The following is a 57,671-nucleotide window of genomic DNA, read 5'->3' as shown; positions in this document are numbered from 1 at the left end:
GGAAGGAGTCCAGCTTCTCGGTCATGTCGAACTGGCCGGCGAGCGTTTTCGAGCGGCGTTTGAACTGCGTCTCATCGAGTCCGTAAGCCATAGCCGTCATTCGTAAATGTTCGCGGATCGTCAGTTCCTCGTACAGTTCGGGGGCTTCGGGCACATAGGCAAAGGAGGCGCGGTACTTCTCGGCGTTGTCCGACACGCGGAGCCCGTTCACCCGAACTTCTCCTTGCTGAGGGACGAGCAGCCCGAGGATATGTTTGATCGTCGTGCTTTTGCCTGCGCCGTTTAATCCGATCAGCCCGACCATCTCTCCGGAATCGATCGAAAACGAGAGTTCGTGGACGACCGGCCGGTTCCAGATGTAGCCGCCGGACATCCCCTGAATATGCAAAAACGGTTTCATAATGTTCCTCCACATGTAAGCTTTTACCTGTGGACATCATAACATTTTTGTTCGAGCAAATCACGTTAAAGCGCTTTCTTTTCGCGTTTGGCACACGAAGAAAGCGGCATAAAAGAATTAGACGAAGAAAAACAACGATTTGTTGCATAAAAAAAGTGAATTCTCGGTGATTTTTCCCCTTTTCGCATGAAAATCGGATTTATTTCCTCTTTACAGGTTTTTCATAAGGCTTTAATATAACGATCATAATGATTCTAACCGCATACCGCCATCGACTTACCCATCGCTGAGTTTCCGACAGGGAAACGGGGGAACCAAGTTATCTATGGGGTGAATACTGCACGAAGCCGTTCGCGGCGCTGTGCAATTAGGGCGACTCTCGCGTCCGAACCCGGCAGCTAACCTCGTAAGCGTGAAGAGAGAGGCACGATTGTCGGGCATTGATGCGCTCCCAAGTATGGGATGAGCATTCGATTCAACGCCGCGAGAAGAGTACCTCTTCGCCGCGGCTTTTATTTTCGCACAATTCGAAAATATTCCTGCATGGACAGAACATACCGGATCTGTCAACGATTGTAGCCCGAAGCCTTACAACACGATGGCAATAGCGTGAATCATCCAAATTTAACCAGGTCACGTCAATTCTAGTCATGCGTAACACTCGACGGCGAGGCTGATGAAGGAGGACCGAAGAAGTGGGCGTTATTCAAAACGGAGAAACCCATGTAAAGCGATCATCCAGCATGTCTTTCGCAATGCGATGGAAGCATGGAAACTTGCGTTTGATCTTAGTAGGCGCTTTGTTTTCAATCGTGATGACAATGATGTTCGTGCTGCTCATGCAAGGCACGTCTATCAAAAAAGTGGGGTTAGTGGTAAACGGGGAAGAGAAACACATAAAAACGAGACAAACTACATTGTCCGCTCTTCTGGAGGAACAGCAAATTCCGGTAAGCGAGCACGACCGGGTTTCGGCGGTGCTTGGTACCGAGTTGAAGCATAACGATAAGTTTCATATCCAGCATACAATCCCGGTGCAGCTCACGGCTGACGGCAGAACCGAAACGTTATACACGGTCGGCAAAACCGTAGAGCAGACGCTGCAAGATCTCGGCATGGAGATCGGGGAACTCGACAAGCTGACGCCACCCGCGGAAGAAGCCGTAACGGAAGGTTCTCAAATTCAGATTGTCCGCGTGCACAAAGTTGTGGAAGACCAGACCGAAACGATTCCGTTCGAGACGGTCAAGCAAGACGATCCCAATCTGCTCAAGGGTAAGGAGCAGGTTGTATCGGAAGGCGTAGAAGGCGTACTTGCGAAGAAGATCGAGAAGGTATACGAAGACGGCGAGCTCGTAGCTGAGAATGTCGTCGATACGAAAGTTGCACAGGAAAGCGTTACTAAAGTGGTTGCGCTTGGAACCAAAAATCCGGTAGTCGTCTTGTCCGCCTCTTCGCCGAATATCGATGAGGTAGCGAAAGGCGACGTCAAATTCGGCTACAAGCAAATTTTGAATAATGTTACGCTAACCGCTTATTCCGTGGATGTTGCTTCAACAGGCAAGACCAGCGATCACCCCCAATACGGCATTACGTCTTCCGGCGCCAAGGTAAGTGAAGGACGTACAATTGCGGTCGATCCGAAAGTCATCCCGATTGGCTGGTGGGTGTACATCGAAGGGATCGGTCTGCGCCGCGCCGAAGATACGGGCAGCGCTATCAAAGGCAACAAAATCGACGTTTACTTCGATAATCCCGACTATGCCAAGCGTTTCGGCCTGAAGCGTGGATACAAAGTCTATATTATCGGCAAAGAAAAGCCGGTAGATAATTAATGCTCCGCTGCAGTTTCGGGGCCTTCCGGCCCTATATATATTATTCAATTACCCGCAATACCGTTGATCGAAACGGGATCATTGGGTATATTGATATATAACAACAATGTGAAAGAAGAGGCGAGCCCTCTTCTTTTTGTTCGTACAAGGAAAGGAATCACAGAACATGATTCAAGAAATTATCGTGGTCGAAGGACGGGACGATACAGTCGCCATCAAGAGGGCGGTGGATGCGGAGACGATCGAGACTGGCGGCTCGGCGATCGGCGACGAAGTGCTGAGACGAATTGCGCTCGCCAAGGAGCGCCGCGGCGTTATTATATTCACAGATCCGGATCATGCAGGCGAACGCATCCGCAAAATCGTCTCGGCTAAAGTCCCGGGCTGCAAGCACGCCTTCCTCACCCAGGAGGAAGCGACCCGCAAATCGGACATCGGGGTGGAGAACGCCTCCAGGGAAGCGATTATCCGGGCGCTTGAAAATGTCCGCACCGAAGCGGCAATCGGCCAGAACGAGGAATCGGATATTACGATGGACGATCTGATGGCCGCCGGCCTTCTCGTGCATCCGCAGGCGGCGGCCCGGAGGCTGGAGATGGGCAAGCTGCTCGGAATCGGTTATTGCAACGGCAAACAGTTCTATAAGCGCTGCCGGATGTTTCGGATCGGGCGTGAAGAATTCGCTCTGGCTTACGAGCGGATGAGCGTTTCGGAAAAAGGGGATGACAACGGATGAACAACCATCGCGCCGCAGATGTATCGAGTCCGAACCGGACAAAGGAAATCATCCGCAAGCACGGTTTAACTTTGAAGAAAAGCCTCGGTCAAAACTTCTTGACGGATGCCAACATTCTGCGCAACATCGCGGGGGCCGCCGAGCTGGACGCCTCCAAGGGGGCGCTGGAGATCGGACCGGGAATAGGAGCGCTGACGCAGCAGTTGGCCAAGGAAGCGGGCGTAGTGGTGGCGATCGAGATCGACCAGCGGCTGCTGCCGATTCTGGAAGAGACGTTGGAGACTTATCCGCATGCCTCCGTCGTGCACGGCGACGTGCTCAAGCTGGATCTGCACGCGTTGTGGCAGGAACGCTTCTCCGGCTGCTCGAAGGTCAGTGTGGTGGCTAACCTGCCGTATTACGTGACGACGCCGATTATCATGAAGCTGCTCGAAGAGAAGCTGCCGCTTGAGTATATCGTCGTCATGATTCAGCGGGAAGTAGCCGAACGGATGGCCGCGAAGCCGGGGGGCAAAGAGTACGGCAGCCTCAGCATCGCCGTGCAGTATTACTGCGAGCCTGAGATGGTGGCGATCGTCCCGCCGACCGTATTCATCCCGCAGCCCAACGTGGACTCCGCCGTCATCCGCTTGAAGCGCAGGGAAGAGCCTCCGGCGCACGTCGAGGATGAAACGTTATTTTTCGAGATCGTGCACGCCTGCTTTGCACAGCGTCGCAAGACGTTATCCAACAATCTGCTCGCCGGCATATTCGCCAAAGCCGAGAAGCCGGCGATGGAGATGATACTCGCGGAATGCGGGATCGATCCGACGCGGCGCGGCGAGACACTCAGCATAGCGGAATATGCGCGGCTGGCGAACGCGGTGCTGTCGTACCGTAGGCAGCTCGAACAGCAGTCCGGCGATTGAAAGATTATCCCAGGCACCAAACGCCCATATCGCCCATAGGATAGACGAGGAGGCGATTGTGGTATGAAGCAAGGAGAACTGGTTGTCCGGAAATCCTATGGCGGCGACGTCATTTTCAAGATCGACGCGATCGAAACGAAGCGCGCGGTGTTGAAAGGCGTCGACTTCCGGCTGCTGGCCGATTCGCCAGTAACGGATTTGTTGCCGGTTCGGGACGCGCGGCCGCTGCAGCAGCAGTACTCGCAGATGAAAGTGAGTGAATCGCTTCGCGAGCTGGCCCGTTACCGGATCTGGCAGCGCGAGAAACAGCAAAACGAGCTTGGCGGCGCCAAACAGAACGCTGCGCAAGCTTCTTATTTCGAAATGCCCGGCAAAGTGCTCCATTTGGACGGGGACCCTACTTATTTGCGCAAAAGCATGGCTCTATACGGCGAATTCCGTGTGCCGGCGGAAGGATTCTACGTCACCGAGCCGAATATGTCGCAGGCGCTGTACCGTCTGCTTCCTCAGACGAAGCCGGATATTGTCGTGATCACCGGTCATGACGGTATTCTGAAAAACGTGAAGGAACGCGATACGGCGAGCCTAAACGGCTACAAAAATTCGCACAACTTCGTGATCGGCATCCGGACGGCGCGGGAATATGAGCGCAATCTAGACGGTCTCACCGTGATCGCGGGGGCCTGCCAGTCGCATTTTGAGGCACTGCTGCAAGCGGGAGCGAACTTCGCCAGCTCTCCGGCCCGCGTGCTGATTCATGCGTTGGACCCGGCCTGCATCGCCGTGAAGTCGGCATACACATCGGTTCGGGAGACGATCAACGTTGCAGATGTGATCCAAAGCACGATCAGCGGCTTTGACGGTCTTGGCGGAGTGGAGACGCGGGGCAGCTACCGGCTCGGCTTACCGAAGCTGAAAGCTCAGCCAGCCCCCTGAACACGTCCTGATTATGCAAATCATTCCTGAAAAAGCACCTTTTGCTGGTGCTTTTTTCTTTTTGCGGCCGAAAAGGAGTAAAATATGAACATTTTGTGAATATTAATATTGATTTTGGGCGAAAAATCGTAAAAAACCTGTTAGAAAAGGCGTTGACAACAACTTTGTTTGACTGCTATAATATTTAGATTAATTTGACATACTACCTCTGGATGAGTTATAATAGCTAAGGAAAGAGGTGGTAGTTGACAATGGCAAAAAATGCGCTATTGGAAATCAAACGCAGTTTGGAAGCCCATGTCGGGCAGAAGATCATGTTGCGGGCAAACGGAGGCCGTCGGAAGACGATTGAGCGCTCCGGAGTGTTGGAAGAAACCTACCCTTCTGTCTTTATCGTCAAGCTGGACCAAGACCAGCACGCGTTTAAGCGGGTGTCTTACAGCTATGCGGACATTTTGACCGAATCCGTTGAAGTGACCGTATGCCAGGACGAAGGACAAGTCCGGATCACCTATATCCATAATTGAAAGACGTAACCCGGCGGCGAAACGAATCGTTTCGCCGCTTTTTTCACATAATAGGCCTATCCGCAGTTAGAAGGAGGCCGATAAGAATGAGTCGACGCAGACGCGGTATCATGTCCGAGCAGTTCAAGGACGAGCTCGCCAAAGATTTGGGGTTTTATAACACGGTTCAACAGGAAGGGTGGGGCGGCATCCGCGCCAAAGATGCCGGCAACATGGTGAAGCGCGCGATCCAGCTCGCCGAACAGCAGCTTGCGAATCAGGCTCCCAAACGCTGACTTCCGGCGTGAAGCGGACATATGGATCTGGATGAGGGCTAAAGCAGCGGAACTGCTTTAGCTTTTCTTTTTTGGGTCTGATATAATATGGAAAGTTATCGCTTCGGTAAAGAAGGTGGGTTATGAAAGTTTACGAAAAGGCGCCGGCGAAAATTAATTTGCTGCTGGATGTGCTCCATAAGCGCAGCGACGGCTACCATGAAGTTGAAATGGTCATGACCATGGTTGACCTGGCCGACCGTCTGGAGATGCAGGAGCTTCCTCGGGATACGATCATCATCTCTAGCCAGGCGGGATATATACCGCTGGACGAGAAAAACTTGGCCTTTCAGGCCGCGAAGCTGATTAAGGAACGGTATGACGTCCGGAGCGGCGTCTATATTCATTTGGACAAGCGCATCCCGGTAGCGGCAGGGCTTGCTGGAGGCAGCAGCGACGCTGCGGCAGCGCTGCGCGGTCTGAACCGGCTATGGAAGCTGAACATTCCGGCCGAGGAGCTGCAGGAGCTTGGGGCGGAGCTGGGCTCCGACGTGCCGTTCTGCGTCACGGGCGGGACGGCTGTCGCGAGAGGGCGCGGCGAGAAGCTGGAGCCGATCGACGGTCCGCCGCAATGCTGGGTGATTTTGGCCAAGCCGCCGATTCACGTCTCCACGCAAGAAATATATGGACGGTTGAACGCCTCCGCGATCCAGCGCCATCCGTCCACCGCCGATATGCTGCGGGCGATCCGGGAGAAGCGCTTTGCGGAGATGTGCGCCTCGATGGGCAATGTGCTCGAGGATATTACGATCCGTCATTATCCCGAGGTCAGGCAGATCAAGGAATGTATGCTGCGGCTTGGAGCCGACGGGGCGATGATGTCGGGAAGCGGGCCTACCGTATTCGGACTTGTGCAGAAGGAGTCGAAGGTGGCGCGTATCTACAACGGTCTGCGGGGATTTTGCAAAGACGTGTACGCCGTCAGGCTGCTTCCGTAATCAGTTGCGAAATCACGTATGAAAATGATATATTCTGTGTATAATATTCGGAATTTTGCGGATGTGGGGGGAGAGGCGCGTGAAGAAATTAAAACGAAGTGCCAGGCTGGTGGAAATGACGCAGTATTTGTTGTTTCGCCCCCACTCGCTCATACCGCTGACTGTATTTGCGGAAAGATATGCATCGGCCAAGTCGTCGATTAGTGAAGATTTGGCTATTATCAAAGAAGTATTCGAGGACGAGGGACTTGGGGAGCTGCATACGCTTGCGGGTGCGGCGGGAGGCGTCAAGTTTACGCCGAGAATATCCAAGGCGGCGTCGCTCGATATATTGAGCGACATACGCCGGCAGTTGGAACAACCCGACCGGGTACTGCCCGGCGGTTATTTGTATATGAGCGATATGCTGGGCCAGCCGGGTCTCGTTAACGATATCGGCAAAATGTTCGCGTCCGCCTTTGCAGACAAGCAGCTTGACGTCGTTATGACCGTAGAGACAAAAGGGATTCCGCTAGCTTACGCTACGGCGTCCTTTCTGAATCTGCCCGTCGTCATCGTACGGCGCGACAATCGCGTTACCGAAGGTTCGGCGGTCAGCATTAACTACGTATCGGGGTCAACCAAGCGCATCCAGACGATGTCGCTCGGCCGGAGGTCGCTTAAGGAGCAGTCGAACGTACTTATTATCGACGACTTCATGCGCGCCGGGGGGACGATTCAAGGGATGGTCGACCTGCTTAAAGAATTCCATGCCACCGTGCAGGGAGTGGGCGTGTTCGTAGAGTCCACCGAAGTGGACGAGCATCTGATCGAGGACTATATCTCGATTGCGAAGCTGACCGGAGTCGATCCGAAAACAAAGCAAATATCGGTCGTACCGGGCAACTACTTCGCATAAATTCGTGCGGGGCCCGGCTGCGCCGGAAGAAGAAATTGCCTTGGATCATCGAGGTGATTTTTTTCGGTTATACAGGGGAACAGCTAGTCCAACAACCAAACTTAAAGAAGATAGGGGATAACCGAATATGAACTTGAACATTGTATCCACAACGAAAGCTCCCGCTGCCATTGGCCCTTACTCGCAAGCCGTAACGTTCGGCGATCTGATCTTCACTTCCGGACAAATTCCGCTCGATAGCGAAGGAAAACTGGTGGAAGGCGGAATCGAGGAGCAGACGCATCAAGTATTCCGCAACCTGACCGCCGTATTGGAAGCGGCCGGCGCTGCATTATCCCATACGATCAAAGCTACGGTGTTTATAAAAGATATGAATCAGTTCGCAACCGTTAATGAAATCTATGCTTCTTATTTCGGTGAGCATAAGCCGGCACGCTCCACTGTCGAAGTGGCAAGGCTACCAAAGGATGTTCTTGTCGAAATTGAACTGATTGCCGCGAAAGTTGTCGAAAAAGTTTAAATAGCAAATAAATTTAAAAAAAATAACAAAAAATCGGCAAAATCTAGGAGGATTTAGATTATAAATGTGGAAGTATAAACCAAGTCTCCCTAAGTAAAAAGGTGGTGAACACAAGTGCAGATTACTGATGTGCGTCTTCGCCGGGTAAACTCCGAGGGACGAATGAAAGCGATTGCTTCCATTACGATTGACAACGAATTTGTCGTTCACGACATTCGCGTTATCGACGGAAACAATGGCATGTTCGTGGCGATGCCGAGCAAGCGGACTCCCGATGGAGAGTTCCGCGACATTGCCCATCCGATCTCTTCGACTACTCGCGAGAAAATCCAGGCCGCCGTATTGGCCGAGTACGACCGGGTCTCGAGCGAGGAGGAAGTAATCGAAGAAGGAGCATGAGTGAAATAATGACGTGGAGGAGAGCCATACTTAAGCGGCTCTCTTTTCTTTTTGAGCAAATTGCGATATATTCGATTAGGGCATCGGGCCCTGCAGCCCTTGTCCTGATGACGTTTATAACTTCATGAGACGAACTTGCCGAGAAAACTTCCGGTCGCGGCGGTCGCTTCTTCCGGAAGGATGACGAATATATATAGGGTTGTTGTTTACTATCAATCTGACAAGCTAACTTACTAGTTTTCTGGAGGGAGAAACGAACATGCGGATACTGGGGATCGTACTGGCAGCGGGTCAAGGCAAACGAATGAAATCAAAGCTGTACAAGGTGCTTCATCCGGTATGCGGCAAGCCGATGGTCGGGCATGTGCTGGATGTGCTGGAGTCGGTACAGGCCGACCGGAAAGTCGTAGTCGTCGGTCACGGAGCGGAAGCGGTCAAAGCGTACGTGGGGAACCGTGCGGAATTTGCCCTGCAGGCGGAGCAGCTCGGAACGGGGCATGCCGTCATGATGGCAAGTCCGATGCTGAAGGACGAGGAAGGCACAGCCGTTATTTTGTACGGGGATACCCCGCTGATTCAAGCGGCAACCTTGCAGGCGATGATTCGCCTTCATCAGGAGCAGGGGGCGTCGGCCACACTGCTGAGCGCAGTTATGGAGAAGCCGCAAGGATACGGGCGCATCATCCGCGACGAGCAAGGACACGTAGCTGCCATCGTAGAACAAAAAGACTGTACGCCCGAGCAGGATGCCGTAAAGGAAATCAATGCGGGTATGTACATTTTCGATAATCGTAAATTGTTCGAGGCTTTGGCGGATGTGAAAAACGACAATGCCCAGAAGGAATATTATTTTACCGACGTCATCGATATATTACGCGCCAAAGGCGAGAAGATTCTCGGTTATTGCACGGAGGACGTTGCGGAAAGTATGGGCGTGAACGATAAAGTAGCTCTGTCCGAAGCCGAGTCCTGCATGCGCGACCGAATCAATCGCAGCCATATGGCCGGCGGCGTAACCTTGATTAATCCGTCGCATACGTACATCGAGAAAGACGTCGTCATCGGGGCGGATACGGTCATCTATCCCGGCACTTCGCTGAAGGGCAAAACCGTCATCGGCACCGAATGCGAGATTGGCCCGAACTGCGAGTTGACCGATTCGATAGTGGGCGACGGGGTTCATATCAAGCAGTCCGTGCTGCTGGAGGCGTCCGTGGGCGACGGGTCTACCGTGGGGCCGTTCGCTTACTTGCGTCCGGGAGCCAAGCTGTCCAGCCATGTGAAAATCGGCGATTTCGTGGAAATTAAAAATGCCGTTCTCGAAGAGGGCGTTAAAGTGTCGCATTTGAGTTACATTGGCGACGCCGAGGTAGGCAAAAACGTGAATTTCGGCTGTGGTTCGATTACCGTCAACTACGACGGGTTCAACAAGCATAAGACGATTATTGGGGACGACGCCTTTATCGGGAGCAACGTGAACCTGATCGCGCCGGTTACGATCGGCAAAGGAGCATTCCTCGTCGCCGGCTCGACGATTACGAAAAACGTAGCCGATAACGAGATGGCCATTGCGCGGGAGCATCAGACGAACAAGCCGGAATACGCGGAGAAACTTCGCAGCCGGTTCAAAGCGGCCAAAGAAAACAAGTCGTCCAAGTGACGTTTCGAACCTCCGCAAGATGGGTAAATTAAGTAGGACCAGCCATCAACAGGAGGGATTTCGAAATGGAAGCGACGCTAAGAGCGGAAACGCGCAACGATAATGCAACAAAATCCGAATTAAAGCAGATGAGAGAGCGGGGGAAAGTACCTGCCGTCGTATACGGCAAAAAAGTGCCGAGCACGCCGATTACGGTCGACGAGAAAGAACTGGGCGCTTTGCTGAGGAGCAACCCCCACTCGATCATTGAACTCGATATTCCCGGTCAAGGCAAACATCCGGTTATGATTAACGGCATGCACCGGGACAGCCTGCAGCGTACGCTGCTGCACATCGATTTTCACCAAATCAATATGAACGAGCCGGTCCGTGCTACGGTCGGTCTGGAGTTTGTCGGGGAGTCGCCCGCCCAGCGTGAAGGAGGCGTGCTGACAGCCGTGCTCCATGAGGTCGAGGTTCGCTGCCTGCCTAACGAGCTGCCGGGTTCTATCGAAGTCGACGTCAGCGGTCTGCAGCTCGGCGACAGCTTCCTGGCGAAAGATTTGAAGCTTCCGCAGTCGGTTGAGCTGAAGACGGACGATAACGCGGTGCTCTGTACGATTCTTGTGCCGCAAAAAGCGACCGAGGATACCACGGATGCAGCGGATGCAGCCGCTGAGGCGGAGCCGTCGGAGGAAACAGTTTAGCCGCATCAGCTAACAGGACATATCCTGCCGGCACACATAAATAAGGGTTACGCTCCGATTGGACCGTAACCCTTATTTAGTTGTCCGGGACAACATCAGTCGTAAAACCCGGACGGGCCCCCAGAAGTAATCGGCATGGGGCAGAAGAAGAACGCAGCCGTATGGGGGGCATTCCGGCTGCGGCTTCTCCGCTTCCTAAGCGTGCGGGCTCCAATCGCTGCCGGCGAAAGGTACCGCTCGAATTCACTTCTGGGGGAACATTTTCCGAAATCCGATTAATAGCCGGGTCTGGATACGAACGTATACAAACTTCTGTTATAATAAGTGCTGTTAACCTTGATGAACGATGGTGTGAAGCGTTCGACATATCCGATGTCCCGGTGGTTGCGTTCCAAGTAGATTTGTACAGGAACTTCGTGTTCCATGTGATCCTGGAACTGTCCGTCTTCCGAAATATGATCGCCGTTCGAATACATACTCTCACCCTCGCTTATTATTTTGGAATTTAGTAGCATAGACAATCGACTCATGCATTTCGTTGCATGGGCGGAAAATTTTTTTTAAAAAGGATTAAGGTGATCGAAAATGAAATGGATTGTGGGCCTCGGCAATCCGGGCCAGGCATACCGAAACAACCGTCACAACGTCGGATTCATGACGGTCGACCGGGCGGCGGAACAATGGGGAATGCCGGTTTTCCAAAACAAATTTAAAGCGCTGGTCAGCGAAGGTCGCGTAAAAGGAGAAAAGGTATACCTGCTGAAGCCGATGACCTATATGAATTTGTCGGGAGAATCGATGCGGGCTTTTATGGATTTCTATAAAGCTTCGCTGGAGGACTGCATAGTCGTTTACGACGACCTGGATACTCCGTTCGGCCAAATCCGGCTTCGCTATCAGGGCAGCTCCGGCGGTCACAACGGAATCAAATCGATTATTCAGCATACCGGTACCCAGACTTTCAACCGGGTCCGGATCGGCGTATCGCGTCCTGCTCCGGGATATAACATCGCCGATTACGTGCTTGCCGATTTCACGAAGGAAGAAGCGAAGACGCTTCCGGACGTCGTTCAGACGTCGGTGGACGCGCTCGAATTTTCTTTGGAAAACGAGTTCGACCGGACGATGGCCAAATTTAATAAGTAGAGCATATCTCAAACAGCCAGTTCTGCGTTCTTTCCTCTCTTTCCCGTTGCCGACGCTTAAGATTGGGTCATTTGGTTCATACTAGTACAACAAAGGGCCAAGAGCCGAAGCCCATACGCGGCACCATGTCCAAATCGTCAGACGGCGCACAGGAACGGTTCGCTGGTCAGGGCGGGCCCCGCTTTCCAGACAAGGCGGGCGGCTCTGAACGCGTGCCAGCCGCGGATGAATGGCATACGGCCGGCAGGGGAGGCATACGATGACTGTAAAATATGTTTGTAGACATTGCTCGGCGCCGCTGGGTGAAATCGATAATCCGATGGTGAGCGAATACCAGCTCGGGTTCCATTTCTTGACCCCTGAAGAACGCAGAGATATAATTACGTATAGCCAGAGTGGCGACATTCTCGTAAGGCTGACGTGCGATTATTGCCGGAAAGCGCTTGACGAGCATCCGGAGCTGAATCTGATTACCAGCCCGCTTCAATAAACCGGCCAATCAGCCGGATATGCGAATACCAATCCAGCTCGAGCGGATGCGAAACAAGGCCTCGGCACCTTCGCCAAGGCTTTCTTTTTGGTTTGTACGTAAAAAGGAGTGTTTACCCTTGCAATCATTGATCCGTGCATTTTCCGAGGATCGCGATTTCCAGACGATCGTCACGGGGATCGAAACCGGCATGAGGGAGCAGCTCGTATCCGGCCTGGCCGGATCGTCGCGGCAGGTGTTTATGGCTGCGCTGCTGGAGAAGCTGGATCGACCCGTCTTTCTTGTGACACATAACATGTTTTCGGCGCAAAAAATAACGGAAGATCTGTTGGAATGTTTGCCGGAAGATCGAGTCATGTTGTATCCGGCCAACGAGCTTATGGTGACGGAGGCGGCAGTCGCCAGCCCCGAGACGCTCGCTCAGCGGATCGATGCGCTGACCCGGCTCGCCGGCGGATTCCGCGGGATCGTCGTGGTGCCGTTTGCCGGCGTACGCAAGCTGCTGCCGCCGAGCGTTATATTCCGCGAAGCGCAGTTTACGATCCGGGTAGGCGATACGCTCGAACTGGAATCGCTGCTGCAGCGGATGGTGGAGCTTGGCTACGAGCGGGTGGAGCGCGTAGAATCCAAAGGCGAGATGAGCGTTCGCGGAGGCATCCTGGACTTTTATCCGCTAACGTCGGCGACTCCGTACCGGGTCGAGCTGTTCGACGTCGAAGTCGATTCGATTCGCAGCTTCGATGCGGCCGACCAGCGTTCGATCGAGCAGATGTCCTCCATACTCGTAACGCCTTGCAAAGAACTCATCGCAGATAGAAAACGCTTTCAAAATGCTGCCCAGCATGCGTACGACTTGCTGCAGGAGCAGCTGGCCAAGATGACCGACCGGCAGGTGAAGGAACGGCTGAAGGAAGAGATCGGCCACGATATCGAACAGATGCGCGAACATCAGTTTTTCGCGGGTCTCTATAAGTATGCCGGCTTGTTGTATCCGGAGCGTCATACGCTTATGGATTATATTCCGAAAGATACGATTCTCGTCATCGACGAACCGGGCCGTCTCATCGAGACGTCCAGGCAACTGGAGCGGGACGAAGGCGAATGGATGACCAGCCTGCTAGCGGAAGGTAAATCGCTTCCGGGCTTCGTATTATCCAAGCCATACGAGACGATCTTACAACGGACTGCGTTTCCGACGCTGTACGTCTCTTTGTTTTTGCGTCAAGTGCCGCAAACGCAGCCGCAAAATATCGTCAACTTTATGTGCCGGGCGATGCAAAATTTCCACGGGCAGATGAACGTGCTCAAGTCGGAGATGGAGCGCTGGAAAAAGACGGGCGCACGCGTAATGGTGCTGGCCAACGGCGAGGAGCGGGTAGAGCGGGTCCGCCGCGTGCTTGGCGATTATGAGATCGAGGAGCCGGCGATCCTGAACGGCAATCTTCAGGCCGGCTTCGAGCTGCCGTCGATTCATCTGGTCGTTATTACCGAAGGCGAGATGTTTACGCAGAAAAACCGCAAAGTACGCAAAATCGATAAAAAGATGGACAACGCGGAGCGGATTAAGAGCTACACCGAGCTGAAGGTGGGCGACTATGTCGTTCACGTCAATCACGGGATCGGCAAATATGTCGGAATCGGGACGCTCGAGGTAGGCGGCATTCATAAAGACTACATGCACATCTTGTATGCCGGCGGCGACAAGCTGTCGGTGCCGATCGACCAGATCGACCTGATCCAGAAATATGTCGGCTCCGAGGAGAAGGAGCCCAAAGTCTACAAGCTGGGCGGCGCCGACTGGGCGCGTGTGAAGAGCAAGGTGCGCAGCACCGTGCAGGATATCGCCGACGATCTGATCAAGCTGTATGCGGAGCGCCAGATGACGTCCGGTTATGCGTTCAACAAGGACTCCACCTATCAACAGGAGTTCGAGGGCATGTTCCCGTACGACGAGACGCCGGACCAGCTTCGGGCGATCGAGGAAATCAAGAAAGACATGGAGAAGGCTCATCCGATGGACCGGCTGCTGTGCGGGGACGTCGGTTACGGCAAAACCGAGGTGGCTGTGCGTGCGGCGTTTAAGGCGGCTATCGACAACAAGCAGGTTGCGGTACTCGTCCCCACGACGATTTTGGCACAGCAGCATTATGAAACGTTCCGCGAACGGTTCGCCGATTACCCGATCAATATCCGGGTGCTCAGCCGGTTCCGCTCCCAGAAGGAGCAGAAAGAGACGATCAAAAGTGTCAAGCAGGGGACGGTCGATATTGTCATCGGCACGCACCGGCTTCTGTCCTCTGACCTTGTGTTTAAAGATCTGGGACTGCTCATCGTCGACGAGGAGCAGCGTTTCGGCGTAACGCATAAGGAGAAGCTGAAGCGGCTGAAGACCAATGTGGACGTACTGACGCTGACCGCAACGCCGATTCCGCGCACGTTGCATATGTCGATGCTGGGCGTACGCGATTTGTCCGTCATCGAGACGCCGCCGGAGAACCGGTTCCCGGTCCAAACGTATGTAGTCGAGCACAGCAACGCGCTTGTCCGGGAAGGGATCGAGCGGGAGCTGGCGCGCAACGGGCAAGTGTATTATTTATACAATCGGGTACAGGGGATTAACCAGATGGCGGAGCAAATCTCGTTTCTGGTGCCTGATGCGAAGGTGGGCGTCGCTCACGGGCAAATGTCCGAGCAGGAGCTGGAGCGGACGATCCTCGACTTCCTGGATGGGGAGTACGACGTACTCGTCAGTACAAGCATTATCGAGACCGGCGTAGACATCCCGAACGTCAATACGCTGATCGTTCACGATGCCGATAAGATGGGCTTGTCCCAGCTGTATCAACTGCGCGGACGGGTCGGGCGCTCGAACCGGATTGCGTATGCGTATTTCACGTATCAGCGGGATAAAGTGCTGACGGAAGTCGCGGAGAAACGTCTGCAGGCGATCAAGGAATTTACCGAGCTCGGTTCCGGCTTCAAAATCGCCATGAGAGACTTGGCGATCCGCGGTGCTGGCAACTTGCTGGGGGCGGAGCAGCACGGGTTTATCGCATCGGTCGGCTTTGATCTCTATTCCCAGATGCTAGGGGAGGAGATAGCCAAGCGCAAGGCCGAACTGCACGGCGAGCAGCCGAAAGAACCGGTGGCGGCTGGCACCCAAATCGATCTGACGCTCGATGCCTATTTACCGTCGGATTATATTTATGATAGTATGCAGAAGATTGAGATTTACAAGAAAGTGGCAAATATTAAGACGCTTGAGGAAGCGAAAGACATGTATGAGGAAATTGAGGACCGTTTCGGTACGCTGCCTCAGGCGGTGCTGAATTTGCTCGCCGTCGCCAGGCTGAAAGTGTACGGAGCCGAATATGCGATCGAATCGATATCGCAAAAAGGAGACGATCTTCAAGTCAAGATTCATACCAGTGAAAACGGCAATTTGGACGGTCAGCGGCTGCATGCCATTTCTTCGCAATTCGAAGGCCGGGTTAAGCTCGTTCCGGGGCCTCAAATCGTCATCCAGATGAAGTGCAAGGGCCTGGAGCCAGAAGCATCCATCGAAATGCTGGAACGTTTTCTGGTACAATACAGGGAGGCTTTAAAATCGAAAGGAGAGTTGCGTCATGTTGCCAATTAACCGCAGCAAGTCTGCGCGCCGGATATCCGTTGCCCTAGCATCGCTTCTCGTAGCGGCTCTGGCTTTGACCGGATGCGGCAAAGATAAAAATTCGGCTGCCGGAGCGAATGCCGGGAGCACAGAGGTCGTCGCCACGTATAAGGACGGCGGAAAAGTCACGCGCGGCGAGTACGATTCCTTCGTCGGCTCTGTCAAGTTTTTTAACCCGATGTATGCTCAATTTGAAACCGATCCGACGTTCCAGGATCATATGATGAAGCAGCTGATCGCCTTCCGGGTGCTCGGCCAGCAAGCGGACGAGCCGTCCAAGAAGGAAGCGGAGACGAAATCGAAAGAGCAGATCGACCAGATCAAATCCTACTTCGAACAGCAGGGCGGGGACAAGAACGCGCTCGACAATCAGCTGAAAGAAGTTAAAATTACGCAGGACGATTTGAAAAATTATATCAAGCAAAGTTTGATCGTGCTCGGGAACGCCGAGAAAAAAGTGACCGACGATCAAGTGAAAGCCAAATACGACGAGAACGCCAAAGCGAACGCCTACACGGTAGCTACGGTCAGCCACGTTCTTGTTGCTCTGAAGGATCAGAACCAGGAGAAAGATATCCGTACGAAGGAAGAGGCGCTGCAGCGGGCTCAGGAAGCGAAGCAGAAGCTTGATGCCGGAGCCGACTTCGCCGCGGTTGCCAAAGATTACTCCGATGACGGCAACAAAGATACCGGAGGCAAATACGAGAACGTGGACGTCAATCAATGGGTCGAGAATTTCAGGAAAGCGGCGATTGAGCTGCCGATCGGCAAAATCAGCGATCCGGTCGAGACCGAATACGGCTACCATGTCATGAAGGTGGAAGCGCGTAAAGATAAAACGTTCGACGAAGTGAAGGAGCAGCTCAAGGGCGAGCTGGCCGAAACGCAAGTGATGGACTTTATCGACAAAGACTTACCGGGCATTATTGAGAAAGTCGAAACGGACAAGCTGCCGAAAGCCGAACCGGCTCCGGCCGCCGGCGGACAGACAACCAAATAAGGTATTCATGCTTCTCCACAGAAGGCGTCCTGGTTCAGGGCGCCTTTTTTCCACTCTGCATAAGAATTTGGGAGCAGTAACATACTATGGGCAGACATTGAAACAAGCAGTACAATCGTCTGTCGACTTCCTGTCACAGGAAGAGCGAATAGAGCGTCACCATCCAGTTCGTACCAAAACTTCATTGGAAAGTGAGGCAACCAGAATCATGAAAGCAACTGGAATTGTTCGTCGGATCGATGATTTGGGCCGAGTCGTAATACCGAAGGAAATTCGCCGCACGCTGCGGATTCGCGAAGGCGATCCGTTAGAAATATTCGTGGACCGCGACGGCGAAGTGATACTTAAGAAATACTCGCCGATCGGAGAACTTGGGGATTTTGCCAAGGAATATGCCGAATCGCTGTATGAAAGCACGAATCATATTACTATGATTTCCGACCGGGACACGGTTATCGCCGTAGCCGGAGGCTCTAAAAAAGAGTATCTCGACAAGCCGATCGGGCCTTACGTCGAAACGTGCATGGAGAACCGCAAGGCGACCGTGGAGACGAATGGGGGACAGTTTGAGCTATGTAAAGATTTGAGCGAGTTGTACAGCTCGTTCGTCATCGCTCCGATCGTCGCAGGCGGAGACCCGATCGGTGCGGTTATGCTGGTCAACAAGGATGAAACGGTCAAGATGGGACAGATGGAACTGAAAATGGCGGAAACGGCTGCCGCTTTCCTCGCCAAGCAGATGGAGCAGTAAATCGGCGGCTTATCATGACAGAGCTTCACGGAGGAGGCAATACGTCCGCCGGCGAAGCTTTTTTGTTTGGGATCGATCGGTTATACTTATTTACAAAGTCAGAACAAGTGTAACGTAGGTTTGACTTCGTTCTTCGTGTACAAAGTCAGAACTATTGATATAAGTTCTGGCATTGTACTTTAGTGTACAAAGTCAAAGCGTCGGTTGCGAATGGAGAGGGAAGCGCATGTCACAAGGCCCGGGCCCGACGGAGGTTCCCGCAAGGGCGCTAGTCAAGGGCGCAGTCGTGCTTGGCGCGGCCGCAATCGTGTCCAAGCTGCTCGGTACGATGCAGAAAATTCCGCTGCAGAACGTAGCCGGCGACAACGTATTCGGGATTTATAATGCGGTTTATCCGCTCTATATCACGATATTGGTTTTGGCGACGGCCGGCTTCCCGGTCGCCGTCTCTCGCTTCGTAGCGGAGGAGCGGGCGCTGGGGAGGCCGGACGGAGCCCGCAGCATTCTGAAGATGGCGCTGAAGCTGGCGGTAGGCACCGGGCTCGTCTGTTTCGTCCTGCTTTATTTCGGAGCCGGGACGATCGCCTCGTGGATCGGCAACCGGCAAACGGAAGAGGCTTTGCGAAGCGTCTCGTTTGCTTTGTTTTTTGTTCCGGCGCTGGCGACGATTCGCGGTTATTTTCAAGGAATCGGACAGATGGCGCCCACCGGCGTATCCCAAGTTGCGGAGCAATTCGTACGCGTCGCCGTAATGGTCGCGCTTCTGATCATGCTCGTCCGTGCAGATGCTTCGGACAGCCTGATTGCGGCAGGAGCGACGTTCGGCTCCGCAGCAGGGGCGCTGGCGGGGCTTGGCGTCGTCCTTCTCTATTGGCGGTCTCACCGGCTGAGGGAGCGCGGCTTGAGGCCGGTTGTGCGACCCGATACGACAAACGGACCGCGTGTCGGATACGGCCGCTTTATCGCTTATGCGCTGCCGATCTGCCTGGGCGCTATCGTGCTCCCGGTATTGACGCTGGTGGATACGTTTACGATGCCCCGTCTGCTCGCCAGAAGCGGTTATGACGAAGCGGGAGCGATGGCTCAGTTCGGGCTGTACAATCACGGTTTGCCGCTCGTTCAACTGGTGGCGATGATCGTCTCCTCGATGTCTGTAGCGCTAGTTCCCGCCATCTCCGAAGCGAAGGCGTCCGGAACGTTAGCCGCAGTAAGGGGGAGCGCGGAGGCTTCGCTTCGCCTGACCTGGCTGATCGGTCTGGCTGCATCGGCAGGACTCGCCGTGACGGCCATGCCGCTGAATGTGATGTTTTATAAAGAAGCCGAGGGCTACGGCGTGATGATGATTTTGGCCTTTACCGCCGTATTCAGCGTAATGCAGATTGTCTCGGGGGCTATGCTTCAAGGACTTGGCGCAGAACGCGCGACCGTTCTTCATCTGCTTGCGGCCGCTCTGGTGAAGGTTGTGCTGAACGTATGGCTGATGCCGGTATGGGGAATTGCCGGAGCGGCCGTCTCCGCGGTAGCCGCCTATGCGGTTGCAGCCGCCTTGAACGTGTACCGGTTGCGGAGACTCGGATTTATCCGGATGCCATGGCGCGACTATACATGGAAACCTGCCGTATGTACGCTGGTTCTAAGTCTGGCCGCATTAGCCGTCGTAGGGGCGGCAGAACCGCTGCTGACGCAAGCCGCGCCGGAACTGTCGTACAGATGGCGGATGACGGTCATTGCCCTTCTGGCCGTCGCTGCAGGGGCTCTGGCGTTCGCCTTGACGCTGTTCAAGACAGGGGCGATCAGCGCGGAGGAGCTGGGCGCCGTTCCGAAGCACGGGAACAAGCTGGTATCCTTGCTGCGCAAAGCGCGGCTGCTGCGACACCGAAACTAAAGGAGGACCCACATGCGAGCAACCATCACTGTCGTCGGACTCGGTTCCGGAGACGAAAATCAACTGACGTTAGGCGTCTGGAAAACGCTTCAATCTGCCGAATCTGTGTATGTGCGTACAGAGCATCATCCGGTTATCGATTATTTAAAACAAAACGGCGTTGCGGTACAATCGTTCGACGGGATCTACGAATCCCGCGGTTCGTTTGCAGACGTATACGATACGATCGTCGGACAACTGATTGAGGCTGCCAAGGCCGGTGGCGGCCCTGTCGTGTATGCCGTACCCGGGCATCCGATGGTGGCCGAATCGACAACCATGCTGCTCCGCGGGCGTTGTCCGGACGAAGGGATCGATTTGACGGTGACCGGCGGGGAAAGCTTCCTGGATCAGGCGTTCACCCGGTTCGGTTTCGACCCGATCGAAGGTTTTGCGCTGATCGATGCGACCGCGCTTTCAACCGAAGGTTCCGCTGTTCTCGATCCCCGGATGCATACATTAATCGCCCAAGTCTATGACACGCATACGGCTTCCGATGCCAAACTGTTTCTCATGGACGCGCTGCCTGACAATTATGAGGTAGTCGTAGGCCACGAGCTCGGAGTGACGGGGCGCGAACGGATCGTCACCGTACCGCTGTATGAGCTGGACCGTCTGGAAGGGTACGGCAATTTGTCGCTTGTCTGGATTCCCCGGGCCAAGGACGATTCGGTCCGGATGCGTTCGTTCGAGAGACTGCGTGAAATCGTCGAGATTTTGCGAAGTCCGGAAGGATGTCCGTGGGATCGGGAGCAAACCCATGCGAGTATCCGCAAAAATCTGATCGAGGAAACGTACGAGGTGCTGGAGACGATCGACGACGACGACCCGGAGGCGATGTGCGAGGAGCTCGGCGATTTGCTGCTGCAAATTATGCTGCATAGCCAAATGGAGGCGGAAACCGGTACGTTTAACGTATTCGACGTCATCGAAGGTCTGAACGAGAAGCTGATCCGCCGTCATCCGCACGTGTTCGGCGATCAGGGAGCTAGCGACTCCGAGGAGGCGCTGCAAAACTGGAATGCGATGAAAGCGGAGGAGAAGCGGAGGGCGGGAATCGATGTCGCCCAGCTGTCCGTTTTGTCGGGTGTTCCGCGCGATTTGCCGGGCTTGATGAAGGCGTACAAGCTTCAGAAGAAGGCGGCTCAGGTCGGTTTCGACTGGGAGAGAACGGATGAAGTGTACGCGAAAATCGAAGAAGAGCTGCGCGAGTTGAAGGAGGCGGCGGAGGAGGAGCGGACCGGCGAGCTTGGCGATCTGTTGTTTGCTGTTGTCAATTTAGCTCGATTTTTGCGGATTGACCCCGAAGAAGCGATTGCGGCGACGAACCGGAAATTCGTCCGGAGGTTCGAATATATCGAGCAAAAACTGCGTGAATCGGGCAAATCCTTTGAGCAGACAGGGTTGGATGAGATGGAAAAATTTTGGCAGGAAGCAAAAAAACTTTCGAAAAATGCGGGAGTGTAGAAGGAATTTCCTGACCGACAAAGAATACTACTACCGTACAGGCTTTTTGAGCCAGGTAACTATAGCTAATATGGCGTAAGCTTTCAGCCAACTATTTTAGGAGGAATCAATCGATGAACAAGACAGATCTCGTAAACAACATCGCTGCTAAAAGCGGATTGTCCAAAAAGGATGTCGAATCCGTATTGAACGGTTTCTTGGGTGAAGTAACGGATGCATTGTCCGCTGGCGGTAAAGTACAATTGATCGGTTTCGGCACGTTCGAGACTCGTACGCGCTCCGGTCGTACAGGCCGCAACCCGCAAACGGGCCAAGAAATCAAAATCCCTGCTTCCAAAGTTCCTGCATTCAAAGCGGGCAACAAGCTTAAAGAAGCTGTAAAATAATGCGTCTCGACAAGTTTCTGAAAGTATCCAGATTGATTAAGCGCCGCACGGTCGCCAAGGACGTATCCGATCAAGGCCGCATCTGGATTAACGGGAAGGAAGCGAAGGCGAGCAGCACCGTTAAGATCGGCGACGAGCTGATGATCCGTTTCGGACAGAAGAGCGTAACCGTTCGGGTGGAGCGGATCTCCGAAACTTCCCGGAAAGAAGAAGCCAGCGAGATGTATACGGTGATCAAGGAAGAATCGAATCAGGATTGATTCGATAGCGAAGACCGGCCAATGGGGCCGGTTTTTTTAATATCTGGAATGGTTAGAATCAACACCGTTGTCCAAAAAAGCCGCCTCGACACGGGCAGGAGCGGCTTGGGACTACTAATCCGCATAAAGGGGCTGGCGTCACCAGTTGGTTGAACTAAGGGGTCCGAATTCCGGCCGGGTCCCTGTTTCAGCTCTGTCAGGAGTTCCCGGGAGTTTCCTGGGATTTCTTGTGCAGCGACGGACGAACCCATTCAAGAATCATCTCCCGGTCCAGCGTAGGGGTATATTGCACGATGTATTTGGACGCAAATACGGAGTTGTCTCCGCGCATAAAGCGCAGCTCGCCATTCAACTGGTAAACCGACATAGCCCCCGGCGAGGCCGAACTGTCGGGGAACTTGAACGTATAAGCGGTCGTAAAAAACTCTCCGGCTTCGAGCGTGTAGGGCAGCTTCACCAGCGGGAGCGGATCTTTGCGGGGCTGGTTGCGTTCGCCTTTGAAGAAATACAGCTCCAGATTCGACTCCAGATGAGGAGCTTCGGGAAGCAGCCAGCCGATTAGGGCGAGGGGCTCTGCCGCTTGCTTCGTATCATGACCGCCGGAAAATCCGTCGATGACGATACCGCCGCTGGAGCTGAACTGGAGGGAAGGCTTGCCGCCTTCCGCCGCACTTCCGGCCGTTCTAGGAATTAGCGTGATTCGGCCGATGTCCGGACGTCCGATTTCCCCGTTGCTGTAGACAACCTCCATATTCCGGATATCCAGGCGCTGCTGTCCATCTGCTAAACGGCGGCTCGGTTCCGTTATATTTACAGTATACTTGCGGATTTGATAATAACGCTCCCGCGGTTCCGGTTCCCCGATCGTAATGCGCACATCCGGTATTTCCGGGAAGCTGGCTCTGACTGGACGGACCGGGTCCTTCACATTCTCGATCGCATACAGATGGAAGTAGCCGTAATTCTCATCTTGAAGATCGATATAGTGTTCGAGAAAGACCGGCTCTTCGAGCCGCTTGCTCAAAGCGTCCCGGTAGTTGAACGCCCACACCGCACCTAGGATGGCTACCGCGGCCGCTGCTAACATAATTAGTTTCGTCCGTATTGTCAATTCCCTCCCAACCTCCTCTTACTGCCTTTACCTCTTATACGCAAGAAGCTTGGTTAAAGTTTGGTCCGAAAGACAGACAACCGTTCTAAAACGTGACCCCTTCCCATAATCTAGCTGTAGAGGAGGGGTACATGCCATGATCGATCCGATGAAACAAAAGCGTCAGGAAGTGAAGATGCTGAACCGTAAGCTGCTCGAGATTTCGGGCGTGCTCAATGTCGAAAGCTTCGACAGCGAGGAGTTTCTGCTCGAAACCGAATGCGGATTCCTGGCCATCAAGGGGCAAAACCTGCATATTAAAAACTTGAACCTTGAGCAAGGGCTGGTCGCGATAGAAGGCACGGTGCACGGACTCACCTACCTGGACGGAAATGCGCACGAGAAATCCAAAGGTTTTCTAGGGAAGTTGTTCAAGTGAGCCTATACGTCCAATTTATCACCTTATCGGCGATGGCGGGCAGCGGCGCGTTCATGGGGGCTATGTTCGACGTATACCGCGTCCTGTCCGGCCGGCTGCGGCCTCCCCGCTGGCTCGTACCGCTGCTCGACATCGTCTATTGGTTTGCCGCCACCCTCTTCGTGTTCCGTACGCTTCTCTACAGCAACCATGGACAAGTCCGGCTGTACGTGTTCCTTGGCCTGCTGCTGGGGGTATGGTTGTACTTCCGGATCGCAAGCCGCTGGACGATCAAGCTCGTACTGCTTGTGATCCGAATCATCCAGGCGCTGGTCCGCTTTGTGCGGCGTTTGACGGAGCTGTTGCTGATCAAGCCGATTGTGCTTCTGTACCGGCTTGTTATCATCGTTTTTGGATTTTTGTGGGCGCTCTCTATTTTCCTCGGAAAAATTGTGCTACAATTGCTGTATCCATTCCTTCTTCTGGGACGCGCCATCTACAAACCGCTCAAGAAGCGGTTCAAAGCGCCCAACTGGTGGAAACGATTCGCCAGTCTATGCGGACGATGGGTACAAGCAGTCAGGAAGATATTCGGCAGGAAAGGGTAATCCATCATGTTTGGAGGAACCGCATAGCAATGCGCGAAGCAACCAAAGCCGGGAAACCGGAACAATCGAATAGAGGCGCCAGGCGCCGAGTTCGACTGCTCGCATTTGCGATGATCGGCTTTATGACATGGGCGGCTCTAATCCTGTGGAATCAGCAAGGGCGTCTCGGTGTCAAAGCGGCTCAAGTCGAACAGCTGGAGCAGAAACGTCTCGAAACCGTCCAAATGCACGAACAATACCAGACCGAGATCGAGCGTCTGAACGATCCCGAATATATTTTACAAAAAATTAGGAAAGAATATCACTATTCCAAACCGGGGGAAACGTTATTTTACACTCCCAAATCACCGTAAGCCCACGTCCTTATTGACCTTTATGTCACCGATCTTGTATAATCTCCATATCCGATCCTTTGCCTGTTGGTGCACATTTTGCGCCGGAACCGTCGCAAAAGTTGCGAGAAATGCGTATGGATAGGTATGAGAGATTATTTCCAACATATTTTAGGGAGGAACGTTTCATTCTATGGCAATTGAAGTGGGCACCAAGTTGGAAGGCAAGGTGACAGGCATTACTCATTTCGGGGCATTCGTGGAACTGTCTGCAGGCGTAACCGGCCTTGTTCACATTTCCGAGATTGCCGACAACTATGTAAAGGACGTCAACGATCATCTCAAGCTTGAAGACAAAGTCTTGGTGAAAGTCATCAATGTGGACAAGGACGGCAAGATCGGCTTATCCATTCGCCAAGCGGTAGACAAGCCGCCGGGAGAACAACCGCAGCGTCCGGAGCGTCCCGAGCGCAGCTTCAATCGGGACCGCGATGATCGGGGAGGCCGAAATGATCGTGGTGGACGCCCCTTTAAACCGACTGCAAATCGAATGACGTTCGAGGACAAAATGTCGCGTTTCCTCAAAGACAGCGAAGAGCGCATCTCGTCCTTAAAGAAGAACACCGAGGGCAAGCGGGGCGGAAGAGGCGCGCGCCGGGTATAGTTCAGGCTGGCTCAGTTAAGACGGATTCTGATACGCCGATTTTCCTGCGGGACAATCGGCGTTTTTTGGTTTCAAGGATAGGCCGCCGTCCGCATGTTGACATCAATCCCGTTCTGGTATATACTTTCGAATTGTTATGGCGGCGTAGCTCAGCTGGCTAGAGCGTACGGTTCATACCCGTGAGGTCGGGGGTTCGATCCCCTCTGCCGCTATCGAATACGAGAAGCTCCGACACGTTTTACACGTGATCGGGGCTTTTTGCTTGCTTAATTTGCCGAAACGGGCTGCCGAAGGAAGTTTTGGAAGGATTTCGCCTCTTTTGTCGTCCCGACCGGCGAACACCTACTGAATCGACACTGTTTTACCCCGCTTGATAGGGCTTGGAGAAGGACGCCGTCCGAAGAATAGACAAGTCCGCCCATCAATCCGCTTACCGGAAAACGCCTCAAGTCATATCCCCCAACGGTTCGCGGCGACCGCGCGGTCCGGCCCTTTTTGTCGGAAAATTCTTTCCGTCTAGCAACTGATTGTGACAAACTTTATGCTAGATTGTTTTCTATAATAGGGAGCACAAGAAACGAACGAAGGTGGTGTGTCAGCCCTATGATCAAATGGAGTATGCTGAACGGAAAGTCCGCACCGTGGAGCGGGATCTTGCAGAAAGCGAAGTCGGGAAGCGGGAGCGCCCTGATGGAGAACCGGTTTGTTCAATCGGTTGTCGCCAAGAAATGGTCGTTTGTACTAGTCGTGATGGCTTTTTTACTGGGGAGGGCGATGATCCTCGAACAGCTCGCTCCATTTGCAATCGCTTTTTTCGCGGTAGCGTACTTCATACGCCGGGATATTACGAGGTGGGTCGGACTGTCTCTCCTTCTAGGCAGCCTGTTCGCGGTTGAGATGAAGACCGGCTACATTCTGACGGAAATGATCGTATTCCTGCTCATTCAGAAAGGGCTGGAAAAATACGAACGATCGGATCTGTCGTACGCCCCGGTCATCGTGTTCACCTCAGCCTTCGCCGTCCAGCTATTCGGCTACGTCGTCGCCTCGGAGCTGACCTGGTACACGCTAATGCTGACTGCGGTAGAAGCGGCGCTCAGCTTCGTCCTGACCCTCATCTTCATCCAGGCGATTCCGGTATTTACGATGACCCGCAAAAACTATCATTTGAAAAATGAAGAAATTATATGTCTCATCATCCTGCTGGCGTCGGTCATGACGGGAACCGTCGGATGGACGATTCAATCCGTATCGGTGGAACATGTGCTGTCGAGGTACTTGATTCTCATCTTCGCCTTTGTCGGGGGAGCTCCCCTCGGCGCGTCTGTCGGTGTCATAACCGGTCTCATCCTGAGCCTGGCCAATGTCAATGCGATCTACCAAATGAGTCTTCTCGCTTTCTCGGGCATGCTCGCAGGTTTATTGAAGGAAGCGGGCCGGATGGCCGTAGCGTTCGGGATGCTGCTCGGATCGTCTATCTTATCAGTGTATATCGGCAGTCAATCGGAGGTGATGAGCTCCACTTGGGAGTCGGTAGCGGCGGTGCTGCTTTTCCTGCTGACGCCCCGCAGCGTCATGCAGACGATCGCCAAGTACGTCCCGGGTACGCAGGAGAACGTAAAGTCCCAGCACGATTACGCCAGACGGGTGAGAGATATTACGGCCGGCCGGGTCGAGCAGTTCTCGGAAGTGTTCCGCCAGCTGTCGAGCAGCTTCAAGCAGCTTACCCATATGGACGAGAACGAGGTGAAGGAACGGGAAAACGGACATTTTATGAACTCGGTCGCCGAGCGAACATGCTCGACCTGCTGGAAGAACAAGCAGTGCTGGGGAAGCAAGTTTTATCAGACTCATAAATATATGACGGAGATGATGAGCGAGGTCGAGAGGCGCGAGAACATGAGCAAGAGGGAAATTCCGAATTCGTGGAAGCAGGCGTGCGGGAAGACGGATCAGGTGCTGGAGGTCATGAAGCAGCAATATGCACTGTACCAGCACGATCAGCATTGGAAGAAGCAAATTCAGGAGAGCCGTCAATTGGTGGCGGAGCAGCTTACCGGAGTGTCCCAGGTGATGGAGGATCTGGCGAAGGAGATCAAGCGGGAGGGGCATACGCTGTTCCTGCAGGAAGAACAAATCCGCGAGGCGCTGGAGGACCTCGGACTGTCCATTCATGCCATTGACGTTATTTGCCTGGAGGAGGGGAATGTCGAGATCGAGATCATTCACCAATATACGAAAGGATTTGATGAGTGCCGCAAAATTATAGCGCCGCTGCTGTCCGACATTTTGGGCGAGAATATCGCCGTACGAAGCGAGGAGGTTTCCAGCCGGGGGGACGGATACGCGACGGTGGTGTTCGGTTCGGCGAAGGAATTCGAGGTGGAAACGGGGGTGGCCGGAGCGGCCAAAGGAGGCGACCTGCTGTCGGGAGACAGCTTCAGCATGGTGGAGCTCGGCAACGGCAAATTCGCGGTCGCGATCAGCGACGGCATGGGGAACGGAGAGCGGGCCCGGGCGGAAAGCAGCGCGGCGCTGTCGATTTTGCAGCAGTTGCTGCAATCGGGTATGGACGAGAAGCTGGCGATCAAATCGGTAAATTCCGTGCTGATGCTGCGCTCGTCAGATGAAATGTACGCCACCGTCGATGTGGCGCTTATCGATCAATATAGCGCCAAAACGACATTTATGAAGAACGGATCGACGCCAAGTTATATTAAAAGGGGGGCGGAGGTCATTCAAATCTCGGCGAATAATTTGCCGATCGGGATCGTGCACGATATCGATGTCGACCTGGTCGCGATGCAGCTGCAACCGGGGGATACGCTGATCATGATGACGGATGGCATCTTCGATGCTCCGGGTCCCGCCGTTAATAAAGAACTGTGGATGAAACGGATCATTCAGGAAATCGACGTCAAAGAACCGCAAAGCTTCGCCGACTGCTTGCTCGATACAATCGTAAGATACCATGAGGGGGAGATCGTAGATGACATGACTGTAGTCGTCGCCCGAATCGAGAAATACAAACCGGAATGGGCCACTTTCCGCTGGCCGGGCATGACCAGGATGGAACGGCCGAAGACGGTCAGCTGAAGCGGAGGTTCTCTTACATGTCAGCGCAGCTAGGTCATCCCGGCGCTTCCCTGAATAGAAGGGAGGCGCTTTACCTCGAGACGTCCCGGCTGCGGCGGCTTTGCCGCTGAACGGTTACCGGGTATCGCACTCTTCCTTTGCGGAAATACTAGATGATAGAACGATCTAGATTTCCTAATAAAAGGAGAGTCGGAGTATGAAACAAATTCTGTTAATAACAGACGGCTGCTCGAACAGCGGAGTGAGCCCGGTCGTCGCTGCGGCGCAAGCGCGGAGCCGCGGACTTGTTGTGAATGTGGTCGGAGTGATCGATGAAGGTGACATCGGAGAGCGCGGGGCTGCAGAGATTGCCGAAATCGCGGAAGCCGGGGGTGGCATGAGCCGAATCGTGCCGCTCCGGGCTTTGGCCGAGACGGTGCAGATGATGACGCGCAAAACGGTTGTGCAGACGATCCACCAGGCCGTGCAGCGGGAAATTCGCCACATTATGGGACCGGAAGCCGCTCTGGAGAAGCTGCCGCCGGATCGAAGGGGGCCGATTGTACGAGTTATTGACGATCTGAGCGAGACCAGTCCGCTACGAGTCGCTCTGTTGATCGATACGAGCGCCAGTATGAGGCCGAAGCTGAAAGCGGCCCAGGACGCCTGCCGGGATCTGCTGGCCAGTCTGCGCGCCCGGAAGGGAAGAAGCGAGATGGCGGTCCTGAACTTCCCAGGCCGCTCGGAAGCCGACGTCTTGGTGGAGTGGACCGCAGATCTTGCAAAAATAGGGGATTTGTTCTATAACTTAAACATGAAGGGGACAACGCCTACCGGTCCCGCGCTTGTAAAAGCGGCGCGGTATATACTGGATTACGGAACGGCGGATCGGATTGCGGTTCCCGAAGACCGGAGGGAAGCGGGCCGCGCTGCCAGAGCGAGCGGCGGAGATGGGGTATGGAGTGACTACATCGTCTAAGACGGTACTGACCCAAGGGGATATCGTCTGCGGCAAGTGGAACAAACGTTCGTACCGGATCGAAAGGCTGCTCGGAGAGGGCGCCAACGGCAAAGTGTTCCTCGTAGGGGCGGGAGGCCGGCACTTCGCTCTGAAGTTCGGGTTTGATGCCGTGGATTTGCAAATGGAGGTAAACGTTCTCCGCGAGCTTGATCAAAAGACGGGCGATCCGTTTCTGTACGATGCCGATGATGTCGTGCTGAACGGGATGCAATATCCTTTTTATGTGATGCGTTATGTAAAGGGAGTACCTCCTGAACCTTATATAAGAAGTAATGGCTCCGACTGGTTTTACCTGATCGGCCTGAATCTTCTGAGGAAGCTCCACGCGCTGCACCGTCTGGGCTACGGATTCGGCGATCTCAAATCGGACAATGTGCTCGTCTCCGGTTATGGGGAAGTGGAGCTTGTCGATTACGGAGGAGTAACGGCCCGCGGCCGGTCGGTCAGGCAGTTTACCGAATTGTATGACTGCGGCTTTTGGAATGCCGGCGATCGGGTGGCGGGCGACAGCTACGATTTGTTCGGTTTCGCCGTATTTTGTCTGCAGATCGGCGGGATGGGCAATCGGCTTCAGGAGATTTCCAAAGAATTGCCGCAAAGCCGGTCTAAGGAAGATTTGCTGAAGCTGATTGATTTTTGCCCGAAGTGCAAGCCTGTGGCGCGGATTCTGAAGAAGGCGGTAACCGGACGTTACCGCAGCTCGGCGGAGGCTGCCGCCGAATGGGAACAGGCGATGAACAAACCTGGACCGATTATGGACCCGCGGCGGCGCAAGCAGTCGTCCGGCTGGATTCCGGCTGCGTTTTTAGGATCGATCGGATTATTTGTATCCGTGTTATATATGTTTTTCTTTAAAGGATGAAAGGTAAATACAACCAAACGTGCGGCGCTCCTCGAGCGTGCGACGCGTCAAACGAAAGGTGTACGGCCATGGAACTGCTGAAGCAAGTAGATAACGCGATTCGAAGCGACAATCTCGTGGAGGCGGGAGATCGGATCGTGGTGGCAGTTTCCGGCGGACCCGATTCGATGGCGCTGCTGCACGTTCTTTTTATGCTTGCGAAGGAACGGGAGTTCGAACTGATCGCTGCTCATTTCAACCACGGCTTTCGCGGGGAAGAATCGGATAGGGAGGCGGACATGGTCGCCGGCTTTGCCAAGCGGTTAGGTATAGCTTGCGAAGTGGGGTCATGCGACATGCCGGCCTACATAGCCGAAACCGGGATGAACGCTCAAGCTGCAGCTCGGGAGAAACGGTATTCCTTCTTATTTGAAACGGCGGCTAAGGTTCGGGCCGGCACGATCGCTCTGGCCCATCATGCGGATGATCAGGCAGAGACGGTGCTTATGCGTCTGCTGCGGGGAGCCGGTTCGTCGGGGCTGGCCGGAATTCCGCTGAGAAGATCGGAAAAAAATTTGGAACTTATCCGCCCCTTGTTACGTATATACAAATCGGAGCTGGAATGCCATTGCGCCGAATACGGACTGCCGGTATGCCGGGACAGCAGCAACGAGTCGCGGAAATACTTCCGCAACCAGATCAGGCTGGACGTTTTGCCTTTTTTGCGGCGCTACAACGATAAGCTGCCCGAATCGCTGAATCGGCTGGCCGATACGATGAGAGCGGAGGACGAATGGATGGAAGCCGAGACGCAAGCCCGCTTCACCGAGCTCGTAACGGTGGAACGCAGCGGACAGCGAATCGGGTGCAGCCTAGAATCGCAACGATTTATCGAGCTTCCTCTCGCTTTACAAAGGCGGTTGATTAAACTAATATTAAATTATGTTTTTTCGGAGGCCGACTTATCCGATTTTGCCCGGATCGAGACGGTTCGTTCCGCGATTTCCCGGAAACGGGGGGAATCATTTACGATCGACTTGCATGAACGGTTAAAGCTCTTGCGCGTGTACGATACAGTTCGTTTCGTCCCGTCGCTGCCGGAGTTTGAGCCGTATGTGTACGCAATAACTGCGCCGGATCAAGCGCTGCTTCTTCCCGAGGCGGGCCTTGTGCTGGAATGCAGGCTGGCCTTGGCCGAACAAACGGAAACGTTGGCGGTTCAGGCTGGAGGGGGGATCGGCACAGGCGAAGCCTACTTCGATGTGGACCGGGTGACATTTCCGCTATCGGTGCGAAGCAGACAGGCGGGAGACCGGATAGCGCCGCTCGGTTTAAAGGGAACGAAAAAAGTAAAAGATATGTTCATCGACGCCAAAATACCGCCTGACGTTAGAAGAACCGTCCCGCACGTGCTGGATGCGACGGGGCAAATCCTATGGATCCCCGGGGTGCGAAGATCAGCCCATGCTCCCGTAACCGAACAAACAGCCCGGGTATTGGTCATGAAGGTCCGCTCCGCCGGAGGATAGGCAACGAACCCTTCCCAAGAATGCGGCCATTCATGCTTTCATATGTATAAAGTAGGAGGGTCCATGGTTGCTAAATGACATTCAGAACGTTCTGTTCAGCGAAGAACAGATCCGGCACAAGGTAGCAGAGCTTGGGGAGACGATTGCCCGGGACTTTGAAGGCCGGAACCCGCTCGTCATCTGCGTGTTGAAGGGCGCATTCATCTTTATGGCGGATTTGGTAAAACACATCCCGATTCCGCTCGAAATTGATTTTATGGCGGTATCAAGTTATGGCCAGTCGACCAAATCGTCGGGCGTAGTGAAAATTATTAAAGATTTAGATGTTACGGTGGAAGGGCGAGACGTGCTGATCGTCGAAGATATCATTGACAGCGGACTGACCTTGAGCTATCTGATCGACGTATTGGAACGCCGCAACGCTTTATCTGTTACCGTCGTCACGCTTTTCGACAAGCCGGCCAGAAGATCCGTGGAGCTGGAGCCGGACTACAAAGGGTTTACGCTTCCCGATGAATTCATCGTGGGATACGGACTCGACTACGGGGAGAAGTACCGGAACTTGCCGTATATCGGCGTACTGAAGCCTGAAGTTTATACGAAGCCGTAAGACGTACGCGCGCAAGGTTCGTTCTATTGTAGTGGAAAGACGTGCTGTGGTACAATAAGTAACGTGCGTCGCCCGAGAGGAGGTAGGGGATGAATCGGATCATCCGAAACACCGGATTTTATTTGCTCATATTTTTAGTTACGGTCGGAATCGTGCATTTCATCAGCAACCAGAATGAGACGAAGCAGACCTTTACGTACACGAAATTCCGTGAGGAATTGAAAAATAACAACATCGAAGAAGTAGCGGTGAAATTTGACGGCTATACATATCTGATCCGGGGGAAACTTAAACAATCCGGTACAGACAAGCTGCAATTTGAAACCCATGCTCCTTTCGACCCCCGTGTCATCGAACTGCTTGAGCAGAGCAACATAACCAAAGAAGTGTATGAGAAGATGGAAGGGAATAACGTATGGATCACGTTCCTTACGTCCATTATTCCGTTCGTTATCATCTTCATTCTGTTCTTCTTCCTGCTTAATCAGGCTCAAGGCGGCGGCGGTAAAGTGATGAATTTCGGCAAAAGCCGCGCCCGTCTTTATAATGAAGAAAAGAAGCGGATTACGTTTGACGACGTAGCCGGAGCCGATGAGGAGAAGCAGGAACTGGTCGAAGTCGTCGAGTTTCTTAAAGATCCCCGGAAATTCGCGGCGCTCGGCGCCAGAATTCCGAAGGGCGTCTTGCTCGTAGGCCCTCCGGGTACCGGTAAAACGCTGCTTGCCCGTGCGGTTGCCGGCGAAGCGGGCGTGCCGTTCTTCAGCATAAGCGGTTCGGACTTCGTAGAAATGTTCGTCGGTGTCGGGGCATCCCGGGTACGCGACCTGTTCGAGAATGCGAAGAAAAATTCGCCTTGTATTATCTTTATCGATGAGATCGACGCCGTCGGCCGCCAGCGCGGGGCCGGACTCGGCGGAGGACACGACGAGCGCGAGCAGACGCTTAACCAGTTGCTCGTCGAGATGGACGGCTTCGGGGCGAACGAAGGAATCATTATCGTTGCCGCTACGAACCGTGCGGATATTTTGGACCCTGCGCTTCTGCGTCCAGGCCGCTTCGACCGTCAAATTACGGTTGACCGTCCGGATGTCAAAGGCCGGGAAGCGGTACTCAAAGTCCATTCCCGCAACAAACCGCTTAATAAAGACGTTAAGCTTGACGCGCTTGCCCGTTACACAACCGGATTCAGCGGAGCCGATCTGGAGAACCTGATGAACGAAGCGGCATTGATCGCCGCCCGGCGCAGCCGCAAAGACATTTCGATGGATGAGGTCGAAGAGGCGTTTGACCGCGTCATCGTCGGCGTCCAGAAGAAAAGCCGCGTGATCAGCGATCGGGAGAAAAGAACGATTGCTTATCACGAAGCCGGACATGCGATTATCGGATATTACGAGAAGCATGCGGACGTTGTCCATAAAGTTACGATTATTCCGCGCGGCCGTGCAGGCGGGTACGTGCTCAGCATTCCGAAGGAAGGCGAGGATCGTCTGCTCGCAACCAAGTCGGAACTGCTTGACCGGATTACCGGTCTGCTCGGAGGACGAGTCGCCGAGGAGATGTTTATCGGCGAAATCGGCACGGGCGCCTATGATGACTTTAAGAAAGCGACAGCGCTTGCCCGCAGCATGATCGTCGAGTACGGCATGAGCGATAAGCTGGGACCGATGCAGTTCGGTAATACCCAGGGTCAAGTATTCCTTGGCCGCGATATCGGACACGATCAGAACTATAGCGATGCGATTGCTTATGAGATTGACAAGGAAATGCAGCATATTATCCGTTCGAGCTACGAGCGGGCCCGGGAAATATTGACCGAGTACACCGACAAGGTTCACTTGGTCGCTAATGCCTTGCTTCAGCGTGAAACGCTCGACAAAGATCAAATTATCGAGTTGCTTGAGAAAGGCGCGATCCAAGACACCGGTTCGAGCGAAAGTGCAACCGGAGCAGGATCTAAGGAAGACGAGCCGAAGGTCAACATCCAGACTCAGGATGAGAATACCGATTCCAACAAACTCGAGTTCGATAAAGAGAAAAAGGATGACAAGAAAGATAGCTAATATCGTTCGTTGTCAGGTTTCAGCCGGTCCCTTAAGGGGGCCGGTTGTTTTTTGTTTTTTATCTTGTATCGAAATGCCGAGCGCCTGCGTTATGCAGGGAAATAGGAACATTTTTATTCCCTATTGTTTAATTTTAGGCACCTTTTAAAAAGTTCACAAATAAAACCGTTTCCAACCAATTGACGAAATTTACCGTTGCGATTACGATTAGATCGTTAAAACCTTTTTTAACGATGTAAACGTGATGGGGGAGGAAATGAATGGGCAGCGAAGAGTTTGAACGCTTCCGCTCCGATTTGATGGAGAAGATGGCCCTGATGTTCGAGCAAGGCGGCCTGAGTCCGTTGGTCGGACGCATATACTCGCTGCTGATCTGTTCCCCCGAGCCGGTAAGTCTCCAGGAAATTGCCGAGAGGCTGGGTGTGACGAAGGCGGCTGTGAGCATCCAGGTACGATCGCTCGTAAGTCACGGGTTCTGTCTGAAACTGGCAAGGGGGAAAGACCGTAAGGATTATTACTGCGTCCCGGAAGACCACCTGCAAATCTCGATGCGAAGCGTTACCGAACGGCTGGCGCTCGATATGCAAAGAATCGAGGATACGCTCCGTAAACTTCCGGATTCACAATCGGTAAAGGAGGAAGAGAAGGCGGCGTTAGCCTCGCTGAAGCGGCGATTTATGGAGCTTGCGGCTTTTTACCGTGTCGTATTCCGCAGACTTGAGGGGATTGAGGAAGAGATGGAAAGTTTAATCCGTGAGATGCGTGCCGGCTCTGACCGGGACCCCATTTAGCGGGTAAGATAGAAACCGGACTTTAGTCTAGGAACACATACAGTCCGCAGCCCGTTTTGCGGTTAACGGTTCAATTTTACAATTAACTATGGAATACATAGCGGAATACTGGAGCAAGAAGAACAGACAAAAAGGCTACAGGTAAGATCGTATGGGAGGGATGAAACCGAATGATTCGCTTTACCGAATTTTCGATGAAAAACATCGCGGCGGTCATCATCATGATTATGCTGCTCACCGTCGGGGGAATCTATGCCACCGGTAAATTGAAGGTGGAAAGCATGCCGGATATCTCGTTTCCGGTCGTTATGGTGAACACCCAATACACGGCGCCGCCGAAAGACGTGCTCGAGCAAGTGACGAAGCCGCTCGAAAAATCGCTCACCGGTGTAAAAGGGTTGAAAAACTTAACGTCGAGCTCTGCAGACAATTTCTCGCAGATCGTCGTTGAACTGTCACAAGGCACAAGCCTCGACGATGCGAAAAAAGATATCGAGAGCCTCGTAGCCAACGTCAGACTTCCGCAAAGCGCGGAAAAGCCGAAGGTGCTGACATTCGGTTTCGCTTCTCAGCCGGTATACTACATGGCTGTATACGGCGAGAACGGGATGAACCAGACCGAGCTGGATAAGCTCTACAAAGATATTATCGTCCCCGGCTTTAACGAAATTCAGGGCATCGACCATATCGACTCGATCGGCAATCAGGAAGCGACGATGTCGATTCGCCTCGATGCAAGCGCCTTGAACCAATACGGATTGTCTCCTTCGCAAGTATCCGGCATGATTCAAGCTGCACTGCTCTCCAGTCCCGCAGGTACGGTGGACTTCGAAGGACGCACGCAGATGGTACGCGTTAAAGGTCAGATCGACACGGTATACAACCTGGACAATCTGGCGCTGACGACACCGCGCGGAGAAACGCTCCTTCTGAAACAAATCGCGAAAGTAGCCTCCATCACCGAAGCTCCGTTTATCGCCAGACTGGATAATAAACCGGCCATCGGTATTCACTTGTACAAGACGAAAGATGCTAACGCAGTCGAATTCGGAGCTGCCGCCGACAAGCTGATCAAGGGCTGGGAGCAGACGCTGCCGAATGTGAAGTTCCATTCAGTCTACAACGCCGCGACCGATATTCAGAATTCGATCGACGGCATGGTTAAGGAAGGCGCGCTGGGCGCGATCCTCGCCTCGGTAATGATTTTGCTCTTCCTTAGAAACTTTCGGATGACTATCATCGTTTTAGTCTCGATCCCGCTGTCCATTTTAATCACGCTGTTGTTTATGAGCTTTTTGGACATCTCGCTCAACATCATGACACTGGGCGGCATGGCGATCGCCGTCGGGCGGGTCGTGGACGACAGTATCGTCGTCATCGAGAATATTTACAGCCAATTGGTCAAAGCGCACGAGCGTAAGGAATCGATCATTAAGCTGGCTACCCAGCAAGTAAGCTCGGCGATCACCTCATCGACGATTACAACGGTTGGCGTATTCGCCCCGATCGCTTTCGTCGGAGGAGTCGTCGGTGAAGTGTTCCGGCCTTTCGCCCTGACGCTGGCCTGCGCGCTGCTTGCTTCGCTGCTGGTCGCTCTGACGGTCATTCCGATGATGGCCAAGATGATGGTGCTGAACCAAAAGAATTTGCCGTTCCACGACGAGAACCACGTCGGCAAAGTTGCCGGAGCGTACAAAAGTATGCTTGTCTGGTCTCTGAATCATAAAATCAAAACATTGCTGATTTCCGGACTACTCTTTTTATTATCGATTGTGCTGATCGTTCCGCAGCTTGCTATGACGTTCATGCCGGAAAGCCCATCGGACCGCCAAATGATTTTCACGCTGCAAATGCCGCGGGACACCTCGATGGACACGATGAACGCCAAGGTGATGCAAATTGAAGAGCAGATGCGCGAATCGAAAGACGCGATCGGCAATCCGCAGTTCACGTATATCGAATCGCTGGTCGGTTATGATTTCGGCAGCGAGCGGGTGCCGTATAAAACAACGATTTTTACTGAAGTGAGCAAAGACACGAACGCCTCGGAAGCACTGAAACATTACAAGCAATTGTTCCTAAGCGATATGCCAAAAGGCTCCAAGGTTGACGGACAGTTGATCTCGTTCTCCGAAGGCGGGGGCGGTAGCGACTTCTCTTACTCGCTGAAAGGCGACGATCTGCAAAACCTGCAGCATGCGGCTGCGGTGATCAAGGAAAAGATGCAGGAGTTCCCGGAGCTTCTGGAGATTAAAGATTCGCTGGGCGAATCGAAAATGGAAGTGGAAGTAACCGTAGACCAGAACAAAGCCCGCGTATACGGAGTGAACTCCGCCCAGGTGATGGAAGCCGTTCATTCTTGGACACGCAAAGAGGACCTCGGCGACATTAAGTTCGACAACATCACGTACGAAACGAAGCTGGAGTTGGACAAAGCGTCCAAAGACTCGATTCAGGACCTGGAGAATATACCGCTGCAGACCGCAATTGGGACGAGAATCGAGCTCAAGGATATCGCCAAGGTGCGGGAGATTGAAGCTCCAGTCAGCATCAGCCGGGAAAAACAGATGCAGGTGGTTAGCGTAACCGCCAAAATCGACAATGTCGACAAGGGCGGAGTCAGCGCCAAAGTGACGGCGGCCTTAGATACGATCGAGCTGCCGACCGGCGTAAGCCGCGAAGTAACGGGCGTATCGGAAGATATCGCCGAAAGCTTCAGCCAGATGTTCATGGCAATGGCTGCATCGATTTTCATCGTATATCTGGTTATGGTCCTTGCCTTCGGCAATGCCCGTGCACCGTTCGCCATTCTGTTCTCGCTGCCGCTCGCGGTAATCGGCGGATTGCTGGGGCTGCTCATGACCGGCGAATCGCTCAACGTTACGTCTCTGATTGGCTTCCTCATGCTGATCGGCATTGTCGTTACGAATGCGATCGTTCTGATCGACCGCGTCCAGCAGCTTAGAGAGCAAGATTATTCCGTACGCGACGCCTTGATCGAAGGCGGCATGGTGCGGCTCAGACCGATCATCATGACGGCCGGCGCGACGATTATGGCTCTTATGCCGCTTGCTCTCGGTCTCTCCAAAGGAACGATCATCTCGAAGGGCCTCGCGGTCGTCGTTATCGGCGGATTGACCACTTCGACCATATTGACGCTCGTAGTCGTTCCGATCGTATACGAACTCATTTTTGCCCGGCGTTCGAAGAAGATCAAGAAACCGAAGGAGCCAACCATCACGACCCCAGTGTCCGTATAAAAACGATGAATAAAGGAGTCAAGGCGAAGATGAGACAAAAACGGCATAAATCCAAATCATTTCGTCGTGGCGCCACGCTTGCAGCGGCGGTAGTTCTTACCGTCGCCGTCGCGGCGGGGTGCACGGCGGGAGGCGAGGCGCCGAAGCCGGCAGCGGCCCAGGAACAGACGATCAAGACGGTGAAAGTGCAGAAAATTACGAAGCAAAGCATCGGCGATCCGCTTGAGCAAGTTGCGGACGTAGTCGCCGCGACTCAACTGGACGTAGTCGCCAAGGCGGGCGGCGAGATCAAAGAGATTGTGAAAAAGCGCGGGGATCAAGTGACGGCTGGCGAAGTGCTGCTTAGACTCGATACGGTTGACGCGCAGCTGCAGAAAGAAAAAGTGGCACTCCAGCTGTACAGCAGCCAAGATGCTTTGAACAAGGCGAAGCAGGACTTGGCCAACAGCAAGACAGAGATGGCCAATAGCGTCAAAAAGATGGAGCAGGCGCTGCTCGACGTGACGAAAGCGTACAACAAGGCGAAAAACGACTACGATCAGGGATTAATCTCCAAGCCGCAGCTGGATCAAGCCGAAACGGCCTGGAAAAACCAGACGATGGACCTCGACTTGCTGAAGCAAAGGCAGAAGACGCTAGAGACGTCCGACAACTTGTCCGCTTTGGAAACTCAAGTACAATCCGCCTCCTTATCGATGAAGGAACTGGATCGGAGCCTTGAGAATCTGGAAGTGAAGGCGCCGGTGAGCGGCGTTTTGACGGAGCTTCCGCTCGTCGTCGGCCAGACGATTCAACCGGGGATGAAGGTCGGCCACCTGCAGCAAATGGATCCGATTCTCATTAAAGCCAACCTGACGGAAAATTCGGCCAATCTCGTCCGCGGCAAAACAGAGCTGGTTTATTACGTAGCGGGAAGCACAGAGAAGTCGAAGGCTCCGATCAAATATTTGTCTGGCTCGATGGATGCGCAAAGCAAATCGTATGAGCTCGAACTTGAAGTGGCGAATACGGACGGCAAGCTGAAGCCGGGTACAAAGGTACAAATCCAGCTGACCAGCGAGCAGGAGCAAATCGTCGTGATCGTACCTACGCTGACGGTAGTGCGTGAAGGCGGCGACTCGTTCGTCTTCGTACTCGTGGGCGACACGGTCGAGAAACGGAAAGTGCAGCTCGGACGTCTGAACGAAATGAACCAGGAAGTGATCTCCGGCGTCAAAGAAGGAGAGCAGCTTGTCGTATCCGGGCAAAACCAATTGAAGGATAAAGAAAAAGTACAGCTTGCCGAATCGAAATAAAGGTTCTACATAAGCAGCGAAATGGAGGAAGACCCAGTGAAACCGACTTGGAAGAAATCTTTGACCGCAGCTATGCTCAGCGCTTCTCTCGTATTAACGGTATCTCCTGCCCTAATTATGGCGGCAGACGGCACGGTTGCAGCCCAAAATGTTCGCGGGCAATACCAACTGACCTCCGTCATCCGGGCGGACGTAAAAAGTATCATCAATGAACGGGTCGCGGACAACACCCGGATTGGCGCTGTTGTGCGTCTATATAATGAGGGCTCCCGCGTAACGCGGGTGCCGGATTATGAAATGCGTGTCAAGACCGCGGATGGAATCGAGTATACGCTAAAGCCGAGCGTGACGAACGCCAAGGCGATTCAGCCGAAAGAAAAAGTGGAGCTCAGCTACATGCTGGTTCTCGATTACGAGAGTGCGGCGGGGATCACCGACCTGTCGTGGATTGAAGTGGACGAATATGTGTATCCGAAGCTGGAAACGGCCGTCCTTACCGTACCGGTTGCTGAAGCGGTATGGAGCGGCAACGATTCGGCGATTACCGGGCAAGACGCTCTGAAGCGCTGGGGAGAGCCGTTTAAGCTCCAGGTTTTGTCCGAGACGCTTCAATTCACTCCGGTTACGTTGATTAGCGAGAAAACACCTCAAGGGCCAGTGACGGTTGTTACACTGATCGCCGAAAATACGGGAAGCCGTACGGAAACGGTGCCTGAATTCCGTTTGGACGGCAAATCCGACTCCAGAGCTTATCCGGGCAGACGGGTTCAAACAAACGTCGAGTTGAAGCCGGGAGAGAAAAAGTACATTCATTACGGCATCTTAACCGAAAACAATGTTACGCTGACGAGCCTGAACGTCCTGACGCCGGAAACGTACGTTCAGATCGGACCGGACAACCAGCCGTCTGTCGAATCGTATGCGGTCGGTCGGATTAATGTGCAGCTTCCGCAAAAGGATACGGTGGATGTGAGCATGCTTCCGGCTTACGAGCTGCGCGACCGCATCCAGTTTGACCCGATGAGCAAGCTGATCGACAAAGAAACGGAAATATCGCTTGTGGATTTGAGCATGAACGAATCGGAATCATCCGGCTATAATACCGTTATCGCGAAATTCATGGTTAAAAATACCGGAGAGCGCCCTGTGCCGTTGCCGGCGTTCCAGACCGAGCTGACGAATGCCGACGGATTCCGGTATTCCGGCACGCGCCAGACGACGACAGTCGAACAGCTCGCTCCGAAGCTTGCCTATGTAGTCAATTATTCGTTCGCGGTTCCGTCCTCGGAGAAGGGCGACGATCTGCTGATGAAGATTACCGACAACCAGACGGTCGCCCCGTACAACATCCCGATCGGCGGCTTCAAGACGGCTGTATCGATCGACCAGCCGGATGACGACATCCTTTCCTTCTATCCTTATGAAGTGAAGATGAATTACTGGTCGATTTCCTCTATGTTCAGCGCGGCTGGTTATATGTATAAAATGAAAATGGACATCGATATCAATACGGTCGACGATATCGTATCGGATACGAATGCTTCGAATATGACCATTGAGCTGCATGATACGCGCGGACGTCTGATTGCTTCTCAAACGCTTCCGTTCGCCGGTATGAACAAGCTGGTCAGCGGAGCTCAACATATCACTTTCGACAATCTGAGAACGGATCAGTTGGAATGGCCGCTCACGATCAAAATTTACGAATCGGTACAAACGCCGAACGGTGTTGCCAAACGTCTAGTTAAAACAATGAAGCAATAAGCCGAAAACGATCATGTCGTTCCGTCCCGGCCAGTAATGGCCGGGATATCTTGTATTTCTGCGCTTTTTTCCCGTTGACAGCGCCAACGCCGTTGTGTAAATTAGGTGTAAACTCATAATGAAACTTAACCGGTCCGGCTGCTCCGCAGTTCCTGAAACTGCATCTATTACGGTCGCCGTGTTTGGATCATACTAGTCCTATGCATATGCGTGAACTTTTTCACGTGTTGCCACGAAGGGAAGGATACGGATGGAAGCTCTAGCGCTTGAGCGCAAGGCGGAGCAAACCCGCGAACTGAAAGAACGTTTAGCCGTATTGAAGAAAGAGCGCAATGCCATCATCCTGGCGCACTACTACCAGAGGGATGAGATTCAGGAAGTCGCCGACTTTCGCGGGGATTCGTTTCTGCTTGCCCAGAAGGCGGCCGAGACGGACGCGGACACAATCGTATTTTGCGGCGTTCATTTCATGGGGGAAAGCGCCAAAATTTTGGCACCGAACAAGACGGTGCTTATTCCGGATGAACGTGCAGGCTGCCCGATGGCCGACATGGTCAACGTAGAGGGGCTGAAGGCATTGAAGAGCCGTCATCCGAACGCGGCTGTCGTCACCTATATCAACTCCTCCGCCGAGATTAAAGCGGAGACCGATATTTGCTGTACATCGGCCAACGCGGTGAAAGTCATCCAGTCTGTCGACACCGACGAGATTATTTGGGTGCCGGACAAAAACTTGGGCGACTACGTTTCCAAATTTACAGATAAGAAAATGATCATCTGGGAAGGGTATTGCAACACGCACGATATGCTTAGCGTCAAAGACGTCATGGAGATGAAAGCGCAATATCCGGACGCTCAATTTGTCGTGCACCCGGAATGCCGTCCCGAGGTTGTGAAGCTTGGGGATTTTGTAGGAAGCACGACCGCCATTATTAAATATTGCAAAGAATCCGACTGCCAGCAGTTTATTGTCGGCACCGAAGACGGAACGGGATATCAACTTCGCAAGGACAGCCCGCACAAAACGTTTCACTTCGCTACCAAATTTCTCGTATGCCCAAACATGAAAGTAAACAACTTGAAAAAAGTCGTCAAATGTTTGGAGACGATGCAGCCGCAAATTTACGTTCCGCCTCATGTTGCGGAAAAAGCGAAATTGTCCTTGGAGCGCATGTTACAGGTTAAGTAGCATGCGCTACTCTCTTGTCTTGTAGGTGATGGATATGGTGCCGCGTTATTTGATCGATTTTGCGCTGGACGAGCTGGCGCACGAAGAAACCGATTGTTTGGTCATCGGAGCTGGAATTGCCGGCCTGTTTACAACGATCCGTGCGAGCGAGACGGATCGCGTACATATTATCACGAAGCCGAAGTCGCTTCTGGAGAGCAACACCCGCTACGCGCAAGGCGGTATAGCGGCCGTCATATCGGACGAAGACTCACCCGATTACCACCGCCAGGATACGCTGGTCGCGGGAGCGGGGCTTTGCGACAACGTAGCAGTAGACATCTTAGTGGATGAAGGGCCCGAAGGAGTCAAGGACCTGATCCGGCTCGGCACCCAGTTCGATCTTGAGAACGGGGAGCTGGCGCTGACCAAGGAAGGCGGCCACAGCCAAAGACGGATTTTGCACGCGCATGGCGATGCGACCGGCGCGGAGATCGTAAGGGCGCTATCCAATCAAGCGAAGCAAAATCCGAACGTTACCGTGTGGGACGATCATTTTGTGATTGATCTTGTCGTCACTGGCGGTGTGTGCCATGGTGCCATTGTACAGAAGCCGGACGGGCAGCGTGTATTTGTGCGCGCCAAGGCGACGATCCTGTGCTCCGGCGGAGCGGGACAGCTGTACCGGTATACGACGAACCCGGAGATTGCTACGGGGGACGGAATCGCAATCGCTTACCGGGCCGGCGCCGTCATACGTGATGTTGAGTTTATTCAGTTTCATCCAACAGCGTTATGTTATCCGGGAGCTCCGCGTTTTCTGATTTCCGAAGCGGTCAGAGGGGAAGGGGCCGTTCTTCGCAATATCAGGGGCGAGCGGTTCATGGACAAGATTCATCCTCTGCAAGAGCTTGCCCCCAGGGATATCGTGGCCCGGGCGATCGTAAATGAAATGGAACTTACGAAGTCGACTTTCGTATATATAGATATTACTCACGAGCCGGCCGATTTGGTGAAGCACCGGTTTCCGAACATCTACGAATTTTGTTTGAATTACGGGCTCGATTTGACGACCGACTGGATTCCGGTCGCGCCGGCCGCGCATTATATGATGGGCGGAGTGAAAACCGACCTGAACGGGGAAACTTCAGTCAAGCGTTTGTACGCATGCGGAGAAGTGTCGTCTACCGGCGTCCACGGGGCGAACCGGCTTGCGAGCAACTCGCTGTCCGAAGCGATCGTATACGGCCGCCGGATTATCGAGCATATCCGCACTTTGCCGCCGCTTCCGGACACCCCGCCGATCGTAGAGCGGAGCCACCGTCCCGAGCATCCGATGCAGGCGATCGTAGAGAAACGGTTGAAGCTGCAAAAGGTCATGCTGCGTTATGTCGGACTGAAGCGAAGCGCGGCTGGATTGCAAAAAGGGCTTGACGAGCTGAAGCGTCAGCTGCCGATCTACGAGACCTGCTTGACGAAGCGCGAAGAGTACGAGTTTGCGAACCTGCTTACTTTGGCTATGTTGACCACGGAAGCTGCACTGAACCGGGAGGAGAGCCGGGGCGGGCATTTCCGCGAAGATTTTCCCGAGAAGGACGACCGGAACTGGCGCAAGCATATACAACTCCACCGCGAGTACGGAATGACGGAGGAACCGATCCATGATGATTAATACAGATCAACTGACTGGGCAAATACGTTTGTGGCTGGAAGAAGACATCGGTATGGGCGATGTAACCACCATGACAACCGTACCTTTAGACTCGCAGTCTAAAGGTATTATTCATGTTAAGGAATCCGGTATCGTAGCCGGGATGTCCGTAGCGGAGCAAGTGTTTCGCGTCGTCGATCCGTCTCTTCTCTTTCTCGCCGTCCAGCAGGACGGAACGTACGTGGAGAAAGGCACGGTTTTGGCGGAGGTGACGGGCAGCACGCGCAGCATCCTGCTCGGCGAACGGCTGGCGCTTAATCTGCTGCAAAGAATGTCGGGCATCGCCACCCGCACCCGTCAATATGTCGATGCTCTGGAAGGAACGCCGGTCCGGCTGGTCGATACCCGCAAGACGACGCCCGGACACCGGATGCTGGAGAAATACGCGGTCCGCGTAGGCGGGGGCCACAATCACAGATTCGGGCTTTACGACGCGGTTATGATCAAGGACAATCATATTAAGGGAGCGGGCGGGGTCAAGCAGGCCATCATCGCCGCCCGTGCGCACATTCCGCATACGATGAAAATCGAAGTCGAAGTCGAACGGTTCGACCAGCTGGACGAAGCGCTGGAGGCCGGAGCGGATATTATTATGCTGGATAATATGAAGCCGGCCGATATGAAGAAAGCCGTCGACATCATTAAAGCGCGGGCTCCGCACATTATAATAGAAGCTTCCGGAAATGTGACGCTGGAGACGATTAAGGATATCGCCTTATCCGGAGTGGACGTAATCTCCGTAGGCCGGTTGACGTATTCCGTACAGGCGATCGACATCAGCCTGGATTTGAACGAGAAAAAGGTGGGGCCGGCATGATTCTCGTCGTGGATGTAGGCAACACGAACATCGTGCTCGGCATCTATGAGCAGAAGAAGCTGCTGCACCATTGGCGGCTCAGTACGAACCGTTCGGCCACAGTCGACGAATACGGGATGATGGTTCATAATTTATTTCGCCATGCAGGCATCTCCGAAGACCGGATCGAAGGAGTCGTGATCTCTTCCGTCGTTCCGCCGCTTATGTTTGTGCTCGAAAGCTTATGTTTAAAATATATAGGAAAAAAACCGCTCGTCGTCGGTCCGGGCATGAAGACCGGGCTCAATCTGCGGATCGAAAATCCCCGCGAAGTCGGTGCCGACCGGATTGTAAATGCCGTTGCCGGTATCGAACTGTACGGACCTCCGCTGATCATTGTCGATTTCGGTACGGCTACGACTTACGATTACATCGACGAGCGGGGGCAGATGCTCGGCTGCGCGATCGCTCCGGGAATCGGCATATCGACCGAGGCGCTGTACGAGAAAGCGGCGAAGCTGCCACGTATCGAACTGGTCCGGCCCAAAAGCACGGTCGGCCGCAATACGGTATCCGCGATGCAAGCGGGCATTATTTTCGGCTATGCCGGTCAGGTCGACGGGATCGTCCAACGGATGCGGGAAGAATTCAATCCGGATGCGAGAGTCATCGCTACAGGCGGATTAGCCGATTTGATTGCCGGGGAATCCCGGACGGTCGAAACGGTTAATCCGCTGCTCACCCTGCAAGGCCTGCAAATCATCTATGAACGAAACCGATAAGGATCTGGAACTTATCAAGGTTTCTTCTATCGGCATAGCTTGCCGCACCTTGGCAAGGAAGGAGCCGCTACTTACAGAACATTCATATACACAATAGCTCCTAAGTCGAAATTCGAAAGGAAACGAAACCATGCAAGATTATTTAATACGCGCTACCGCGTTTGATGGTAAACTCCGGGCATTTGCCGCGAATACTACAGGAATCACCCGGGAACTGCAGCGCAGACACGACACGACGCCTGTAGCGACGGCGGCGCTAGGCCGGACCGCAACCGCGGGCGTAATGATGGGCGCGATGCTGAAGGGCGAAGAACGGCTTACGATACAAGTAAAAGGCGATGGACCGATCGGTCAAATCGTCGTGGATGCCGATGCGAAGGGCGAAGTAAGAGGGTACGTCGACAATCCCCATGTCGATTTGCCTTTGAACGAACGCGGCAAGCTGGACGTATCCGGTGCGGTAGGGGAAGGCTACCTGCATGTCATCAAAGATCTGGGCTTGAAGGAGCCTTACCGCGGAAGCATACCGATTGTCTCCGGAGAACTCGGCGAAGATTTTACGTATTATTTCGCCAAATCGGAGCAGACCCCTTCGGCAGTAGCGTTAGGCGTACTGGTCGCAACCGATTATTCGGTTCAAGTATCGGGCGGATTTATTTTGCAGTTGCTTCCCGGACTTGAAGAGGAAGAGATAGCGGAGATCGAGCAGAAGCTGGCTAAACTCCCCCCTATTACGACCCTGATGGCTGGAGGAGAAGATTTGGAGGAGGTGCTGAAGCGTATGGTGGATTCCGTCACGATCTTGGAACGGACCGATATCCGCTTTCAGTGCAAATGCTCCAGAGAGCGCGTCGAACGAACCTTGCTTAGCCTAGGTCGCGAGGAGATCGAGCAAATCATACGCGAGGACGGTAAAGCCGAGCTGGTCTGCCATTTCTGCAACGAAGCGTACGCATATAACGGCGAGCAGCTCCATAGTCTGTTGGAGAGACTGCCTAAAGGATAAAGAGACCAGATATGGGGAGAATTTTCGGATGCGGAGCTTAAAACTGCTGTGGGGTGTCATTGGCGTTTTGTTTACAGCCGTTGTCGTGCTGGCCGTGCTGCTGCTTGTCCGCAGCGGTGCACAAACGCCTCAGACGGGCGAACCGCCGTCCCGTCCTCAGCCTGCGGACCCGGGAGAATCATCGAAGACGGTCGCCGTTATCGGCAGCCGGTCGATTACCAAGGAAGAGCTGCAGCACCGGCTGGAGGACAAATACGGTACAGAGCTGCTCGGGATTCTGTTGGATCGCGAGGCTATACGGCAGGAAGCGGAGCAGAAAGGGTTGTCGGTCAGCCGGGAAGAAATCGATGCTGAATTGAAGCGGATGCAGGAGGGGTACGAGAGCGAGGAGCAATTTTACTTATCGATGAAAACCCAGCTTGGTCTTACCAAAGCGGAACTGAACGAAGATGTGTATTACAAGCTCCTTCTGGAACATATCGCTACTAGCTCCATACAAGTTTCCGAAGCTGAAATCGATGGTTACATCAAGCAGCATCCGGAAGAGTTCAGAAGCTACATGCAGTTTAATCTGTTCAAAATCGAAGTGAAGACCAAGGAAGAAGCGGCGCAGATCGTGAAAGACGTTCAGAACGGCGCGGATTTTGCTTCGTTGGCTCGGAAACTGTCGATTGACCAGGCGACAGCTCCAAAGGGCGGAGATCTCGGATGGGTGGAAGAAAACGATCCGTTCCTCCAGCCGTTTCTGCTGGAAGCCGCCAAAAACTTGAAGCAGGGCGAGGTAAGCAAGCCGATCGCGCTGAAAAGCAGCTTTGCCGTCGTTCTGCTTAAGGATAAAAAAGTCGTGAACAAGACCGTCGATACGGCAACCCGCAATTACATCCGCAAGGAACTGGCACTGCAAAGAGCGGTCCCGCTCAAAGAAATCGTAAAATCGCTCAGACAAAAATTTAATGCGGAAATCCTAATTCCGGACTTCCGATAATTGGGTGAAAAGGCGCATTTCCTAGTTGACATCCGCGTTGCGTGTTGGTAAGATGAAAGTAATAAAGCCGACAAAATCGCTCGGAATAATGATGGATGTTCATTCGGGAGGGTAAACACATGGCGAAATTGGTACAAAGCATTACTCAATTGATCGGGAACACTCCGCTGGTCCGGTTAAACCGGATCGTTCCGGAGGATAGCGCTGAAGTTTATGTCAAGCTTGAATTCCAAAATCCCGGTGCCAGCGTCAAAGACCGGATCGCCATCAGCATGGTGGAAGTGGCCGAGCGTGAAGGCAAGCTGAAGCCGGGCGATACGATTATCGAGCCAACTAGCGGCAATACCGGGATCGGCCTTGCGATGGTAGCGGCTGCCAAGGGATACAATGCCATTCTGGTTATGCCGGAGACGATGAGTGTAGAGCGCCGCAACCTGCTTCGCGCTTACGGAGCCCAGCTCGTGCTGACGCCGGGACCGGAAGGAATGAAGGGCGCGATTAAGCGTGCGGAAGAGCTGCTCGCCGAAAATCCGACCTACTTCATGCCTCAACAATTCAAAAACCAGGCTAATGTGAAAGTACACACCGAAACGACAGGGCCGGAAATCGTCGAAGCGATCCAAGCGCATGACGGCCAGTTGGACGCGTTCGTATCTGGGATCGGTACAGGCGGTACGATTACAGGAGCCGGCAAAGTGCTTCGCGAAAGCTTCCCGAACATTCAAATTTACGCGGTGGAGCCGTCCGCTTCTCCGGTGCTGTCCGGAGGTAAACCGGGACCGCATAAGATTCAAGGAATCGGCGCCGGCTTCGTACCGGATATTTTGGACACCGAGGTATACAACGAAGTTATCGCGGTCGACAACGAGGATGCGTTCGAGACGTCCCGCCGTGTGGCGAAGGAAGAAGGCATTCTTGGCGGTATTTCCTCCGGCGCGGCGATTTTCGCAGCCCTGAAGGTAGCGAAGCAATTGGGCAAAGGCAAGCGCGTCGTCGCAATCGTTCCAAGCAACGGCGAACGGTACCTCAGCACGCCGCTGTACCAGTTTGACGAATAAGATAGCTGCAAGCCCCTCTACGGAGGGGTTTTGTTTGTTGAGGCCCGGAATGCCTTTTGCCGGCGGCGGCAGCCTCTTCTATAGCGCGAATATAGTTCTGCGAAAGGCTTCGATGGATGCTTTTCTTGTGGTATCATAGTAGCAAGCTGTCCGGATGTGCTCAGAAGCTGCAGACGGACAAAGAAGGATACGGATCGTTAATGTACTGTGGCGGGGGTCGCCGCATGTCTTGGAGGAGGCGCCGGTTTGATTTTCACTTCGCTTGAGCAATGGGAGCAGTGGGCGGTTCAATATGAAAACGTCCCTTATATACACAAATTTCCTGACGCGCAAGGTGTACCCGCATCATGGGAGCCTTTCTGGAAACGTTGCTCCAAGCCTTCCTTCGTACTCGAAAGCGGGAAGAGCGGGAGGTACACTTATTTTGGAGCGGATGCGGTGGCGGCGGTATCCGGCAAGGGGAACGAAGCGGTCATTACCGATTACGCCGACGATACCGGCGTTCGTCTCCCAGAAGGCCGGCGGCGGACCGTTACCGGGAATCCGCTGCATATCGTCAAACAGTCGCTGCGGCCCTACCGGGCGCCGGCTGTTGAAGGTGTTCCGCCATTTGCCGGAGGCTGTGTCGGGTTCTGGTCCTACGATATCGCCCGTTCGATCGAACGGCTGCCGGAGCAAGCCGAGGATGACCTGAAGCTGCCGGATTACGATTTCATGATGATGCGCCGCATATGGACGTACGATCTGCAGGAGAAGGCGTTATACTGTTCCGTTCATACGTATGTCCCGTATGACGGTCGCGATTCGGATTGGACGGCGAGGCTGGCTTCCCTCTATCGGGAGGCTGCCGATGAAGCGGAGCGTATGGCGGCGATGTGGAATGAAGCCGCGATGGAAGCGGCCTCCGACGAAGCGGTGATGCAGCGCATCCGGTCGTTCGAATCGGTTACCCGCGAGCAGGCGCTGGCGATTGATGTAGAATCCATCCCGGGAATCGAGATCGCTTTTCCAAAACCGCAATATATGGAGGCGGTCCGGCAAATTCAGCGATATATCGCCCAAGGGGACGTCTTTCAGGTGAACTTGTCGGTTCGCCAAAGCCGTCAGGTGGAACGCGAGCCTGAGCAGATCTACGAGTGGCTGAGACTATTGAACCCTTCTCCATATATGGGACTTCTGCGGTATCCGGAGTACGATCTGGTGTCCGGTTCTCCGGAACTGCTGGTGCGGAGCGCGGACGGCGTCGTAGAGACACGGCCGATCGCCGGCACGCGGCCGCGAAGCAGCAACGAGAGTGAAGACCGGCGGCTGGCCGAAGAGCTGATCTCGGATGAGAAGGAACGTGCCGAGCATATTATGCTCGTCGATTTGCTGCGAAACGATCTTGGGCGCGTCTCCCGCTACGGTACTGTAAAAGTTACCGACCTGATGGTCGTTGAAATGTATTCCCATGTCATGCATATCGTTTCTCATGTACGGGGGATACTGGCGGAAGGCAAGGATGCGTTCGACGTTATCGCGGCTACGTTTCCCGGAGGGACGATCACAGGAGCTCCGAAGATTCGCACGATGGAGATTATCGAGGAACTGGAGCCCGTCCGGAGAGGGCCGTACACCGGTTCGATCGGCTGGATTGACTACAATGGCAATATGGAATTAAATATAGTTATCCGGACGCTGATTATGCGGGGCGGGACCGGGTATGTCCAATCGGGCGCGGGCATCGTGATCGATTCGGACCCGGAGCGAGAATTTGTAGAATCGCTGAACAAAGCCAAAGCGCTGTGGAAAGCGGTCCTTTATAGCGAGAATGCGAGGAGCTGAGCCGAGATGATTCTGGTCATCGACAATTACGATTCGTTTACTTACAATTTGGTGCAATATTTGGGGGAGATCGGGCAGGAGGTTGTCGTCCGCCGCAACGATCAGATCGATTTGGCCGGCATCGAGGAGCTGAACCCGGACCATATTCTGATCTCGCCGGGACCGTGTACGCCGAATGAAGCGGGGATCAGCCTGGCGCTGATCGACCGGTTCAAGGGCAAGATTCCGATTTTGGGCGTATGCCTCGGACACCAATCGATCGGACAAGTATTCGGCGGCGAAGTGATTCGGGCGGAGAAGCTGATGCACGGCAAAACATCGGAAATTTTCCACGACGGCAAAACGATTTTCACAGGGATTCCGTCTCCTTATACGGCGACCAGGTACCATTCTCTAATTGTGCGCAGAGAGACGCTCCCGGATTGTCTGGAGATTTCCGCCGAGACGAAGGACGGCGAGATTATGGGGCTGCGCCATAAAGAATATCCGATCGAAGGCGTCCAGTTCCATCCCGAATCGATCATTACCGATCATGGGCTCACGCTGCTGCGCAATTTCATAGGAATCACGGCGGCGAGCGGAGCGGGCAGATGAAGATCGCTTTAAACGGACGGATATGCGAAGAGAAGGAAGCCGTGATCTCCGTGTACGATCACGGCTTTTTGTACGGATTAGGACTGTTCGAGACGTTTCGCACCTATGGCGGACGTCCGTTTTTGTTGGAGGAGCATCTTCGGCGTCTGTCCGCCGGCTGCGAAGAGCTCGGTATCCGCTATGTGCCGGACCCGGCGGAGGCGGCGAAGTTGATCGGGCAGTTGCTGTCGGACAACGGCTTGGCGGATGCCTACATCCGGTTGTCCGTATCGGCAGGAGTCGAGCAGCTTGGTCTTCCGGCGGCCGACTACGAGAGTCCGAACGTTATTTTATATATGAAGCCGCTCCCTCCGCGGGACCCGCTCGTGTACGAGCACGGCAAAGCGATCCAGCGGCTGGCGCTGCCGCGCAACAGTCCGGAAGGAACGGTGCGGTTCAAATCGTTCCACTACATGAACAATATTTTGGCGAAACGGGAGATGCGCTCCTACCCTTGGGCTTCCGGAGCGGAGGGGATTTTTCTGGACGGACAAGGTTATGTCGCCGAAGGGATTGTAAGCAATCTGTTCTGGATTCGCCAAGGAGTTGTCTTCACCCCGTCGCTGGATACCGGGATCTTGCCGGGGATCACGCGGGACTACGTAATCGGGGCGGCGGCCCGGACCGGAATGGTTGTAAACGAGGGATTGTACGCCTGGGAAGAGGTTATGCAGGCGGATGAAGCGTTCCTGACCAACTCCGTGCAAGAGTTGGTTCCGGTTTGCCGGGGGTACGACGGTTCAGGGCGCGTGTCGGCGATCGGTCAAGGCGTCCCGGGGCCATGGACTCGGGAACTGATGGAGGAATACCGGACGGCGGCGGTCCGCGAATAGCCTGAAGCAGTTTATCTTCAGAGAGGAGAACAACTACTGATGGAATCACCTATGCAGCTTCCAAGTGCGGGTAACGGCTCGTTCGGCTTCCCGGCTTCGCGCTATATCGGGAAACGAACCCTAAAGTGTCGAAATGTGGAGCTTGCTCTCGGCGAGCGTACCCTTATTATGGGCATATTGAATGTGACGCCCGATTCGTTCTCCGACGGAGGGAACTTCAATTCCGTAGAGAAGGCAGTCGAACGTGCGTTCGCCATGGTGGAAGAGGGAGCGGACATCATCGATATCGGAGGGGAATCGACCCGGCCGGGCTTTGCACAGGTATCGCCGCAAGAGGAATCGGACCGCGTCATACCGGTCATCCGCTCGCTGACCGAAGCCGGACTGACCGTGCCGATCTCGATCGACACGTACAAGCCGGAGGTGGCCAGGGGAGCTTTGGAGGCCGGAGCTCATATTCTGAACGATATATGGGGGCTTAAGCACGACCCGGAGATGGCCAGACTGGCGGCGGAGTACGACTGTCCGGTTATCGTGATGCACAACCGCCCTGAACCCGTGTACGACCATTTTGAGACGGACGTCGTCGCAGATCTAATGGAAAGCATCTCGATTGCACAGAGCGCCGGAGTACGGGACGAGCAGATAGTGCTCGATCCCGGGATCGGTTTCGGCAAAACATATGAGCATAACCTTCAACTGATGAACCGGCTCCATCTGATTACGGCGCTCGGTTTTCCGGTGCTGCTCGGCACGTCCCGCAAAAGCATGATTCAAAAGACGCTTGGCGTCCCCGCAGCCGATGCTCTGGAAGGTACTGCGGCTACCGTAGCGCTCGGGGCCGCCCAAGGATGCGCCATCATGCGCGTTCATGACGTTAAGGCGATGAAACGGGTGGCCCTCATGACGGACGCGATGATCATCAGGTAAGCAACTACTGTAGATAGGCGGTGTTAGTTATCGATACAATGCGATTGTCACGCATGCAGTTTTACGGCTATCACGGCGTGTTCCCCGAGGAAAATAAACTGGGACAGCGATTTTATGTCGATCTGGAGCTGTCGCTGGATTTATCCAAAGCCGGACAGACGGATGACTTGGAGCAGACGGTCAATTATGCGGAAGTATACGAACGGGTGAAACGGATCGTCGAAGGCAAACCGTTCCGGCTGATCGAAGCGTTGGCCGAAAACGTTGCATCGGATGTCCTGCATCAGTATACTAGTGTAAATGACGTCACGGTTCGTGTGGTGAAGCCGCATCCGCCTTTCGACATTCATTTCGACGGCGTTACTGTAGAAATCAACAGGAAGCGGGCATCGATATGACGGAATCGGGAGCAGGGCAACAAGCTGCCGGCCGCAGGAGCGATCGCCTTCCAACGAAGGAAGCGTATATCGGCATCGGTTCCAATATAGGGGATCGATCGCTATATTTAACGGAGGCTGTCCGCGGGCTGGAGCATCATCCCGAGGTCGAGATCGTCCGTTTATCGGACATTTACGAGACGGAGCCGGTCGGTTATGCCGACCAGGGACCTTTTCTGAATATGGTGGCCGTCGTTCAGACATCGCTGTCGCCATCGTCGTTGCACGAGCATATGAAACAAATCGAGGATCGGCTCGGCCGCGTCCGCACGATCCGTAACGGTCCCCGGACCGTCGATTTGGACCTGCTGCTGATGGACGATACCGAACTTCGGGAACCGGAGCTGATCGTCCCTCATCCTCGCATGTGGGAACGGGCTTTCGTACTGGTTCCTCTCCAGGACGTCTCGCAGGGCCGGCCGCATTTGATCGCATCGATTGCCGCACACCTGGATACACTGGATGGAAAGGAAGGCGTTAAGCGTTGGAGCAATATCAATTGGCGCAACGCGTCCGGGCGTTCAGAAAGCTGAAAGGCTATACGCAGGACGAACTGGCTAAGCAATTAGGCGTTTCCATCGCCGTTCTGGGTTCCATTGAGAGGGGGACCCGAAAGGCGGACGGGAAAATGTTGCATAAAATATCGGGAGTGCTCGGCATCAGCGTGGATGAATTGATGCCTGATCCTTCCGGAACGGAAAGGAAGTGAATGATGAAATGCTGCAAATCGGAAACGTAACCGCACCCAACCAAGTCGTACTTGCACCAATGGCGGGCGTATGTAACCCCGCGTTCCGGCTGATCGCCAAAGAATTCGGCTGCGGGCTTGTCTGCGCGGAGATGGTGAGCGACAAAGCGATCCTGCACGGCAACCGCAAGACGATGGATATGCTGTTCGTGGACGAGCGGGAGAAACCGCTCAGCCTGCAAATATTCGGCGGCGATACAGAGACGCTTGTTGAAGCAGCCAAATATGTGGACGAAAATACGAACGCGGACATTATCGATATCAACATGGGGTGTCCGGTCCCCAAAATAACGAAGTGCGACGCAGGCGCCCGCTGGCTGCTTGATCCCGGCAAAATCGAGAAGATGGTGACCGAGGTCGTCCGTTCGGTGAGCAAACCGATTACGGTCAAGATGCGGATCGGCTGGGACGAGGATCATATCTACGCCGTACAAAACGCCAAGGCGGTCGAGAACGGCGGAGGCTCCGCAGTCAGCGTTCACGGTCGTACCCGGGTCCAGATGTATACCGGTAAGGCCAATTGGGATATTATTAAAGAAGTTAAGCAAGCGGTCCGTATTCCCGTGATCGGAAACGGAGATGTGGCAACCCCCGAGGACGCGAGACGGATGCTCGACCAGACCGGAGTGGACGGGGTGATGATCGGCCGCGCTGCGCTTGGCAATCCGTGGATGCTCTACCGGACGATCCGTTATCTCCGGGACGGAGAGCTGCTGCCGGAGCCGGACGGCAATGAGAAGATCCGTATCGCCGTTCTTCATCTGGACCGGCTGGTGGCGCTGAAAGGCGAACATGTGGCGGTTAAGGAAATGCGCAAGCATATGGCGTGGTATTTGAAGGGACTTCAAGGCTCCGCGAGAGTGAAGGAAGTGCTGATGGAGCAGAGCCGCCGGGACGATATGGTCCATACGTTGTATGAGTTCGTCGCAGGTTTGGACGATTCGGGCGGAAATGCGGAGCAAAAGGCTGAGCTTGTGCATTAAAAGCGCTTAAATGAAGGCTGAGGGCGAACTTTGGCTGTCGTTGACATTTCTGGCGGGTTGAAATATAATCAATCAAAGATGATCAGCCCGGAACCGTTGAAAACACTGGAAAAAAAGTCATCTGACCCGTTCCCCGCTAATATATTAAATTTGTGAATTCATACCGAATAATCGATCGATTTGCAGGTTGAAAATCTTCACACGACGGGAGATTTACAATATGAACGATAAAGAAGTTCTTCTCACACAAGAAGGTCTCAAGAAGCTCGAGGAAGAGCTTGAGCATCTTAAATCGGTGAAACGCCGCGAAGTGGCCGAGCGGATTAAGGTCGCCATTGGATATGGAGATATCAGCGAAAACTCGGAGTACGAGGATGCCAAGAACGAACAGGCCTTCATTGAAGGACGTATCATTACGCTCGAGAAGATGCTTCGCAACGCACGAATTATCAACAACGACGAAGTCGATACCGATGCAGTTAACGTAGGATCGATCGTAACCGTTGAAGATCTGGAGTTCGGCGAGACGGTGGAATATGCAATCGTAGGCACGGCGGAGTCGGATCCGTTCCAGAACAAGATCTCGAATGAAAGCCCTGTAGGCAAGGCGCTGCTTGGCAAGAGAAAAGATTCGATCGTCGATGTTCAAGTTCCCGCCGGCGTCATCCAATATAAAATTATCGATATCAAGAAGTAAGCGAATCGCCTGCAGCAGGATGATCGCTAGTTTAAAAAAAAGCTTCCGCCGGAGGCTTTTTTGTTTCAAACGAAACCGGGCACCCTATTAGGAGATGAGTACAAGTGAGTCAAGAGCTGGAACTGAACGAAAACGAACTGCTGGTCATACGACGCAACAAGCTGGACGAGCTGAGGGGGCTTGGCATCGATCCGTTTGGACAGAAGTTCGAGCGAACCCATCACGCGAAGCAAGTGCTGGAGCTATACGACGGTATGACCAATGAAGAGCTGGAAGCCCAAAGCGCAGTCGTCACGCTGGCCGGACGCATCATGCAGAAGCGCGGGATGGGTAAGGCTTCTTTTGCGCATATTCAGGACATTACAGGCAAAATCCAGATTTACGTCCGTCTTGATTCGATCGAGGAGAACAAATACAGAGCCTTTGAGATTCTCGACATCGGGGATATGATCGGCGTGCGCGGAACGGTTTTCAAGACGAAGACGGGCGAGACTTCCGTGAAGGTGCAATCGCTGGAAGTGCTCACCAAATCGCTGTATCCGTTGCCGGAGAAGTTCCATGGCTTGAAGGACGTCGAGATGCGATACCGCCAGCGGTATGTCGATCTGATCGTTAATCCGGAAGTTCAGCAGACGTTTATTTCCCGATCCCGGATCATCCAGTCGATGCGCCGGTATTTGGATGCTCAAGGCTTTTTGGAAGTGGAAACCCCTACACTGCACAATATTGCGGGCGGCGCAACGGCGCGTCCGTTCATTACGCATCATAATGCGCTGGACATGCAGCTGTATATGCGTATCGCGATTGAGCTTCACCTTAAGCGGCTGATCGTAGGCGGCATGGAGAAAGTGTACGAGATCGGGCGCGTATACCGTAATGAAGGCATCTCCACCCGTCATAATCCGGAATTTACGATGATGGAGCTGTACGAGGCGTATGCCGACTATCAGGACATTATGCGTCTGACGGAGAATCTGATTGCTCATATATCCAAAGAGATTTTGGGGACGACCGAGATTCGCTATCAGGACAAGGACGTCAGCCTGGCTACGCCTTGGCGCCGGGTTTCGATGGTCGATGCGATTAAGGAAATCGTCGGCGTTGACTTCAAACAGGAGATGAGCGACGAGGAAGCGCATCGTCTGGCCAAGGAGCATCGGGTGCCGGTTGATCCGAATATGACGTTTGGTCATATCGTGAACGCCTTCTTCGAGCATTTTGTGGAGCACACTCTGATAGAACCTACATTTATTTACGGACATCCGGTTGCAATCTCTCCTCTTGCCAAGAAAAATGAGGAGGACGGACGGTTTACGGATCGTTTCGAGCTGTTTATTGTAGGACGCGAGCATGCCAATGCGTTTACGGAGCTGAACGATCCGATCGATCAGCGCGAACGCTTTGAGGCTCAACTTATCGAGAAAGAGCAGGGCAACGATGAAGCGCATGAGATGGACGATGATTTCATTCGTGCGCTGGAATACGGGATGCCGCCTACAGGCGGACTCGGAATCGGGATCGATCGGCTAGTTATGCTACTTACCGATTCGCCTTCGATTCGCGACGTTTTGCTGTTCCCGACTATGAGAGAACGCGTGGGAGACTAAGGTCTCCCTCTTTTTTTAACTTTTTTTAAAAAAACACTTGCAATCGAAGTGGCGGATGTGATATCTTATAAAAGTCGCCGATCGGCACCGAGGAATAACGAGGAACGCCGCGACGGCAAGCAGGACAAGCGATTTGCTCCTTGAAAACTGAACAACGAGCGTGCAAGTGACGATCTCGCAAGAGATCAAAACAAGTCGAGTTATCGACACAAGTCAGTACGTTTGAGCAATCAGCTCTAAAATAATGAGAAGCTTCTCGTGAGT

Annotated in this window: 55 protein-coding genes, 1 tRNA gene and 1 riboswitch (1 of these 57 running past the window's edge); of the genes, 53 read left to right on the top strand and 3 right to left on the bottom strand. The window is 53.7% G+C overall.

Annotation, left to right across the window (positions count from 1 at the left end):
• Positions 1–400: the 5' portion of an ABC transporter ATP-binding protein gene (locus AC3Y2E_RS27285; protein WP_379216083.1), read on the bottom strand. Its footprint begins 347 nt before the window's first position; the window shows 400 of its 747 coding nt (coding positions 1–400); its start codon is at positions 398–400; its stop codon lies beyond the left edge, outside the window.
• 274 nt (positions 401–674) lie between these two features.
• Positions 675–827, top strand: a riboswitch (cyclic di-AMP (ydaO/yuaA leader).
• 349 nt (positions 828–1,176) lie between these two features.
• On the opposite strand from AC3Y2E_RS27285, the gene AC3Y2E_RS27280 reads away from it, so the two are divergent.
• From AC3Y2E_RS27280 to AC3Y2E_RS27225, 12 genes are all read left to right on the top strand, one after another.
• Complete coding sequence (locus AC3Y2E_RS27280; protein WP_379216081.1) at positions 1,177–2,235, top strand: resuscitation-promoting factor; 1,059 nt, start codon at positions 1,177–1,179, stop codon at positions 2,233–2,235.
• Between the two features lie 166 nt (positions 2,236–2,401).
• Entirely contained in the window at positions 2,402–2,971 is a 570-nt protein-coding gene (rnmV, locus tag AC3Y2E_RS27275) for a ribonuclease M5 (RefSeq protein ID WP_379216079.1), read from the top strand.
• Entirely contained in the window at positions 2,968–3,879 is a 912-nt protein-coding gene (gene rsmA, locus AC3Y2E_RS27270) for a 16S rRNA (adenine(1518)-N(6)/adenine(1519)-N(6))-dimethyltransferase RsmA (RefSeq protein WP_379216077.1), read from the top strand. Before rnmV ends, rsmA begins: the two co-directional genes overlap by 4 nt.
• A gap of 63 nt (positions 3,880–3,942) precedes the next feature.
• Positions 3,943–4,815 carry a sporulation peptidase YabG gene (gene yabG / locus AC3Y2E_RS27265; protein WP_332075363.1) on the top strand — a complete coding sequence of 291 codons (873 nt, stop codon included), beginning with the start codon at positions 3,943–3,945 and terminating at the stop codon, positions 4,813–4,815.
• A gap of 251 nt (positions 4,816–5,066) precedes the next feature.
• Positions 5,067–5,342 carry a biofilm formation stimulator Veg gene (gene veg, locus AC3Y2E_RS27260; protein WP_190931647.1) on the top strand — a complete coding sequence of 92 codons (276 nt, stop codon included), beginning with the start codon at positions 5,067–5,069 and terminating at the stop codon, positions 5,340–5,342.
• An 86-nt stretch (positions 5,343–5,428) separates the two neighbouring features.
• Positions 5,429–5,617 carry a small, acid-soluble spore protein, alpha/beta type gene (locus tag AC3Y2E_RS27255; RefSeq protein WP_332075362.1) on the top strand — a complete coding sequence of 63 codons (189 nt, stop codon included), beginning with the start codon at positions 5,429–5,431 and terminating at the stop codon, positions 5,615–5,617.
• A 122-nt stretch (positions 5,618–5,739) separates the two neighbouring features.
• On the top strand, positions 5,740–6,594 hold the full coding sequence (gene ispE, locus AC3Y2E_RS27250) for a 4-(cytidine 5'-diphospho)-2-C-methyl-D-erythritol kinase (protein ID WP_379216074.1): 855 nt from the start codon (positions 5,740–5,742) through the stop codon (positions 6,592–6,594).
• 79 nt (positions 6,595–6,673) lie between these two features.
• Positions 6,674–7,492, top strand: a complete 819-nt coding sequence (gene purR / locus AC3Y2E_RS27245; protein ID WP_379216071.1) for a pur operon repressor — start codon at positions 6,674–6,676, stop codon at positions 7,490–7,492.
• Positions 7,493–7,619: 127 nt separating this feature from the next.
• Positions 7,620–8,012: a RidA family protein gene (locus tag AC3Y2E_RS27240; protein ID WP_379216069.1), complete on the top strand. Its 393-nt coding sequence runs from the start codon at positions 7,620–7,622 to the stop codon at positions 8,010–8,012.
• Between the two features lie 114 nt (positions 8,013–8,126).
• Complete coding sequence (gene spoVG, locus AC3Y2E_RS27235; protein WP_110843786.1) at positions 8,127–8,411, top strand: septation regulator SpoVG; 285 nt, start codon at positions 8,127–8,129, stop codon at positions 8,409–8,411.
• A 259-nt stretch (positions 8,412–8,670) separates the two neighbouring features.
• Positions 8,671–10,071: a bifunctional UDP-N-acetylglucosamine diphosphorylase/glucosamine-1-phosphate N-acetyltransferase GlmU gene (glmU, locus tag AC3Y2E_RS27230; RefSeq protein ID WP_379216067.1), complete on the top strand. Its 1,401-nt coding sequence runs from the start codon at positions 8,671–8,673 to the stop codon at positions 10,069–10,071.
• A 65-nt stretch (positions 10,072–10,136) separates the two neighbouring features.
• The gene (locus tag AC3Y2E_RS27225) at positions 10,137–10,757 is read left to right on the top strand and encodes a 50S ribosomal protein L25 (protein WP_379216065.1); all 621 of its coding nucleotides are present in this window, start codon (positions 10,137–10,139) and stop codon (positions 10,755–10,757) included.
• Positions 10,758–11,032: 275 nt separating this feature from the next.
• Here the strand turns inward: AC3Y2E_RS27225 and AC3Y2E_RS27220 are convergent, their stop codons facing one another.
• Positions 11,033–11,233: a hypothetical protein gene (locus AC3Y2E_RS27220; protein ID WP_190931654.1), complete on the bottom strand. Its 201-nt coding sequence runs from the start codon at positions 11,231–11,233 to the stop codon at positions 11,033–11,035.
• 109 nt (positions 11,234–11,342) lie between these two features.
• Between AC3Y2E_RS27220 and pth the strand changes: the two genes are divergently transcribed.
• The 9 genes from pth (at position 11,343) to AC3Y2E_RS27175 (ending at position 21,851) form a co-directional block, all read left to right on the top strand.
• Positions 11,343–11,903, top strand: a complete 561-nt coding sequence (pth, locus tag AC3Y2E_RS27215) for an aminoacyl-tRNA hydrolase (protein ID WP_379216062.1) — start codon at positions 11,343–11,345, stop codon at positions 11,901–11,903.
• A gap of 259 nt (positions 11,904–12,162) precedes the next feature.
• Complete coding sequence (gene fin, locus AC3Y2E_RS27210; RefSeq protein ID WP_379216060.1) at positions 12,163–12,393, top strand: anti-sigma-F factor Fin; 231 nt, start codon at positions 12,163–12,165, stop codon at positions 12,391–12,393.
• 118 nt (positions 12,394–12,511) lie between these two features.
• Positions 12,512–16,033, top strand: coding sequence for a transcription-repair coupling factor (mfd, locus tag AC3Y2E_RS27205; protein WP_379216058.1), 3,522 nt, complete (start codon positions 12,512–12,514; stop codon positions 16,031–16,033).
• Positions 16,020–17,063, top strand: a complete 1,044-nt coding sequence (locus tag AC3Y2E_RS27200) for a peptidylprolyl isomerase (RefSeq protein WP_379216056.1) — start codon at positions 16,020–16,022, stop codon at positions 17,061–17,063. The genes mfd and AC3Y2E_RS27200 overlap by 14 nt, the downstream gene beginning before the upstream one ends.
• Before the next feature lie 208 nt (positions 17,064–17,271).
• Entirely contained in the window at positions 17,272–17,814 is a 543-nt protein-coding gene (spoVT, locus tag AC3Y2E_RS27195; protein WP_379216054.1) for a stage V sporulation protein T, read from the top strand.
• A gap of 226 nt (positions 17,815–18,040) precedes the next feature.
• Complete coding sequence (locus AC3Y2E_RS27190) at positions 18,041–19,699, top strand: putative polysaccharide biosynthesis protein (RefSeq protein ID WP_379216052.1); 1,659 nt, start codon at positions 18,041–18,043, stop codon at positions 19,697–19,699.
• A 12-nt stretch (positions 19,700–19,711) separates the two neighbouring features.
• Positions 19,712–21,205, top strand: coding sequence for a bifunctional methyltransferase/pyrophosphohydrolase YabN (yabN, locus tag AC3Y2E_RS27185; protein WP_379216050.1), 1,494 nt, complete (start codon positions 19,712–19,714; stop codon positions 21,203–21,205).
• 113 nt (positions 21,206–21,318) lie between these two features.
• Positions 21,319–21,591: an HU family DNA-binding protein gene (locus AC3Y2E_RS27180; RefSeq protein WP_110843797.1), complete on the top strand. Its 273-nt coding sequence runs from the start codon at positions 21,319–21,321 to the stop codon at positions 21,589–21,591.
• Entirely contained in the window at positions 21,591–21,851 is a 261-nt protein-coding gene (locus tag AC3Y2E_RS27175) for an RNA-binding S4 domain-containing protein (RefSeq protein WP_190931662.1), read from the top strand. Before AC3Y2E_RS27180 ends, AC3Y2E_RS27175 begins: the two co-directional genes overlap by 1 nt.
• 196 nt (positions 21,852–22,047) lie before the next feature.
• Here the strand turns inward: AC3Y2E_RS27175 and AC3Y2E_RS27170 are convergent, their stop codons facing one another.
• On the bottom strand, positions 22,048–22,962 hold the full coding sequence (locus AC3Y2E_RS27170) for a hypothetical protein (RefSeq protein WP_379216047.1): 915 nt from the start codon (positions 22,960–22,962) through the stop codon (positions 22,048–22,050).
• A gap of 136 nt (positions 22,963–23,098) precedes the next feature.
• Here AC3Y2E_RS27170 and yabP point away from each other — a divergent pair, with 136 nt between their 5' ends.
• The 32 genes from yabP to lysS all read left to right on the top strand — a co-directional run bounded on the left by yabP (position 23,099) and on the right by lysS (position 57,407).
• A complete protein-coding gene (gene yabP / locus AC3Y2E_RS27165; protein ID WP_190931664.1) occupies positions 23,099–23,380 on the top strand; it encodes a sporulation protein YabP in 282 nt (93 codons plus the stop codon).
• Positions 23,377–23,967, top strand: a complete 591-nt coding sequence (yabQ, locus tag AC3Y2E_RS27160) for a spore cortex biosynthesis protein YabQ (RefSeq protein WP_379216045.1) — start codon at positions 23,377–23,379, stop codon at positions 23,965–23,967. The genes yabP and yabQ overlap by 4 nt, the downstream gene beginning before the upstream one ends.
• A 29-nt stretch (positions 23,968–23,996) precedes the next feature.
• On the top strand, positions 23,997–24,320 hold the full coding sequence (locus AC3Y2E_RS27155; protein WP_190931666.1) for an FtsB family cell division protein: 324 nt from the start codon (positions 23,997–23,999) through the stop codon (positions 24,318–24,320).
• A gap of 172 nt (positions 24,321–24,492) precedes the next feature.
• Positions 24,493–24,963 carry a S1 domain-containing RNA-binding protein gene (locus AC3Y2E_RS27150; protein WP_379216042.1) on the top strand — a complete coding sequence of 157 codons (471 nt, stop codon included), beginning with the start codon at positions 24,493–24,495 and terminating at the stop codon, positions 24,961–24,963.
• 138 nt (positions 24,964–25,101) lie between these two features.
• A tRNA-Met gene (locus AC3Y2E_RS27145) sits at positions 25,102–25,175 on the top strand.
• A 391-nt stretch (positions 25,176–25,566) separates the two neighbouring features.
• Positions 25,567–28,059 (top strand): stage II sporulation protein E, encoded by a 2,493-nt coding sequence (gene spoIIE, locus AC3Y2E_RS27140; protein ID WP_379216040.1) that lies wholly within the window; start codon positions 25,567–25,569, stop codon positions 28,057–28,059.
• A 196-nt stretch (positions 28,060–28,255) separates the two neighbouring features.
• Positions 28,256–29,017, top strand: coding sequence for a VWA domain-containing protein (locus AC3Y2E_RS27135; RefSeq protein ID WP_379216038.1), 762 nt, complete (start codon positions 28,256–28,258; stop codon positions 29,015–29,017).
• Entirely contained in the window at positions 29,001–29,921 is a 921-nt protein-coding gene (locus tag AC3Y2E_RS27130) for a serine/threonine-protein kinase (protein WP_379216036.1), read from the top strand. The genes AC3Y2E_RS27135 and AC3Y2E_RS27130 overlap by 17 nt, the downstream gene beginning before the upstream one ends.
• A gap of 68 nt (positions 29,922–29,989) precedes the next feature.
• On the top strand, positions 29,990–31,429 hold the full coding sequence (gene tilS / locus AC3Y2E_RS27125; protein ID WP_379216034.1) for a tRNA lysidine(34) synthetase TilS: 1,440 nt from the start codon (positions 29,990–29,992) through the stop codon (positions 31,427–31,429).
• A gap of 67 nt (positions 31,430–31,496) precedes the next feature.
• The gene (hpt, locus tag AC3Y2E_RS27120) at positions 31,497–32,039 is read left to right on the top strand and encodes a hypoxanthine phosphoribosyltransferase (RefSeq protein ID WP_379216032.1); all 543 of its coding nucleotides are present in this window, start codon (positions 31,497–31,499) and stop codon (positions 32,037–32,039) included.
• An 89-nt stretch (positions 32,040–32,128) separates the two neighbouring features.
• The gene (gene ftsH / locus AC3Y2E_RS27115; protein ID WP_379216030.1) at positions 32,129–34,099 is read left to right on the top strand and encodes an ATP-dependent zinc metalloprotease FtsH; all 1,971 of its coding nucleotides are present in this window, start codon (positions 32,129–32,131) and stop codon (positions 34,097–34,099) included.
• A gap of 260 nt (positions 34,100–34,359) precedes the next feature.
• A complete protein-coding gene (locus AC3Y2E_RS27110) occupies positions 34,360–34,890 on the top strand; it encodes a GbsR/MarR family transcriptional regulator (protein WP_190931674.1) in 531 nt (176 codons plus the stop codon).
• 170 nt (positions 34,891–35,060) lie between these two features.
• Positions 35,061–38,150, top strand: a complete 3,090-nt coding sequence (locus AC3Y2E_RS27105) for an efflux RND transporter permease subunit (RefSeq protein WP_379216027.1) — start codon at positions 35,061–35,063, stop codon at positions 38,148–38,150.
• A gap of 29 nt (positions 38,151–38,179) precedes the next feature.
• A complete protein-coding gene (locus AC3Y2E_RS27100) occupies positions 38,180–39,445 on the top strand; it encodes an efflux RND transporter periplasmic adaptor subunit (RefSeq protein WP_379216025.1) in 1,266 nt (421 codons plus the stop codon).
• A 36-nt stretch (positions 39,446–39,481) separates the two neighbouring features.
• Positions 39,482–41,209 (top strand): hypothetical protein, encoded by a 1,728-nt coding sequence (locus tag AC3Y2E_RS27095; protein ID WP_379216023.1) that lies wholly within the window; start codon positions 39,482–39,484, stop codon positions 41,207–41,209.
• A gap of 250 nt (positions 41,210–41,459) precedes the next feature.
• The gene (gene nadA, locus AC3Y2E_RS27090; protein WP_379216021.1) at positions 41,460–42,398 is read left to right on the top strand and encodes a quinolinate synthase NadA; all 939 of its coding nucleotides are present in this window, start codon (positions 41,460–41,462) and stop codon (positions 42,396–42,398) included.
• Positions 42,399–42,432: 34 nt separating this feature from the next.
• The gene (gene nadB / locus AC3Y2E_RS27085) at positions 42,433–44,049 is read left to right on the top strand and encodes an L-aspartate oxidase (protein WP_379216019.1); all 1,617 of its coding nucleotides are present in this window, start codon (positions 42,433–42,435) and stop codon (positions 44,047–44,049) included.
• Positions 44,039–44,905 (top strand): carboxylating nicotinate-nucleotide diphosphorylase, encoded by an 867-nt coding sequence (gene nadC, locus AC3Y2E_RS27080; RefSeq protein WP_379216017.1) that lies wholly within the window; start codon positions 44,039–44,041, stop codon positions 44,903–44,905. The genes nadB and nadC overlap by 11 nt, the downstream gene beginning before the upstream one ends.
• Positions 44,902–45,666: a type III pantothenate kinase gene (locus tag AC3Y2E_RS27075; RefSeq protein ID WP_379216015.1), complete on the top strand. Its 765-nt coding sequence runs from the start codon at positions 44,902–44,904 to the stop codon at positions 45,664–45,666. The genes nadC and AC3Y2E_RS27075 overlap by 4 nt, the downstream gene beginning before the upstream one ends.
• Positions 45,667–45,796: 130 nt before the next feature.
• On the top strand, positions 45,797–46,672 hold the full coding sequence (gene hslO, locus AC3Y2E_RS27070) for an Hsp33 family molecular chaperone HslO (protein WP_379216013.1): 876 nt from the start codon (positions 45,797–45,799) through the stop codon (positions 46,670–46,672).
• Positions 46,673–46,700: 28 nt separating this feature from the next.
• Positions 46,701–47,657: a peptidylprolyl isomerase gene (locus AC3Y2E_RS27065; protein ID WP_379216011.1), complete on the top strand. Its 957-nt coding sequence runs from the start codon at positions 46,701–46,703 to the stop codon at positions 47,655–47,657.
• Between the two features lie 119 nt (positions 47,658–47,776).
• The gene (gene cysK, locus AC3Y2E_RS27060) at positions 47,777–48,715 is read left to right on the top strand and encodes a cysteine synthase A (protein WP_379216009.1); all 939 of its coding nucleotides are present in this window, start codon (positions 47,777–47,779) and stop codon (positions 48,713–48,715) included.
• Between the two features lie 246 nt (positions 48,716–48,961).
• Positions 48,962–50,539 carry an anthranilate synthase component I family protein gene (locus AC3Y2E_RS27055; RefSeq protein WP_379216006.1) on the top strand — a complete coding sequence of 526 codons (1,578 nt, stop codon included), beginning with the start codon at positions 48,962–48,964 and terminating at the stop codon, positions 50,537–50,539.
• 6 nt (positions 50,540–50,545) lie between these two features.
• The gene (pabA, locus tag AC3Y2E_RS27050; protein ID WP_379216004.1) at positions 50,546–51,133 is read left to right on the top strand and encodes an aminodeoxychorismate/anthranilate synthase component II; all 588 of its coding nucleotides are present in this window, start codon (positions 50,546–50,548) and stop codon (positions 51,131–51,133) included.
• Complete coding sequence (gene pabC, locus AC3Y2E_RS27045; protein WP_379216002.1) at positions 51,130–52,005, top strand: aminodeoxychorismate lyase; 876 nt, start codon at positions 51,130–51,132, stop codon at positions 52,003–52,005. The genes pabA and pabC overlap by 4 nt, the downstream gene beginning before the upstream one ends.
• Positions 52,006–52,173: 168 nt before the next feature.
• A complete protein-coding gene (gene folP, locus AC3Y2E_RS27040; RefSeq protein WP_379216107.1) occupies positions 52,174–52,935 on the top strand; it encodes a dihydropteroate synthase in 762 nt (253 codons plus the stop codon).
• Positions 52,936–52,964: 29 nt separating this feature from the next.
• The gene (gene folB, locus AC3Y2E_RS27035) at positions 52,965–53,333 is read left to right on the top strand and encodes a dihydroneopterin aldolase (RefSeq protein WP_190931697.1); all 369 of its coding nucleotides are present in this window, start codon (positions 52,965–52,967) and stop codon (positions 53,331–53,333) included.
• Complete coding sequence (gene folK / locus AC3Y2E_RS27030) at positions 53,330–53,905, top strand: 2-amino-4-hydroxy-6-hydroxymethyldihydropteridine diphosphokinase (RefSeq protein WP_379216000.1); 576 nt, start codon at positions 53,330–53,332, stop codon at positions 53,903–53,905. Before folB ends, folK begins: the two co-directional genes overlap by 4 nt.
• Entirely contained in the window at positions 53,857–54,081 is a 225-nt protein-coding gene (locus AC3Y2E_RS27025) for a helix-turn-helix domain-containing protein (protein WP_190931689.1), read from the top strand. Before folK ends, AC3Y2E_RS27025 begins: the two co-directional genes overlap by 49 nt.
• Positions 54,082–54,089: 8 nt before the next feature.
• Positions 54,090–55,103, top strand: a complete 1,014-nt coding sequence (gene dusB / locus AC3Y2E_RS27020; RefSeq protein ID WP_190931690.1) for a tRNA dihydrouridine synthase DusB — start codon at positions 54,090–54,092, stop codon at positions 55,101–55,103.
• A gap of 220 nt (positions 55,104–55,323) precedes the next feature.
• Complete coding sequence (gene greA / locus AC3Y2E_RS27015) at positions 55,324–55,800, top strand: transcription elongation factor GreA (RefSeq protein ID WP_379215997.1); 477 nt, start codon at positions 55,324–55,326, stop codon at positions 55,798–55,800.
• 104 nt (positions 55,801–55,904) lie between these two features.
• A complete protein-coding gene (gene lysS, locus AC3Y2E_RS27010; RefSeq protein WP_379215995.1) occupies positions 55,905–57,407 on the top strand; it encodes a lysine--tRNA ligase in 1,503 nt (500 codons plus the stop codon).
• The last annotated feature ends 264 nt before the right edge of the window (positions 57,408–57,671 follow it).

Source organism: Paenibacillus sp. MAH-35, from assembly GCF_058135425.1.
This window is presented reverse-complemented; position numbering and strand designations above follow the sequence as displayed.

Excerpts from the sequence above, each read along its gene's own strand:
- nadC (WP_379216017.1), top strand. The coding sequence starts at position 44,039 with ATGATGATTAATACAGATCAACTGACTGGGCAAATACGTTTGTGGCTG.
- rnmV (WP_379216079.1), top strand. The coding sequence starts at position 2,402 with ATGATTCAAGAAATTATCGTGGTCGAAGGACGGGACGATACAGTCGCC.
- nadA (WP_379216021.1), top strand. The coding sequence starts at position 41,460 with ATGGAAGCTCTAGCGCTTGAGCGCAAGGCGGAGCAAACCCGCGAACTG.
- AC3Y2E_RS27100 (WP_379216025.1), top strand. The coding sequence starts at position 38,180 with ATGAGACAAAAACGGCATAAATCCAAATCATTTCGTCGTGGCGCCACG.
- yabN (WP_379216050.1), top strand. The coding sequence starts at position 19,712 with ATGCGAGCAACCATCACTGTCGTCGGACTCGGTTCCGGAGACGAAAAT.
- nadB (WP_379216019.1), top strand. The coding sequence starts at position 42,433 with ATGGTGCCGCGTTATTTGATCGATTTTGCGCTGGACGAGCTGGCGCAC.
- pth (WP_379216062.1), top strand. The coding sequence starts at position 11,343 with ATGAAATGGATTGTGGGCCTCGGCAATCCGGGCCAGGCATACCGAAAC.
- tilS (WP_379216034.1), top strand. The coding sequence starts at position 29,990 with ATGGAACTGCTGAAGCAAGTAGATAACGCGATTCGAAGCGACAATCTC.
- ispE (WP_379216074.1), top strand. The coding sequence starts at position 5,740 with ATGAAAGTTTACGAAAAGGCGCCGGCGAAAATTAATTTGCTGCTGGAT.
- AC3Y2E_RS27225 (WP_379216065.1), top strand. The coding sequence starts at position 10,137 with ATGGAAGCGACGCTAAGAGCGGAAACGCGCAACGATAATGCAACAAAA.
- rsmA (WP_379216077.1), top strand. The coding sequence starts at position 2,968 with ATGAACAACCATCGCGCCGCAGATGTATCGAGTCCGAACCGGACAAAG.
- fin (WP_379216060.1), top strand. The coding sequence starts at position 12,163 with ATGACTGTAAAATATGTTTGTAGACATTGCTCGGCGCCGCTGGGTGAA.
- dusB (WP_190931690.1), top strand. The coding sequence starts at position 54,090 with ATGCTGCAAATCGGAAACGTAACCGCACCCAACCAAGTCGTACTTGCA.
- AC3Y2E_RS27220 (WP_190931654.1), bottom strand. The coding sequence starts at position 11,233 with ATGTATTCGAACGGCGATCATATTTCGGAAGACGGACAGTTCCAGGAT.
- greA (WP_379215997.1), top strand. The coding sequence starts at position 55,324 with ATGAACGATAAAGAAGTTCTTCTCACACAAGAAGGTCTCAAGAAGCTC.
- spoVT (WP_379216054.1), top strand. The coding sequence starts at position 17,272 with ATGAAAGCAACTGGAATTGTTCGTCGGATCGATGATTTGGGCCGAGTC.
- hslO (WP_379216013.1), top strand. The coding sequence starts at position 45,797 with ATGCAAGATTATTTAATACGCGCTACCGCGTTTGATGGTAAACTCCGG.
- AC3Y2E_RS27175 (WP_190931662.1), top strand. The coding sequence starts at position 21,591 with ATGCGTCTCGACAAGTTTCTGAAAGTATCCAGATTGATTAAGCGCCGC.
- yabG (WP_332075363.1), top strand. The coding sequence starts at position 3,943 with ATGAAGCAAGGAGAACTGGTTGTCCGGAAATCCTATGGCGGCGACGTC.
- pabA (WP_379216004.1), top strand. The coding sequence starts at position 50,546 with ATGATTCTGGTCATCGACAATTACGATTCGTTTACTTACAATTTGGTG.
- AC3Y2E_RS27110 (WP_190931674.1), top strand. The coding sequence starts at position 34,360 with ATGGGCAGCGAAGAGTTTGAACGCTTCCGCTCCGATTTGATGGAGAAG.
- AC3Y2E_RS27155 (WP_190931666.1), top strand. The coding sequence starts at position 23,997 with ATGCGCGAAGCAACCAAAGCCGGGAAACCGGAACAATCGAATAGAGGC.
- folP (WP_379216107.1), top strand. The coding sequence starts at position 52,174 with ATGGGCATATTGAATGTGACGCCCGATTCGTTCTCCGACGGAGGGAAC.
- spoIIE (WP_379216040.1), top strand. The coding sequence starts at position 25,567 with ATGATCAAATGGAGTATGCTGAACGGAAAGTCCGCACCGTGGAGCGGG.
- AC3Y2E_RS27190 (WP_379216052.1), top strand. The coding sequence starts at position 18,041 with ATGTCACAAGGCCCGGGCCCGACGGAGGTTCCCGCAAGGGCGCTAGTC.
- AC3Y2E_RS27105 (WP_379216027.1), top strand. The coding sequence starts at position 35,061 with ATGATTCGCTTTACCGAATTTTCGATGAAAAACATCGCGGCGGTCATC.
- cysK (WP_379216009.1), top strand. The coding sequence starts at position 47,777 with ATGGCGAAATTGGTACAAAGCATTACTCAATTGATCGGGAACACTCCG.
- AC3Y2E_RS27180 (WP_110843797.1), top strand. The coding sequence starts at position 21,319 with ATGAACAAGACAGATCTCGTAAACAACATCGCTGCTAAAAGCGGATTG.
- pabC (WP_379216002.1), top strand. The coding sequence starts at position 51,130 with ATGAAGATCGCTTTAAACGGACGGATATGCGAAGAGAAGGAAGCCGTG.
- AC3Y2E_RS27135 (WP_379216038.1), top strand. The coding sequence starts at position 28,256 with ATGAAACAAATTCTGTTAATAACAGACGGCTGCTCGAACAGCGGAGTG.
- AC3Y2E_RS27065 (WP_379216011.1), top strand. The coding sequence starts at position 46,701 with ATGCGGAGCTTAAAACTGCTGTGGGGTGTCATTGGCGTTTTGTTTACA.
- AC3Y2E_RS27075 (WP_379216015.1), top strand. The coding sequence starts at position 44,902 with ATGATTCTCGTCGTGGATGTAGGCAACACGAACATCGTGCTCGGCATC.
- glmU (WP_379216067.1), top strand. The coding sequence starts at position 8,671 with ATGCGGATACTGGGGATCGTACTGGCAGCGGGTCAAGGCAAACGAATG.
- AC3Y2E_RS27150 (WP_379216042.1), top strand. The coding sequence starts at position 24,493 with ATGGCAATTGAAGTGGGCACCAAGTTGGAAGGCAAGGTGACAGGCATT.
- folK (WP_379216000.1), top strand. The coding sequence starts at position 53,330 with ATGACGGAATCGGGAGCAGGGCAACAAGCTGCCGGCCGCAGGAGCGAT.
- AC3Y2E_RS27200 (WP_379216056.1), top strand. The coding sequence starts at position 16,020 with ATGTTGCCAATTAACCGCAGCAAGTCTGCGCGCCGGATATCCGTTGCC.
- AC3Y2E_RS27255 (WP_332075362.1), top strand. The coding sequence starts at position 5,429 with ATGAGTCGACGCAGACGCGGTATCATGTCCGAGCAGTTCAAGGACGAG.
- AC3Y2E_RS27240 (WP_379216069.1), top strand. The coding sequence starts at position 7,620 with ATGAACTTGAACATTGTATCCACAACGAAAGCTCCCGCTGCCATTGGC.
- yabP (WP_190931664.1), top strand. The coding sequence starts at position 23,099 with ATGATCGATCCGATGAAACAAAAGCGTCAGGAAGTGAAGATGCTGAAC.
- veg (WP_190931647.1), top strand. The coding sequence starts at position 5,067 with ATGGCAAAAAATGCGCTATTGGAAATCAAACGCAGTTTGGAAGCCCAT.
- ftsH (WP_379216030.1), top strand. The coding sequence starts at position 32,129 with ATGAATCGGATCATCCGAAACACCGGATTTTATTTGCTCATATTTTTA.